This window comes from Streptomyces sp. NPDC029296 (genome assembly GCF_055569255.1).
This window is the reverse complement of record NZ_JBVHXT010000008.1, coordinates 114,094-170,850: the sequence shown is the minus strand read 5'-3', so window position 1 is coordinate 170,850 and position 56,757 is coordinate 114,094. Positions and strand designations below refer to the sequence as shown.

General features: G+C 72.9%; 49 protein-coding genes and 2 tRNA genes (1 of these 51 only partly in view). 29 read left to right on the top strand and 22 right to left on the bottom strand.

Annotated elements, in window-relative coordinates:
• Positions 1-85: 85 nt before the first annotated feature.
• Positions 86-307 (bottom strand): hypothetical protein, encoded by a 222-nt coding sequence (locus ACZ4W9_RS09605; RefSeq protein WP_030615846.1) that lies wholly within the window; start codon positions 305-307, stop codon positions 86-88.
• A gap of 436 nt (positions 308-743) precedes the next feature.
• Positions 744-1,382, bottom strand: coding sequence for a TetR/AcrR family transcriptional regulator (locus ACZ4W9_RS09600; RefSeq protein ID WP_467934386.1), 639 nt, complete (start codon positions 1,380-1,382; stop codon positions 744-746).
• A gap of 194 nt (positions 1,383-1,576) precedes the next feature.
• On the opposite strand from ACZ4W9_RS09600, the gene ACZ4W9_RS09595 reads away from it, so the two are divergent.
• Positions 1,577-2,323, top strand: coding sequence for an ABC transporter ATP-binding protein (locus tag ACZ4W9_RS09595; RefSeq protein ID WP_467934384.1), 747 nt, complete (start codon positions 1,577-1,579; stop codon positions 2,321-2,323).
• Between the two features lie 2 nt (positions 2,324-2,325).
• A complete protein-coding gene (locus ACZ4W9_RS09590; protein ID WP_467934383.1) occupies positions 2,326-4,806 on the top strand; it encodes an ABC transporter permease in 2,481 nt (826 codons plus the stop codon).
• 303 nt (positions 4,807-5,109) lie between these two features.
• Here the strand turns inward: ACZ4W9_RS09590 and ACZ4W9_RS09585 are convergent.
• The 3 genes from ACZ4W9_RS09585 to ACZ4W9_RS09575 all read right to left on the bottom strand — a co-directional run bounded on the left by ACZ4W9_RS09585 (position 5,110) and on the right by ACZ4W9_RS09575 (position 8,836).
• Positions 5,110-5,182 (bottom strand) — tRNA-Arg (locus ACZ4W9_RS09585).
• Positions 5,183-5,641: 459 nt separating this feature from the next.
• Positions 5,642-7,393, bottom strand: coding sequence for an IclR family transcriptional regulator domain-containing protein (locus tag ACZ4W9_RS09580; RefSeq protein ID WP_467934382.1), 1,752 nt, complete (start codon positions 7,391-7,393; stop codon positions 5,642-5,644).
• Positions 7,394-7,525: 132 nt separating this feature from the next.
• Complete coding sequence (locus ACZ4W9_RS09575) at positions 7,526-8,836, bottom strand: M6 family metalloprotease domain-containing protein (protein ID WP_467934380.1); 1,311 nt, start codon at positions 8,834-8,836, stop codon at positions 7,526-7,528.
• Between the two features lie 277 nt (positions 8,837-9,113).
• On the opposite strand from ACZ4W9_RS09575, the gene ACZ4W9_RS09570 reads away from it, so the two are divergent.
• Together ACZ4W9_RS09570 and ACZ4W9_RS09565 are read left to right on the top strand one after the other, a co-directional pair.
• Positions 9,114-9,761 (top strand): TetR/AcrR family transcriptional regulator, encoded by a 648-nt coding sequence (locus ACZ4W9_RS09570; RefSeq protein WP_467934379.1) that lies wholly within the window; start codon positions 9,114-9,116, stop codon positions 9,759-9,761.
• 170 nt (positions 9,762-9,931) lie between these two features.
• Positions 9,932-11,470 (top strand): MFS transporter, encoded by a 1,539-nt coding sequence (locus ACZ4W9_RS09565; RefSeq protein WP_467934378.1) that lies wholly within the window; start codon positions 9,932-9,934, stop codon positions 11,468-11,470.
• Positions 11,471-11,517: 47 nt separating this feature from the next.
• On the opposite strand, the gene ACZ4W9_RS09560 is transcribed toward ACZ4W9_RS09565, so the two are convergent.
• Positions 11,518-12,027, bottom strand: a complete 510-nt coding sequence (locus tag ACZ4W9_RS09560; RefSeq protein ID WP_467934376.1) for a MarR family winged helix-turn-helix transcriptional regulator — start codon at positions 12,025-12,027, stop codon at positions 11,518-11,520.
• Positions 12,028-12,133: 106 nt separating this feature from the next.
• On the opposite strand from ACZ4W9_RS09560, the gene ACZ4W9_RS09555 reads away from it, so the two are divergent.
• Positions 12,134-12,925, top strand: coding sequence for a dioxygenase family protein (locus ACZ4W9_RS09555; RefSeq protein ID WP_467934375.1), 792 nt, complete (start codon positions 12,134-12,136; stop codon positions 12,923-12,925).
• Positions 12,926-12,934: 9 nt separating this feature from the next.
• On the opposite strand, the gene ACZ4W9_RS09550 is transcribed toward ACZ4W9_RS09555, so the two are convergent.
• Positions 12,935-13,453 (bottom strand): GNAT family N-acetyltransferase, encoded by a 519-nt coding sequence (locus tag ACZ4W9_RS09550; RefSeq protein ID WP_467934374.1) that lies wholly within the window; start codon positions 13,451-13,453, stop codon positions 12,935-12,937.
• 193 nt (positions 13,454-13,646) lie between these two features.
• On the opposite strand from ACZ4W9_RS09550, the gene ACZ4W9_RS09545 reads away from it, so the two are divergent.
• A complete protein-coding gene (locus ACZ4W9_RS09545) occupies positions 13,647-14,645 on the top strand; it encodes a sigma-70 family RNA polymerase sigma factor (RefSeq protein WP_467934372.1) in 999 nt (332 codons plus the stop codon).
• Between the two features lie 545 nt (positions 14,646-15,190).
• Positions 15,191-15,814 (top strand): TetR/AcrR family transcriptional regulator, encoded by a 624-nt coding sequence (locus ACZ4W9_RS09540; RefSeq protein ID WP_467934449.1) that lies wholly within the window; start codon positions 15,191-15,193, stop codon positions 15,812-15,814.
• Positions 15,815-16,093: 279 nt separating this feature from the next.
• Here the strand turns inward: ACZ4W9_RS09540 and ACZ4W9_RS09535 are convergent, their stop codons facing one another.
• On the bottom strand, positions 16,094-17,119 hold the full coding sequence (locus ACZ4W9_RS09535; protein WP_467934371.1) for a helix-turn-helix transcriptional regulator: 1,026 nt from the start codon (positions 17,117-17,119) through the stop codon (positions 16,094-16,096).
• A gap of 62 nt (positions 17,120-17,181) precedes the next feature.
• Between ACZ4W9_RS09535 and ACZ4W9_RS09530 the strand changes: the two genes are divergently transcribed.
• The 5 genes from ACZ4W9_RS09530 (at position 17,182) to ACZ4W9_RS09510 (ending at position 23,704) form a co-directional block, all read left to right on the top strand.
• Positions 17,182-18,693 carry an MFS transporter gene (locus tag ACZ4W9_RS09530; RefSeq protein ID WP_467934370.1) on the top strand — a complete coding sequence of 504 codons (1,512 nt, stop codon included), beginning with the start codon at positions 17,182-17,184 and terminating at the stop codon, positions 18,691-18,693.
• A 197-nt stretch (positions 18,694-18,890) separates the two neighbouring features.
• Positions 18,891-19,652 carry a DeoR/GlpR family DNA-binding transcription regulator gene (locus ACZ4W9_RS09525; RefSeq protein ID WP_467934368.1) on the top strand — a complete coding sequence of 254 codons (762 nt, stop codon included), beginning with the start codon at positions 18,891-18,893 and terminating at the stop codon, positions 19,650-19,652.
• A complete protein-coding gene (pfkB, locus tag ACZ4W9_RS09520; protein ID WP_467934367.1) occupies positions 19,649-20,596 on the top strand; it encodes a 1-phosphofructokinase in 948 nt (315 codons plus the stop codon). The genes ACZ4W9_RS09525 and pfkB overlap by 4 nt, the downstream gene beginning before the upstream one ends.
• Positions 20,597-20,902: 306 nt before the next feature.
• Entirely contained in the window at positions 20,903-23,314 is a 2,412-nt protein-coding gene (locus ACZ4W9_RS09515) for a PTS fructose transporter subunit IIABC (RefSeq protein ID WP_467934366.1), read from the top strand.
• A 129-nt stretch (positions 23,315-23,443) separates the two neighbouring features.
• Positions 23,444-23,704 carry a hypothetical protein gene (locus tag ACZ4W9_RS09510; protein ID WP_467934364.1) on the top strand — a complete coding sequence of 87 codons (261 nt, stop codon included), beginning with the start codon at positions 23,444-23,446 and terminating at the stop codon, positions 23,702-23,704.
• A gap of 50 nt (positions 23,705-23,754) precedes the next feature.
• Here ACZ4W9_RS09510 and ACZ4W9_RS09505 read toward each other — a convergent pair whose 3' ends face one another.
• The 4 genes from ACZ4W9_RS09505 to ACZ4W9_RS09490 form a co-directional block, all read right to left on the bottom strand.
• Positions 23,755-24,501, bottom strand: coding sequence for a DUF6227 family protein (locus ACZ4W9_RS09505; protein WP_467934363.1), 747 nt, complete (start codon positions 24,499-24,501; stop codon positions 23,755-23,757).
• A gap of 157 nt (positions 24,502-24,658) precedes the next feature.
• A complete protein-coding gene (locus ACZ4W9_RS09500; RefSeq protein WP_467934362.1) occupies positions 24,659-25,876 on the bottom strand; it encodes a L,D-transpeptidase in 1,218 nt (405 codons plus the stop codon).
• A 137-nt stretch (positions 25,877-26,013) separates the two neighbouring features.
• Positions 26,014-27,039, bottom strand: a complete 1,026-nt coding sequence (locus ACZ4W9_RS09495) for a P1 family peptidase (protein ID WP_467934361.1) — start codon at positions 27,037-27,039, stop codon at positions 26,014-26,016.
• 35 nt (positions 27,040-27,074) lie between these two features.
• Complete coding sequence (locus tag ACZ4W9_RS09490; RefSeq protein ID WP_467934360.1) at positions 27,075-28,313, bottom strand: low temperature requirement protein A; 1,239 nt, start codon at positions 28,311-28,313, stop codon at positions 27,075-27,077.
• Between the two features lie 56 nt (positions 28,314-28,369).
• Here ACZ4W9_RS09490 and ACZ4W9_RS09485 point away from each other — a divergent pair, with 56 nt between their 5' ends.
• Positions 28,370-28,546, top strand: coding sequence for a hypothetical protein (locus tag ACZ4W9_RS09485; protein ID WP_467934358.1), 177 nt, complete (start codon positions 28,370-28,372; stop codon positions 28,544-28,546).
• A 37-nt stretch (positions 28,547-28,583) separates the two neighbouring features.
• On the opposite strand, the gene mscL is transcribed toward ACZ4W9_RS09485, so the two are convergent.
• From mscL to ACZ4W9_RS09455, 6 genes are all read right to left on the bottom strand, one after another.
• Positions 28,584-29,078 carry a large conductance mechanosensitive channel protein MscL gene (gene mscL / locus ACZ4W9_RS09480; RefSeq protein ID WP_467934357.1) on the bottom strand — a complete coding sequence of 165 codons (495 nt, stop codon included), beginning with the start codon at positions 29,076-29,078 and terminating at the stop codon, positions 28,584-28,586.
• Positions 29,079-29,198: 120 nt separating this feature from the next.
• Positions 29,199-29,816 (bottom strand): RcpC/CpaB family pilus assembly protein, encoded by a 618-nt coding sequence (locus tag ACZ4W9_RS09475; RefSeq protein WP_467934356.1) that lies wholly within the window; start codon positions 29,814-29,816, stop codon positions 29,199-29,201.
• 387 nt (positions 29,817-30,203) lie between these two features.
• Positions 30,204-31,037 carry an S-methyl-5'-thioadenosine phosphorylase gene (locus ACZ4W9_RS09470; RefSeq protein ID WP_467934354.1) on the bottom strand — a complete coding sequence of 278 codons (834 nt, stop codon included), beginning with the start codon at positions 31,035-31,037 and terminating at the stop codon, positions 30,204-30,206.
• A 150-nt stretch (positions 31,038-31,187) separates the two neighbouring features.
• A complete protein-coding gene (locus ACZ4W9_RS09465; protein ID WP_467934353.1) occupies positions 31,188-31,514 on the bottom strand; it encodes an FmdB family zinc ribbon protein in 327 nt (108 codons plus the stop codon).
• Between the two features lie 67 nt (positions 31,515-31,581).
• Entirely contained in the window at positions 31,582-32,877 is a 1,296-nt protein-coding gene (locus ACZ4W9_RS09460) for an MFS transporter (RefSeq protein WP_467934352.1), read from the bottom strand.
• Between the two features lie 277 nt (positions 32,878-33,154).
• Entirely contained in the window at positions 33,155-34,651 is a 1,497-nt protein-coding gene (locus tag ACZ4W9_RS09455; protein WP_467934447.1) for a potassium/proton antiporter, read from the bottom strand.
• Between the two features lie 236 nt (positions 34,652-34,887).
• Between ACZ4W9_RS09455 and ACZ4W9_RS09450 the strand changes: the two genes are divergently transcribed.
• Positions 34,888-37,812, top strand: a complete 2,925-nt coding sequence (locus ACZ4W9_RS09450; protein ID WP_467934350.1) for a penicillin acylase family protein — start codon at positions 34,888-34,890, stop codon at positions 37,810-37,812.
• 77 nt (positions 37,813-37,889) lie between these two features.
• Here the strand turns inward: ACZ4W9_RS09450 and ACZ4W9_RS09445 are convergent, their stop codons facing one another.
• Entirely contained in the window at positions 37,890-38,447 is a 558-nt protein-coding gene (locus ACZ4W9_RS09445; protein WP_467934349.1) for a 5-formyltetrahydrofolate cyclo-ligase, read from the bottom strand.
• Positions 38,448-38,606: 159 nt separating this feature from the next.
• Here ACZ4W9_RS09445 and galU point away from each other — a divergent pair, with 159 nt between their 5' ends.
• The 7 genes from galU (at position 38,607) to ACZ4W9_RS09410 (ending at position 44,111) form a co-directional block, all read left to right on the top strand.
• On the top strand, positions 38,607-39,518 hold the full coding sequence (galU, locus tag ACZ4W9_RS09440) for a UTP--glucose-1-phosphate uridylyltransferase GalU (protein ID WP_467934348.1): 912 nt from the start codon (positions 38,607-38,609) through the stop codon (positions 39,516-39,518).
• On the top strand, positions 39,515-40,837 hold the full coding sequence (gene glp / locus ACZ4W9_RS09435) for a molybdotransferase-like divisome protein Glp (RefSeq protein WP_467934346.1): 1,323 nt from the start codon (positions 39,515-39,517) through the stop codon (positions 40,835-40,837). Before galU ends, glp begins: the two co-directional genes overlap by 4 nt.
• A gap of 161 nt (positions 40,838-40,998) precedes the next feature.
• Entirely contained in the window at positions 40,999-41,478 is a 480-nt protein-coding gene (moaC, locus tag ACZ4W9_RS09430) for a cyclic pyranopterin monophosphate synthase MoaC (RefSeq protein ID WP_181795966.1), read from the top strand.
• Positions 41,475-41,975 (top strand): MogA/MoaB family molybdenum cofactor biosynthesis protein, encoded by a 501-nt coding sequence (locus tag ACZ4W9_RS09425; RefSeq protein WP_467934345.1) that lies wholly within the window; start codon positions 41,475-41,477, stop codon positions 41,973-41,975. The genes moaC and ACZ4W9_RS09425 overlap by 4 nt, the downstream gene beginning before the upstream one ends.
• Complete coding sequence (locus ACZ4W9_RS09420) at positions 41,972-42,610, top strand: GNAT family N-acetyltransferase (RefSeq protein ID WP_467934446.1); 639 nt, start codon at positions 41,972-41,974, stop codon at positions 42,608-42,610. Before ACZ4W9_RS09425 ends, ACZ4W9_RS09420 begins: the two co-directional genes overlap by 4 nt.
• 127 nt (positions 42,611-42,737) lie before the next feature.
• Complete coding sequence (gene sepX / locus ACZ4W9_RS09415) at positions 42,738-43,955, top strand: divisome protein SepX/GlpR (RefSeq protein WP_467934344.1); 1,218 nt, start codon at positions 42,738-42,740, stop codon at positions 43,953-43,955.
• 82 nt (positions 43,956-44,037) lie between these two features.
• A tRNA-Ala gene (locus ACZ4W9_RS09410) sits at positions 44,038-44,111 on the top strand.
• 99 nt (positions 44,112-44,210) lie between these two features.
• On the opposite strand, the gene ACZ4W9_RS09405 is transcribed toward ACZ4W9_RS09410, so the two are convergent.
• Positions 44,211-44,687, bottom strand: coding sequence for a GNAT family N-acetyltransferase (locus ACZ4W9_RS09405; protein ID WP_467934342.1), 477 nt, complete (start codon positions 44,685-44,687; stop codon positions 44,211-44,213).
• Positions 44,688-44,768: 81 nt separating this feature from the next.
• Here ACZ4W9_RS09405 and ACZ4W9_RS09400 point away from each other — a divergent pair, with 81 nt between their 5' ends.
• Positions 44,769-45,572 (top strand): exodeoxyribonuclease III, encoded by an 804-nt coding sequence (locus ACZ4W9_RS09400; RefSeq protein ID WP_467934341.1) that lies wholly within the window; start codon positions 44,769-44,771, stop codon positions 45,570-45,572.
• Positions 45,573-45,590: 18 nt separating this feature from the next.
• On the opposite strand, the gene ACZ4W9_RS09395 is transcribed toward ACZ4W9_RS09400, so the two are convergent.
• Entirely contained in the window at positions 45,591-46,256 is a 666-nt protein-coding gene (locus ACZ4W9_RS09395; RefSeq protein WP_467934340.1) for a MerR family transcriptional regulator, read from the bottom strand.
• A 133-nt stretch (positions 46,257-46,389) separates the two neighbouring features.
• Between ACZ4W9_RS09395 and ACZ4W9_RS09390 the strand changes: the two genes are divergently transcribed.
• From ACZ4W9_RS09390 to ACZ4W9_RS09375, 4 genes are all read left to right on the top strand, one after another.
• Positions 46,390-47,898 (top strand): flavin-containing monooxygenase, encoded by a 1,509-nt coding sequence (locus ACZ4W9_RS09390; RefSeq protein ID WP_467934338.1) that lies wholly within the window; start codon positions 46,390-46,392, stop codon positions 47,896-47,898.
• Positions 47,895-48,830, top strand: a complete 936-nt coding sequence (locus tag ACZ4W9_RS09385) for an alpha/beta fold hydrolase (RefSeq protein WP_467934337.1) — start codon at positions 47,895-47,897, stop codon at positions 48,828-48,830. The genes ACZ4W9_RS09390 and ACZ4W9_RS09385 overlap by 4 nt, the downstream gene beginning before the upstream one ends.
• Positions 48,827-49,711, top strand: a complete 885-nt coding sequence (locus ACZ4W9_RS09380) for an SDR family oxidoreductase (RefSeq protein ID WP_467934335.1) — start codon at positions 48,827-48,829, stop codon at positions 49,709-49,711. The genes ACZ4W9_RS09385 and ACZ4W9_RS09380 overlap by 4 nt, the downstream gene beginning before the upstream one ends.
• A gap of 88 nt (positions 49,712-49,799) precedes the next feature.
• Positions 49,800-50,018: a hypothetical protein gene (locus ACZ4W9_RS09375; protein ID WP_467934334.1), complete on the top strand. Its 219-nt coding sequence runs from the start codon at positions 49,800-49,802 to the stop codon at positions 50,016-50,018.
• A gap of 54 nt (positions 50,019-50,072) precedes the next feature.
• On the opposite strand, the gene ACZ4W9_RS09370 is transcribed toward ACZ4W9_RS09375, so the two are convergent.
• Positions 50,073-53,423, bottom strand: a complete 3,351-nt coding sequence (locus ACZ4W9_RS09370) for a S41 family peptidase (protein ID WP_467934333.1) — start codon at positions 53,421-53,423, stop codon at positions 50,073-50,075.
• A 187-nt stretch (positions 53,424-53,610) separates the two neighbouring features.
• Here ACZ4W9_RS09370 and ACZ4W9_RS09365 point away from each other — a divergent pair, with 187 nt between their 5' ends.
• The 3 genes from ACZ4W9_RS09365 to ACZ4W9_RS09355 all read left to right on the top strand — a co-directional run.
• On the top strand, positions 53,611-54,204 hold the full coding sequence (locus tag ACZ4W9_RS09365; RefSeq protein WP_189752026.1) for a TetR/AcrR family transcriptional regulator: 594 nt from the start codon (positions 53,611-53,613) through the stop codon (positions 54,202-54,204).
• Positions 54,205-54,320: 116 nt separating this feature from the next.
• Entirely contained in the window at positions 54,321-56,525 is a 2,205-nt protein-coding gene (locus ACZ4W9_RS09360) for an MMPL family transporter (protein WP_467934331.1), read from the top strand.
• Between the two features lie 215 nt (positions 56,526-56,740).
• Positions 56,741-56,757, top strand: partial view of a YbaK/EbsC family protein gene (locus ACZ4W9_RS09355; RefSeq protein WP_467934330.1) — the beginning only. It continues 496 nt past the right edge of the window; 17 of the gene's 513 nt are visible here — the first part of the coding sequence; it begins with the start codon at positions 56,741-56,743; its stop codon lies off the right edge, out of view.

Below are 56,757 nucleotides of genomic sequence, written 5' to 3'. Positions count from 1 at the left end.
ACAGCGACGTCAGATCGATGAGAGGACTCTCTTTCGTTACAGGCCCCTGGAGGGGCCTGGTGTGCCGTGACCGGGCACAGCGGTCCTACAGCCTGGTCATCTTGCCGTACGGGCTCAAGATCCGCATTTGCGCCGAGCCGAAATCCACGAGCGCCGCGATTCCGTCCTCGATGCCGATGACTCGGCCGAGGCCGTACATGTCGTGTGTGACCTGGTCGCCCACGGCGAAGTGCTTGGGAGCCGGTGTGACCGGCGCCTTGAAGGGGCTGGTGGGCAGATGACGCTTCGGCGCAGCGGGTTTTGTCATGACTCAGTATGAGCCTACGCGTATCCCGTTCGCTGTGGCCATCGGCACAGATCCGGACGGGAGCGACCGGTTCATGCCACTGACCTGCGATTTCGAGATCTGGTGAGGTGGAAACTTCACCGTAGGCCCCCCATCACCGACCAGCGAAGGCCCGGCCGGGGGCGTGCCGCGCGCGGGGAGCGGAGCGAACGCTTGACAAGGCCGACCAGGGCATACCCGTGCCCGTCGAGTCGGCCAAGCGCGGATCGGGCACGGGCGGGCCGTAGAGGGCTTGGCTCGCAGGCCGGCTGAGCCGCACCGCCGTGCTCTCCACTGGCGAGGTCACAAGGTGCAGGGGTGGCACCGTCCTCACGCCGGCACCACCAAAGCGGCGAAGACGAGGTTGGCGGCCGCGGGCCCGGTCGTCCCGCGGGCCCGGTCGTCCCGCGGGGCCGGGTCAGATGCCTCGTTCGATCGAGTCCATGAGCCGTTGTCCGGCTTCGTGGGCTTGCACGGGAAGCAGGCCGCGCAGGGGGCCGTCGATGAGGAGTACGGCCAGGCCGTGCACGGCGGACCAGACGAAGTACTCGGCGCCGGGGCGGCGGTCGGGTGGCAGGTCGCCGCTTTCGACGAGGTCGTCCAGGGCCGCGCCCAGAAGTTGGAACGCGGTCGAGGCCCCGGAGCCGTCGGCGGTTCCGACTTCGGTGCCGGCCATGTCGGTGGTGGAGAACGCGGCGCGGAACAGCCCCGGTTCGGTCTGGGCGAAGCGCAGGTAGCTGGTGGCGAGTGCGCGGATGCGGGCTCGGGCGGACTCGACCGGGTCCTCGGCCGGAGGCAGGGCCGCCAGCTCCGTCTCCATGGCGGCGGCCAGTCGGGCCAGCGCGGCCTGGCGGATGGCGCGCAGAAGGGCGTTGCGGTCGGCGAAGTGGCGGTAGGCGGCGTTGGGGACCACGCCCACCCGTCGGGTGACCTCGCGCAGGACCACCGCGTCCGGACCGCTGTCGCGGACCAGTTCGAGTCCGGCCTGGATCAGGGCGTTCCGCAGATCGCCGTGCCGGTAGGTGTCGCGCTTCCTCGCCCCGGCCCTGGAAGTCATCGCCACTCCTTTTGTGGACGGCGTCCACATATCTGTGTACTCTGCGAAACGCCCGCCCCACGTCGCGGCGCCCTTGTGGCGTGGCAATGTGGACATCGTACACAAGATGCGTTGAGCAGCCTGGATCGTCCGTCCCGCAGCACTGCGTGGACTGACGGTGATCGCACCGTCACACTTCGACGACGAGGAATTCCATGGACGATGCAGTACGGCTCGAGTCGCTGGCCAAGACCTACGGATCGGGCGACAGCGCGGTGACCGTGCTGCGCGACATCCAGGTCTCCTTCCCGAAGGGGAGCTTCACCGCCGTCATGGGGCCGTCCGGCTCGGGGAAGTCAACACTGCTGCAGTGTGCCGCCGCTCTGGACCGGCCCTCGTCGGGCCGGGTATTCATCGACGGGACGGATATCGCGGGGCTGAGCGAGACCCAACTCACCGAATTCCGGCGGGAGACGACCGGCTTCGTCTTCCAGTCGCTCAACCTGCTGCCCTCACTGACCGCCGAGCAGAATGTGGCGCTGCCGGTGCGGCTGGCCGGGCGCAAGCCCGATCGGCGGGCGGTGCGGGAGGCACTCGCCCAGGCGGGGCTGGAGAAGAAGGCAGGGAGCCGTCCCAGTCAGCTCTCCGGCGGCCAGCAGCAGCGCGTCGCCATCGCCCGCGCGCTGGTGACCCGCCCGGCCGTACTCTTCGCCGACGAACCCACCGGTGCCCTCGACCTCGCCACAGGACGCGAACTCCTCGATGTGCTGCGGAGACTTGTCGACAGCCCGGCGGACGACGGACTGAGCACGGTGGTGATGGTCACGCACGATCCGAACGTGGCCTCGTGTGCGGACCGGGTGCTGTTCCTCGCTGACGGCGGCCTGGTCGGCGAACTGATCTCTCCCACGTCCGAAGCCGTCGCCGCGCGGATGACCGAGCTGGCGGTGCCGGGGTGCTAGCAGTGGCTTTCCAGACCCTGCGGGGCCGCTGGGTATCCTTCCTCGGCACCGTCGTGGCGTTGGTACTCGGGGTTGCCCAGGTCGCGGCCATGGGACTACTGCTGATGACCACGCTCGATCCGCCGGACCGGCCTGTGGAGCGGTTCGCGGGCGCCCCGGCCGTGGTGATGCCCTCCGACCCGGCGTGGAATCCCGCCCACCACGACCTCGGCGTCCGCTCGTTGCCGCAGGCCGAAGGCGTATCGCAGGAGCTGCTGCGGAAGGTCTCCGGCACCGGCGGCACCGTGGTGGACCGGGCCTTCTACGCCCAGCTCGAAGGCGGCCCCAAGGACCAGGTCGGGCATCCCTGGCCAGTGGCGCGGTTCGGCGGGTACACGTTGCGGGAGGGCCGCGCGCCCGCCTCCGCCAGGGAGATCGTCGTCGCCTCCGGCCGGGCGCGGACCGGGGACGAGGTGACCGTGCTGACCGCCGCGGGCGTCGGATCGTACACAGTGAGCGGCACCGTCACTCCGGTCGACTGGGAGGACGCGGTCTTCTTCACCGACGCCGAAGCGTCCCGCCTGGCCCCACGGATCGAGGCTCTGGTGGCGCTGGGTGCGATCGACAAGGTGCGCGAGGCAGTCGGTGAGGACGCCGAGGTGCTCACCGGGCAGGACCGTCACCAGGCCGACGCCAGCGATGACCGCGACCGCGAGGCACTGGACAACACCCTCACCCTGGTGCCGGTGATGGCCAGTGTGGCGGGCACCACAGCGGTGTTCGTGGTGGCCTCCACCTTCGCCTTCGCAGTGATGCAGCGCCGTCGCGAGGTCGCCCTGCTCCGCACGGTGGGTGCCACCCCCCGACAGGTACGCCGGATGATACGGAGCGAGGCGCTGCTGGTCAGCGGCCTCGCGTCGGTGGTGGGTACGGTACTCGGCCTGTTCGGCGCGCAGCCGCTCGCCGGCCTGCTCATCGGGATGGGTGTCTCCCCACCCTGGTTCCGTATCGAATCCTCGCTGCACTGGACCGTGCTGGCGCCACTCGCCGCCGCCTTCCTGGTCGGTGTCCTGGTCGCGCTCTGCGGTGTGACCGTCGCCGCACGCCGGGCCGGCGACATCCGTCCCGCCGAGGCGCTGCGCGAGGCGACGGTCGACGACTCCGGGATGACCCCGGGACGACTGCTGCTCGGCGCCGTCGGGCTGGTCTGCGTAGCCGGGCTGACCGCCTGGATCGCGCTCGGCGACCCCGCCATGGTCCTCTCACCCAGCGCCTACGCTCTCTCTCTGCTGGTTCCGGTTCTGGCCGCCGCTGTACTCGCACCGCTCGCCGTCGGACCGTTCACCCGGCTGTTGATGTGGCCGCTGCGCCGCTTCCCGGGACCCATCGCCATGCTCGTACGGGAGAGCGTGCTGACCTCGCGGCGGCGCACCGCTGCCACAGCCGTGCCCGTCCTGATCACCGTCGGCCTGACATTCTCGCTGTTGGCCGCCACCGACGCGCTCGGCGCGGCACGCGAGAAGGGACTGCAGAACCAGGTGAGGTCGGAGTATGCGCTCGCCCCCGACGGCACTCCGGGCATCAGCCCACAGGTCGTCGAGAAGGTTTCCCGTATCGACGGCGTGCAGGTCGCGGCCCCCGTCCTCACCACCCTCTACACCCACGACGAGGACCGGCTGGAGGTGAACGACGGGCTCGTTGTGGACAGTGCCGCACTGAAGCGGATGATGGACCTGACGGTGGTCGACGGCTCGCTGGGCGCCCTGGAGGACAACAGCACGGTCGTGCCCGATGTGTGGGGCATGAACGTCGGCTCGACGCTCAAGGTCCTGATGGCCGACGGCGAGGAGGCCGACCTGCGCATCGCGGCGACCTACCATGCGCTGCGCGGCGAGGACGTCGCCTATCTGCCCCAGCGGTTCGCCGGGACCGCCGTCTACGCTCGCGACGGACTCGCTCGGCGCGCCTACATCTCACTGGAGTCCGGTACCGACCGCACCGCCGCGACCACGGCGATCCGCCGGGCGGTCGCCGGAACCGGAGCCCGCCTCATCACCAGGGACCAGCTGGTCGCCTCGGAGAGCGCCTACGCACGCCACCTGACCGAGGTGCGGCAGCGCTCCATCACCGTGATCGTCGTGATGTTCTGCTTCATCGCGATCCTCAACACCCTGCTCATGGCGACCGCCGACCGGCGACGCGATCTGGCGGTGCTCCGGGTGGCCGGAGCCACCCCGAAACAGGTCATGTGGTTCTTCATTGCCGAATCGCTCCTGGTGGCCGCCATCGGGGTGGCACTGGCACTGATCGCGACCGCGCTCAACCTCACCGGTCTGTGGGGCGCACTGCACCAGCTGTTCGGCACGGCGCCCATCACGGTGCCCTACGCGGTGATCGCCGGCATCACCGTCATATCCACGCTGCTCGCCGTGGCCGGAACCGTGCTGCCCGTCAGCGCGGCATTGCGCGCCAGGACGGTTCAGCTCGTCGGCACCCGCGAATAGCCACACGGAACCGTCGCGAGGTCCGTCGCACGGTCGGAGGCCCGGCGATGCGAGAGCCCACTCCGGGCGACCTGTTCGTCGGTCGGTCGTGGGAAAACGCGGCTATGGCCGGTTGGTACTGGAGATGGAGGGTGTCCGGCAGGCGGGTCCGGCGGTCGCCCGATGCTGATCCGCATGGGGCGATGTACGGGAGAACGACTTCCCGTCAGCTCACGCGAACGGCCCCGGACGCGGAGTCCGAGGCCGAGCAGGATTCCTCCCTGACCTGGGAGGAAACCCCCAAGTCAGAGCGGTAACGCGTTGTGCCCCCGGCAGGATTCGAACCTGCGACACCCGCTTTAGGAGAGCGGTGCTCTATCCCCTGAGCTACGAAGGCCGGGATCTGTCGGGACGTGGTGCGGTGTGTCGCCGACAGGGGTGGTGGCCTACTGGTAGGTGTGGGCCGCCGCCGACAGTGTAGCGGGTGGGGGTGCCCGGGGGCGTCGGTGGGCGTCGGGCCGGTAGAGGCGGGTAGTCCGGGTAGCCGGTGGCGTCGCCGCCGTAGAAGGGGGACGGGTCGGCGGGGGCGAGGGGACCGCCCGTCGCGAGGCGGTGGGGGAGGTCGGGGTTGGCGAGGAAGAGTCGGCCGAAGGAGATCAGGTCGGCGGTGCCGTGCTCGGTCAGGGGCGGTTCCTCGGGGCCGGTGGGGCGCTTTCCGGTCTCTGGGTCGAGGATGAGGGCGCCCGGGCAGGGGCGGCGCAGCGCGAATGTCAGTTCGCGGTCGCCAGCTTCCATGACGTGCAGGTAGGCCGGTTCAGCGCACCGCGCCGGGTCCGCCGCCGGTGGCCGCCCCGGTTCAGGACAGGGGCACGTGGGTGAAGCGGGACGCCGTGTGGAGGTCCCGTTGGATCGCGTCGGCCGTCGTGCGCAGTGCCGGGAGGAGGTGCCGTACGCAGTCGTCCAGGGTGCGGCGGGCCGTGTGCGTGGCCACGTTCACGGCGGCGACCGCGCGGCCCGACCGGTCCCGTACCGGTACGGCGACCGACCGCAGGCCGGACTCCAGTTCCTCGTCGGCCAGGGCGTACCCCTGGGCCCTGATCGCGGTCAGTTCCGGGGACAGGGGGCCGTCGGCGTCCGCCAGGAGGACCCGGCCCAGCGAGGTCGCGGCGGCCGGCAGCCGCGCGCCCACCGGTATGCGCACGGTCAGGACCCGGCTCGTGCCCGCGCCCGCCGTGTACTGGATCTCCGTGCCGTCGGGCGTCAGCACCGCCAGTGCCGCCGCCTCGCCCACCCGGTCCGCCAGCGCCCGCAGCAGCGGTTGCGCCAGGCGGGGGAGGGAGGTCCGGGACAGCGGCGGGAAGCCGAGGTCCAGGACGCGCGGGGTGAGCGTGAAGGCGCGTTCGTCGTGCGCGGCGGCGGCCACCAGGCCCAGGTGCTCGTGGGTGAGCAGCGCCCGGCGGGCGGTCGCCCGGGACAGGCCGGTCGCTCGGGCCACGTCCGTCAGGGACAGCGCCGGGCGGCCTTCGCCGAAGGCCGTCAGCACCGTCAGCCCCCGGGCCAGCGACTCCACGAAGTCCCGGCCCAGTTCCTGCTTGGACGCCGTCGTCCAGGTCGCGAGGCCGGCGGGCGCGGGCCCCGGCGCGGGCGGGGGCGCGGTCCGCAGGTCGGCCTCCATCGCCTCCACCGCCGTACGCAGCCGGGGCAGCAGGGTGGTGGGCAGCTCTCGAGCCGGGTGCCGGCTGGTGTGGCTGACCACGCTCGCCACGCAGGCCAGGCGGCCGGTGCGGGGGTCGCGCACCGGGGCGGACACCGCGACCAGGCCCGGCTCGATCAGCTGGTCGTCCAGGGCCCAGCCGTCCCGGCGGGCCGCCCGCACCCGGTCCGCGAAGGCCGCGCCGACGGCATCGACGGCGTCCGCTTCTACGGCTTCTACGGCATCGACGGTATCTACGGCGTTCGCGTCTACGGCGTCGACGGTGTCCGCCGCGCCGGCATCGGCCTCGACGGAGGCCGTGGTGAGGGAGCGTTCCGGGCGCGGGGGCACGGCCGGGAACGCGGTGTCCCGCGGGTCCCCGGCCCGGCGCGCCCGCCACCGGCTCCAGTCCCGCTCCGTCCACTCCGTGGCGAACAGCGCGCCCGGCGCGGTGCGTTCGGCCGGCAGCAGGTCGCCGATGCGGAAGCTGACGGACAGCGCGCGGCGGCGGGTGGCCTGGTGGATGAAGCGGATGCCGTCGCGGTCGGGGACCGCCAGCGACACCGACTCGTCCAGCGCGTCGGCGAGGGCGTCGGCGCGCTCGCCGAGCAGCGCGGGCAGGCGCAGGGCGGCGAGGTAGGCGTTGCCCAGCTCCATCACGGCCGGGGTGAGCACGACGTCCCGGCCGTCGAGGCGTACGTAGCTCATGCGGGCCAGGGTCGCGGTGATCCGGTCCACCGTGGAGCGGGCGAGACCGGTGGCCCGCTCCAGCGCGCTCGGGCTCAGCGTGCCGCCCGCCTCGGCCAGCCGGCGCAGCACCGCGACTCCGCGCACCAACGGCCCGACCGCCTCCGCCGGCACTCCGGCCCCGTCCCCGGCGCGGCTGTCGGCATCCACTGCGGTCATCGCGGGCATCGTCTCTCCGGTACGGCATCGGGGCACGCCTACGGTAACCCCGTAGGGGACGGGCCACCCTTCCCGTACGGACCCGGGGCCGCGCGGCACCCGGCGGCCCGGCAGGCCCCCGCCATCCCCCTCCCTCATTCCTCAGGACTCGTCCGCCACCCGCGCCACCCCTCCATCCCGGCTCACCCGGATCCGGTAGTTGCCCTCCGTGTCCGTCGACACCACCCGCACGTTGATCCCGTGCCGTGGGTCCTTGAAGGTCTCGCCGGGGGTGAACGGGGCGTCGGAGAGTTCCGCGTGAACGTTGGGGCTGCGGGTGCAGCCGCCGCTGCCGCGGTGGCTGTCGAAGACGGTGACCGGGCCGCGGCCGGTGCCGACCGCCGCGTCGATCCTGTAGATGAGGACGCCGGGACGGCACACCGTCTCGTCGTTGCCGCCCTGCGCGCGGACTTCCAGCGCGTAGGCGGTGCGCGCGGTGACCGGTATGAGGACCAGTTTGCCGCCGCCCTGCTGGTACAGCGGGGAGAGGGTGAACTCGACGCTGCCGGGGCCCGCCGCGCAGCCGACCTGGCCGCCGTCCAGCCAGCCCAGCTTCCACTTGTGCCAGCCGAGCAGGTCGTTGTTGGCCCCCCAGTCCTCGCTCATGATGTCCCAGTGCCCGACCGTGCCCCCGCCGTCCTGCGTATAGAGGTCGGGCAGGCCGAAGGTGTGGCCGTTCTCGTGCGGCAGCACCCGGTAGCCGGTGCGGTCGTAGGTGCCGGAACCGTCGTCCTGGCGGGAGTAGACGAAGGACGCGTTGGAGACGCGCACGCCGTCGGCGACCGGGGCGTCGTCGTTGCCGGCGAAGGTCACGGACAGCACGGTGTCCAGCGCGGACGGCCCGGCGTTCGGGGTGACGAGCACGTTCAGCAGGTCGTAGGCGCGGAAGTCCACCGTCGGGTCGGCGGCGGCCACGAGGTCCTGCACCAGGCTGCGGTAGCCGGGGTCGAAGGGCGCGCCGCGCTCTATGCCGTACTGCCGGAACGGCTTGGGCATGCGCAGCCAGCCGGTGACGGGGGTCTCGGGGCGGTAGTCGAGACGGCCGTACGAGGAGGTGTGGAACCAGTCCTGGGTGCGCGGGAAGAACTCGTGGAAGCGGTCCATCGCGGCGCCCTTGCCGGGCGCGTCGGGGAAGTCGACCATCAGGGTCAGGGCGTGGACCGTGCCCGTGGAGCGGGAGTAGCCGGCCGGGGTGGGCAGGCCCTCGGTCATCTGCACGTCCAGACCGCCGCGGATCATGCAGGGGAGCAGTGCGGAGGAGCGTCCCAGGCCCGTGGGCCCGGCGGTGGTGGGCGCCGTCAGGTGTCCGGTCCCGGCCGAGGTGCCGACCGCGAGGGTCAGCGCGGTCACCACGGTCAGGGCGGCCACCCGGCGCGGGCGTATGCGGTGGCGGGGCTGCGGCTGCGGCTGCATGCAGGGACCTTTCGCGCCACGGCAGCCGCTGGTCACCGGCTGCACCCTTGCGCTCACCCTGGGGCGGCGGGGCGGCGGGCGCTCGCTGGAGGAGACCGATGGTGGGAAACGGGCTCGGCGGACGGGTGAAACCCGGTGGACGGTGAGTATGTCCCAGGTCACAAACGTTTCTTCGGGCGGCCGGAAATAACCGGGGACGCTTTCCCCGTTTAGCCCTGTGTCCGAGCGAAGCGGGGAGCCAGTCCCCGGATCGCCCCCTCGACCCGAGGAGTACGCCGTGCCCGCCGCCACCGCCCCCGCCGAGCGCAAGGTGACCCGGCCGCGCGCCGACGCCCTGCGCAACCGGGAGCGGATCGTCGCCGCCGCCCGGGAGATGATCGTCGAGCACGGCCCGGACGTGCCGATCGACGAGATCGCCCGCCGGGCCGGCGTCGGCAACGCCACGGTGTACCGCAACTTCCCCGACCGCGACGCCCTCGTCCGCGAGGTCGTCTGCTCCGTCATGGACCGTACGGCCCGCGCGGCCGAGCTGGCCCTCGCGGAGACCGGGGACGCCTTCACCGCCCTGGAGCACTTCGTGCACGCCGCCGCCGACGAGCGGATCGGTGCGCTGTGCCCCATGGTGTCCAGCACGTTCGACCAGCACCACCCCGACCTGGAGGCCTCCCGTGAGCGCGTCGAGCGGCTCATCGAGGAGGTCATGGGCCGGGCCAAGGCGGCCGGGCAGCTCCGGCCGGACGTCGGCGTGGGTGATCTGACCGTCGCCATGGGCCAGTTGAGCCGGCCCCCGGCCGGTACGGACTGCCCGAGCGGCGACCGCTTCGTCCACCGCCTGCTGCAGTTGTTCCTCGACGGCCTGCGGGCGCCCGCCCGCTCCGCCCTGCCGGGTGAGGCCATCAGCATCAGGGAGCTGCGCGCCTCCTGACCGATCAGTCCAGCTCCCGCGCCCAGTCCACCGACAGTACGGCGGTTCGTACGGCCGTTCCCTTCCTGTTCACCGTTCCGCCTTACTCCGTTTTCTCGTCATTTTTCACCACGCAGTCCGTCACCGAGCCCTGAGTTCCCAAGCTCCGAAGTCCTGAAGTGGGTATCCCCATGTCCGAAACAGCCCGCAAGGCTGCCGGCGTCGCCGTCCCGAACGGTGACGCCAACCGCTGGAAGGCGCTCGTCTTCATCGCGCTCGCCCAGCTGATGGTCGTTCTCGACGCCACCATCGTGAACATCGCCCTGCCCGCCGCCCAGGAGGACCTGGGCATATCCGACGGCAACAAGCAGTGGGTGATCACGGCCTACGCGCTCGCCTTCGGCGGTCTGCTGCTGTTCGGCGGCCGGGTCGCCGACCTGTGGGGCCGCAAGCGCACCTTCGTGCTCGGCCTGGCCGGTTTCGCCGCCGCTTCCGCGCTCGGCGGTGCCGCCACCACCGGCACCCTGATGTTCGGCGCCCGCGCCCTCCAGGGTGTCTTCGGCGCGCTGCTCGCCCCGGCCGCGCTGTCCCTGCTCGCCGTCATGTTCACGGACGCCAGGGAGCGCGCCAAGGCGTTCGGCATCTACGGCGCCATCGCGGGCGGCGGCGGCGCCGTCGGCCTGATCCTCGGCGGCTTCCTCACCGAGTACCTGAACTGGCGCTGGACCTTCTTCGTGAACGTCCCGTTCGCCGTGGTCGCCGCGGCCGGCGCCTACTTCGTCATCCGTGAGCCGGAGGGCAGCCGCAACCGCAACCCGCTCGACATCCCGGGCGTCCTGCTCTCCACCCTCGGCCTGGTCGCGCTGGTCTACGGCTTCACGCGCGCCGAGTCCGACGGCTGGAGCGACACCGTGACCGTGTCGATGTTCGTCGCGTCCGTCGTGCTGCTGCTCGCGTTCGTGGTGGTCGAGGCCAAGGTCAAGGCCCCGCTGCTGCCGCTGCGCGTGGTGACCGACCGCAACCGCGGCGGTATCTACCTCTCGCTGGGCCTCGCGATCATCGGCATGTTCGGCCTGTTCCTCTTCCTGACCTACTACCTGCAGATCGTGAAGGGCTACTCGCCGGTCAAGACCGGTTTCGCCTTCCTGCCGATGGTGGTCGGCATGATCACCGGCTCCACCCAGATCGGCACCCGGCTGATGACCCGGCTGCCGGCCCGGCTGCTGATGGGGCCCGGCTTCCTGGTCGCGGGCGTCGGCATGCTGCTGCTGACCCAGCTGGAGATCGACTCCTCGTACCCGGCGCTGCTGCTGCCCGCCATGCTGCTGCTCGGCCTCGGCATGGGTACGGCGTTCATGCCGGCGATGTCGCTGGCCACCCAGGGCGTCGAGCCCCGGGACGCCGGTGTCGCCTCCGCGATGGTCAACACCTCGCAGCAGGTGGGCGGCGCGATCGGCACCGCCCTGCTGAACACCATCGCCTCCTCGGCGACCACCTCGTACGTCAAGGACCACATCGCCGGTGCCACCGGCAAGCCCCAGCAGCAGCTGGTCGGCCTCCAGGGCATGGTGCACGGCTACAGCGCCGCGATCTGGGTCGCCGTCGGCATCCTGGCGCTCGCCTCGCTGATCGCCTTCACCTTCGTCAACGCCGGCCGTCCGAGCACCGCCACCGTGACGACCGGTGACGGCGTCGAGGACGAGGTGCCGGTGCCGGTGGTGGCCCACTGACGGTCCGGACGGTGAGCCACCGCGTGGGCTAGGGGACCAGCGGAGTCCTAGCGGAGCCAGGGCAGGTCCGCACCCGCTTCCTTGGGCTGGAGGCCCTCGGCGACGATCTCCATGATCTCGCCGAGGGCCTTCTGCTGTTCCGGGTTCAGCCGGTCGAACAGGGCCTGCCGTACGGCGTCCACATGGCCGGGCGCGGTGCGCCGCAGCACCTCGAAGCCCGCGTCGGTGAGCACGGCGAACTGGCCGCGCTTGTCGGCGGGGCAGTCCTCCCGGCGGACCCAGCCGTTCTTCTCCAGCCGGGTGACGGCGTGCGAGAGCCGGGAACGGGTGATCTTCGCCTGCATCGCCAGCTGGGTCATCCGCAGCCGGCGGCGCGGGGCCTCGGCGAGGCCGACGAGCAGGCCGTAGTAGACGTGCGGCATACCCGCGTCGCGCTGGAGCTGCCGGTCGAGGTGGTCCTCCAGCAGGGTGGTGGCGTGCAGATAGGCGCGCCAGACGTGCTGTTCCTCGTCGGTCAGCCAGCGGGGCCGTACGGCGGGGTCCGGTGCCTTGTTCATATGTCCAGTCTACGAGGCGACTTCTTGAAACTTGAATCACTCTTGGTAGAGTTCCACTGGAAACTTGAGAATTAAAGCGCCTGTCAGAGCCCCGGGAGCCGCCGCGATGTCCGCCACCACCCAGGAGCGCATGCCCGCCCTGTACCTCAGCCACGGCGCCCCGCCGCTCGCCGACGACCCGGTCTGGCCCGGCCAGCTCGCCGCCTGGTCCGCCGCCCTGCCCCGCCCCCGGGCGATCCTCATGGTCTCCGCGCACTGGGAGGAGGCCCCGCTCGCCCTCGGCGCGGTCGACACCGTCCCGCTCGTCCATGACTTCTGGGGCTTTCCCGAGCACTACTACCGGGTCCGCTACGCCGCCCCCGGCGCCCCCGCGCTCGCCGACTCCGTCCGCAAGCTGCTGCGCGCCCCCGGGTTCCCCGTACAGGACATCCCCGACCGGGGTCTCGACCACGGCGCCTACGTCCCGCTCGTCGAGATGTACCCGGACGCCGACATCCCCGTCCTGCAGATCTCCCTGCCCACCCTCGACCCGGTGCGCCTGATGGACCTCGGCCGCAGGCTCGCCCCGCTGCGCGACGAGGGCGTGCTGATCGTCGGCTCCGGCTTCTTCACCCACAACCTGGCCGCCCTGCGGCACACCGGGCCGGGCGTGCCGAGCTGGTCGGCCGAGTTCGACGACTGGGGGCGGCGCGCCCTGGAGGCCCGCGACTGGGACGCCCTGCTCGACTTCGCCGACAAGGCCCCGGCCGGCCGCTACGCCCACCCGCGCACCGAGCACTTCGCGCCGCTCTTCGTCACCATGGGCGCGGCGGAGGCCGGCGGCGGGATGGACGCGCAGAGGTCGGTGATCGACGGGTTCTGGATGGGAATGGCGAAGCGGTCCGTGCAGTTCGGATAGGAGGCGCCGCTAGAGCGCCCTCTCGTACCAGGCCACGTCCCAGTAGCGGCCGAACTTGCGGCCGACCTCGTGGAACGTGCCGATGTGCCGGAAGCCGAAGCGGGCGTGCAGCCGCTCGGAGGCCTCGTTCGGGCGGGCGATCCCGGCGTAGGCGCGGTGGACGTCCTCCTCGGCCAGGGCCGTGAACAGGGCGTCGTAGAGCAGCGTGCCGATGCCGCGCCGGCCGGCGTCCGGGGCCACGTACACCGAGGTCTCCACGGACGTCCCGTACGCGGGCTTCGGCCGGTGCGGGCCGGAGGTGGCGTATCCCAGCACGCGCCGCGTGTCCGCCTCCGTGGCAACCATCAGCCGGTGCGGGCCGTCTTCCGGGTGGGAGAGCAGCCACGGGCGGCGCTCCTCGGGAGTGAAGACCGCGGTGTCGAAGGTGATGGCCGTCTCACGGACGTAGTGGTTGTAGATCGCCGTGAGGGCGTCGAGGTCTGTCTCGATCCCCGCTCTGACCTGCACCTCGGCCCGCTCCGACGGCATCTCGCCTCCTCGTGTGGCGGACAGGGTACTGCATGATCAGAAAAATCGCGGGGCGGGTTGGGAATTCTGTCCGGATTCCAGTCGTTGTTTCCCTCGGATGCAGGGCACTCGGAGAGAGTCCGGAGACAGTCCCCTTCGGTGCCCGCGCGTTCACCAGGACCACCCGCCAGCCCACCATCGCAAGGGAGCACGCATGGCAACCCGTGCCGTCGCCCGTCGTCAGTCCGCCACCGGCGAGACGGCCGACTCGGCAAGCAGTGTTCGCGCTCATGGCGGCGAGATCGCAGACCGCGACCTGGTCGGCATGTACCTCGACGAGATCGCGCGCACGCCGCTTCTGGACGCCGCAAAGGAAGTCGAGCTGTCCCAGACCATCGAGGCGGGTGTGTTCGCGCAGCAGGTACTCGACGGCGAGGAGGAGACCCGGTCGGACGCCAGCCGCGAGGAGCTCCAGGCGCTGGTCGACGCCGGTGAGCGCGCCAAGGACGTCTTCATCCGCTCCAACCTCCGCCTGGTCGTCGCGGTGGCCCGGCGCTACCCGCGCAGCGGCCTGCCCCTGCTGGACCTGATCCAGGAGGGCAACGCCGGCCTGGTGCGCGCCGTCGAGAAGTTCGACTACCGCAAGGGCTTCAAGTTCTCGACGTACGCCACCTGGTGGATCCGGCAGGCCATCACCCGCTCCATCGCCGACCAGTCCCGCACGATCCGGCTCCCCGTCCACCTGGTGGAGGAGCTGGGCCGCATCCGCCGCGTCCAGCGCGAGTTCAACCGCGAGCACGGCCGCGACCCGGAGCCCGCGGAGGTCGCCGCGGAGCTGGGTTCGACGCCGGAGCGCGTCATCGACGTCCTGGACTGGGCCCGTGACCCGGTCTCGCTGAACATGTCGGTGGACGACCAGGGCGAGACCCAGTTCGGCGACCTGCTGGAGGACACCTCGGCGGTCTCCCCGGAGCAGTCGGTCCTCACCCTGCTGCGCAGCGAGGAGCTGGACGACCTGATCGGCCGCCTGGACCAGCGCACGGCCTCCATCATCAAGATGCGCTACGGCATCGAGGACGGCCGCGAGCGCACCCTGACCGAGGTCGGCAAGGAGCACGGCCTCACCCGGGAGCGGATCCGGCAGATCGAGAAGCACGCCCTGCTGGAGCTGAAGAAGCTGGCCCGCGACACCGGCTTCGACGCGGCGGCGTGACATACGGCGCACCGCGCGGCGCGGTGCGCACGCCGGGCGGCGCGGGTGGCGAAAGACGGCGCAAACATGGCGCGGTCCCATCGCTTCAACCGTCGCGCCCCAGGGAACAACCCTTCCGGGCCCGTAAGGGCCCGGGGCCGGCACTCCCCACCACCCGCACCCCCACACCGCACCACCCGGCAGGCCACCGAGCCGGCCGACCCGCGCGAGCCACGTCCCGACGCGATCCCCCCCCGGCGCCGGGACCTTCCGAGCCGGGCTCCGGCGCCTATCCCCCCCCAGGCGCCGGAGCCCGGCCTCTTCATGTGCGGGGGAGCCTTGCGGGGCGGGAGAGGGCGGACAGGTGCAGGAGGAGGCGGACACGCCGCGGAAGCTGGAACGGCGGCCCACCCCGTACCTGAACCCCGGGGTGGACCGCCGGATGGCAGATTCTGCCACACGGGCATAGCCTGCCGGGCATGAGCACCACCCCCAGCGCCGCCCACCAGCCGTTTTCCGCCTCCGCGCCGGTGTCCCTCACCGAACGCCGGAAGGCCGAGACACGGATGGAGATCGCCCGGGCGGCGGCGGCCCTCTTCGTCCGGCAGGGCCTGCGGGCGACCCGCGCCGAGGACATCGCCCAGGCCGCGGGCATCGCCCCGCGCACGTTCTACCGCTACTTCGCCACCAAGGAAGAGGCGGTCGCCCCCCTCTATGCCGCCGGCGCCCAGCGCTGGATCGAGGCGGTCCGCACGGCCCCGGCCGACCTGCCCGTCCCGCAGGCACTGGAACACGCCGTCCGCCACACCCTCACCCCCGGCCTCGGCGTGTCGGCCGCGTCCTGGGAGTGGCTGCGCACCCTGGTCCGCCTGGCCGACACCAGTCCCGCCCTGCGCAAGGTCTGGGCGGAGGTGTGCCAGGCGTCGGAGGGCGCGCTGGCGGAGATCCTCGCGGCGCGGGAGGGCGGCGGCCGGCCCGCACCGGAGCCCCGCGAGACCCCGGGTCCGGCGCGGCCCGGCCCGCACCTGCGGTTCGCGGCGGCCGTGGCGGGGGCCGCCGTACGCGTCGCCGTGGAGTCCTGGGCCGCCACGACCGCCCGCTCCACCGGCCCCGAGGGCCCCGCGTCCCTGGCCGTACGCAATCTGCGCGCCCTACGGGACTTCGCGTGGGGCGACGCCGTAGGGGCCTGAGGCCCCGGACGGGTCTGCCGTCCCTACAGGCCCGAGGCCGCCTACGGGGCCGGGGTCCCCCGGGGATGCCCAGCGTCCCCCGGGGCCCCGATCACCCTTAGGGGCCTGAAGTCCCGTAGGTCCCTGGAAGTCCCGTAGGTCTCTGAAGTCCCCTAAGGCCCTGGAGTCCCCTAAGGCCCTGAAGTCCCCTAGGGCCCTGAAGCCTTCTACGGCCCTGAAGTCCCCTACGGGCCTCAGGGCCCATGGCCCTGTGACACCCCGTACGACCCTGGGGAGCCCTTACTGCCCCTCCACCCCCGAAACCCCCGAAACCCCCACACCCCCCGCACCCTCCTCCGTTCCGGGGCCCGCGGCTCGGCTCAGGCGGTCTCCCAGGCGCCGTGCGCACTCCACCAGTTCCGCGGGTCCGCGGACCGTGAAGTCCGTCCCCGCCATCGCCAGCCGTACCGCCAGCCACTCCACGGGGTCGCCCGTGGTGCCCCGCAGGACGCAGCCGCCCGCGCCGTCGTCCTCGGGTTCGCCGAGCCAGCCCGGGATCCGCGGGGCGAGGCGGTCCGCCGGCGCGGCGAAGCGGACCTCGAAGGCGTACGTCTCCTGCCGCCGGTGGATGGACTGCCGCAGGTACTCGGCGGCGCTCCCCGTCGGCAGCTCGCGCGGCGCGAACCGGACGCCGGTTGCGAACGGCTCGCTGACCCGGTCGACCCGGAAGGTCCGCCAGTCCGCCCGGTCGACGTCGTAGGCGACGAGGTACCAGCGCCGCCCCGTCGACACCAGCCGGTGCGGCTCGGTCAGCCGGCGCGAAGCGCTGCCGTCCTTGTCGCGATAGGCGAACCGCAGCCGTTCGTGCCCCGCCACCGTGGACGCCATCACGGTCAGCGTCTCCGGCGCGATGCTCGGCCCGTCGCCGTGGGTCAGCGGGGTCGTCGCGGCCTGAAGGGTGGAGACCCGGTGCCGCAGCCGGGACGGCAGCACCTGCTCCAGCTTGGCCAGGGCCCGCACGGACGCCTCGTCCACCCCCTCGACGGCGTGCCCGGCGCCGGCCCGCAGCCCCACCGCGATGGCCACGGCCTCCTCGTCGTCCAGTACCAGCGGCGGCATCGCCTTGCCCGCGACCAGCCGGTACCCGCCGTCCGCGCCCCGCGTGGCCTGCACCGGATACCCCAGCTCGCGCAGCCGGTCGACATCCCGCCGCACGGTCCGCCGGGACACCCGCAGCCGGTCGGCCAGCTCGCCCCCGGGCCACTCGCGGGGCGTCTGGAGCAGGGACAGCAACTGAAGCAGCCGGGCCGGCGTGTCGGTCGTCATAGGGACGAGCATGCCGCGGATATAGGCCGCGATCTGACCTATCGCCGACCTAGGTTCTCCTCATGACCTCGACTCCGACGGCGCTTCCCGCTCCTCCCGACCGATCCCGCTGGCTGGCCCTGGCCATCGTCATGACCGCGGCCTTCATGGACCTCGTGGACGTGACGATCGTCAACATCGCCATCCCGTCCATCCAGCGCAGCGAACACGCCTCGGTCGGCCAGATCCAGTGGATAACCGCCGGCTACGCCCTCGCCTTCGCCGCCGGCCTGATCACCGGCGGCCGGCTCGGCGACATCCACGGCCGCAAGCGGCTGTTCCTCCTCGGCATCGGCGGCTTCACCGTCGCCTCCGCCCTGTGCGGCTTCGCGGTCAACCCGGAGATGCTCGTCGCCTCCCGCTTCCTCCAGGGCGGCATGGCCGCGCTGATGGTGCCGCAGGTGCTGTCGATCGTGCACGCCACCTTCCCCGCCCACGAACGCGGCAAGGTCTTCGGTCTGTTCGGCGCGATCGTCGGCCTCGGCGCGGTCTCCGGCCCGCTGCTCGGCGCGCTGCTGACGGAGGGGAACCTGTTCGGCCTCGAATGGCGGCCCATCTTCCTCATCAACCTGCCCGTCGGCGTCCTCGCCTGGCTGCTGGGCCGCCGGTTCATCACCGAGTCCCGCGCCCCGAAGGCGCTGAAGCTGGACCTCGTCGGGGTCGCCCTGGTCACGCTGGGCCTGCTGATGCTGCTGTATCCGCTGATCCGCGGGCGCGAGCTGGGCTGGCCGCTGTGGGGGTACGGCTCGATGGCCGGCGCCCTCGTCGTCTTCGCGGGGCTGGTGGCGTACGAGCGGCGCAAGGCGGCGCGGGACGGCTCCCCGCTGGTCGAGCTGTCGCTGTTCCGGGTGAAGAGCTTCGCCGCCGGTATCGCCGTACAGACCGTGTTCGGGATCGCGCTCGGCATCTTCTTCCTGGTCTGGACGCTGTACATGCAGCTGGGCCTGGGCTGGAGCCCGCTGCGGGCCGGACTGACCGGCGTGCCGTTCTCGCTCGCGGTGTCCACGGCGGCCGGGCTGTCGGTGCAGCAGCTGGTCCCGCGGTTCGGCCGGAAGGTGCTCCAGGCCGGCGCGCTGGTGATGGGCGCGGGCGTACTGCTCTACCTGTGGGAGGCGGGCCACTACGGACTCGCCATCGCCTCCTGGCAGATGGCCCTGCCGCTGGTCGTGATGGGTCTCGGCATGGGGCTGATCGTGGCCCCGCTGACCGACGCGGTGCTCTCCGAGGTGCCGCGCGAGCACGCCGGTTCCGCGTCCGGGCTGATCAACACCGTGCAGCAGATGGGCAACGCGCTGGGGCTGGGGCTGGTGTCGGTCGTCTTCTTCGGGCGGATCGGCGACCGGCTGGCCGCGGACCGGGTCGGCCCGGCCTTCGTGGACGCCTTCCAGCACGCGCTGTGGTACGTCGCCGGGATCATGGGCGCGATCTTCCTGCTGATGTCCGCCCTGCCGAAGCGCCCGGCCCAGCACGTGGAGGGCGCGGCGGAGGAGACGCCGGCGGGCGAACCGGAGCCCGAGCCGCAGCTCGTGCACTGACCCGGTACGACGACGCGGGGCCCGGCACCGTCCAGGTGCCGGGCCCCGCCGCTGTCCGGGCTCCGGACCGAGCCGGGGAGCCCGGCCGGAAGTCCGTTCATGCCCGAGTGGGATCTGAATCTGTTTACTTTCCGGGAATCCGGACGTAGCCTCCCTGTGAAACCACACGTTCGGGCACAAGGCGGAGGCGAACGGACATGTACGCACCGGAGCGGCAGCAGGAGATCCTCCGGCTCGCCCGGGACGGCGGCCGGGTCGACGTGCTGTCGCTGGCCGAGGAGTTCCAGGTCACCGCGGAGACGATCCGCCGCGACCTGAAGGCCCTCGACCGCGCCGGGCTCGTCCGCCGGGTGCACGGCGGTGCCATCCCGGTCGGCCGCCTCGACTTCGAGCCGGACCTCGCCGAGCGCGAGTCCACCGCCGCCGGCCAGAAGGACCGCATCGCCAAGGCGGCCCTCGCCGAGCTCCCGGCCGAGGGCACGGTGATCCTCGACGCCGGCACGACGGTGGCCCGCCTCGCCGCGGCGGTCCCGCTGGAGGCGTCCCTCACCGTCGTCACGCACAGCCTGCCCATCGCCGCCCGGCTGGCCGACCACCCGGGCATCCAGCTCCACCTGGTCGGGGGCCGGGTACGGCACCGTACGCGCGCCGCCGTGGACGCCTGGGCGCTGCGCGCGTACGGCGAGATCCGCGCCGACGTGGTGTTCGTCGCCGCCAACGGCTTCTCCGCCGAGCACGGCCTGACCACCCCGGACCTCGCCGAGGCCGCGGTCAAGCGGGCCGCGGTCGGCGCCGCCCGGCGGGTGGTGCTGCTGGCCGACTCGGGCAAGCACGGCCAGGAGCACTTCGCCCGCTTCGGCGGCCTGGGCGATGTGGACCTGCTGATCACCGACAGCGGGCTGAGCCCGGACGACGCCGCCGCCCTCGAGCGCGGCGGCACGGAAGTGGTGCGCGCATGATCCTCACCGTCACCCCCAACCCGTCCCTGGACCGCACCTACGAGGTCCCCGCCCTGGAGCGCGGCGAGGTCATCCGTGCCGACGGCGAGCGCGTGGACCCCGGCGGCAAGGGCGTGAACGTCTCCCGGGCGGTCGCCGCCGCCGGCCGGCGCACGGTCGCCGTCCTGCCCCTGGGCGGTGCGCCGGGCGCGCTCGTCGCCGAGCTGCTGGACGCGCAGGGCATCGAGGTCGCGCCGGTCCCGGTCGCCGGCGCCACCCGCTCCAACATCGCGCTCGCCGAAGCCGACGGCGTGCTCACGAAGATCAACGCCCCGGGCCCGGAACTGTCGGCGGCCGAACAGGAACTCCTCCTGGACACCGTACGGTCGCACTCCCGCGCCGCCGACTGGATCGCGTGCTGCGGCAGCCTGCCCCGGGGGCTCGCGCCCTCCTGGTACGCCGACCTCGTCACGCGGGCGCACGCCGCCGGTGCGCGGATCGCGCTGGACGCCTCCGGGCGCGCCCTGCTGGAGGCGCTGCGTGCGCGGCCCGACGTGGTGAAGCCCAACGCCGAGGAACTGGCGGAGGCCGTCGGCCGGCCCCTGGCGACCGTGGGCGACGCGTTCAAGGCGGCCGAGGAGGTGCGCGCGATGGGCGCGCACGCCGTCCTGGCGAGCCTGGGCGCCGACGGACAGCTCCTGGTGGCGGACGGCGGTGCCTGGTTCGGCGGCGCGCGGGTGTCCGCCGTCCGCAGCAACGTCGGCGCCGGGGACGCCTCCCTGGCCGGCTTCCTCATCGCCGGCGGCACCGGCCCCGAGGCGCTCGCCTCCGCCGTCGCCCACGGCGCCGCCGCCGTCCGGCTCCCCGGCAGCGTGATGCCGACGCCCGCCGACCTGGAACCGGCGGCGGTGACCGTCACGGCGGACATCCCGCACGACCGCGCACTGACGGAGCCGGTCTCATGACCCCGCTCGTCCGCGCACTGACGGAGCCGGTCTCATGACCCCGTACGTCCGCGCACTGACGGAGCCGGTTTCATGACCCTGTACGTCCGCGCACTGACGGAGCCGGTTTCATGACCCCGTACGTCCGCGCACTGACGGAGCCCGTCTCATGACCCCGCTCGTCCGGCACGGCATCCGCCCGGGCTTTCGCCGGCTGGGCGGCCGGGCCGGCCCCGGCCCCCGTACCACCCCGCCCCCTCACCGCACCCCCGTCCCCACTCCCGCCGACCCCAGCCCCCGGGCGGCCCGCGCGCGAAGGAGCCCGCGATGAGCGACATGATCAGCGCGGATCTGGTCGACCTCGACCTGTCCGCCGACACCAAGGAGGCGGCGGCCCGCGCCCTCGCCGAGCGCATGGCGGCCCGGGGCCGGGTGACCGACCTGGAGGGCTTCCTCGCCGACGTGGCCGCGCGCGAGGCCCAGATGCCGACCGGGCTCGACGGCGGCATCGGCATCCCGCACTGCCGCAGCGCCCATGTCACCGAGCCGACCCTCGCGTTCGGCCGCAGCGCCGCCGGCATCGACTTCGGCGCCCCGGACGGCCCGGCCGACCTGGTCTTCCTGATCGCCGCACCGGCCGGCGCCGACGACGCCCACCTCACGATCCTCTCCTCCCTCGCCCGGCGCCTGATGGACCCCGGCTTCACGTCCGCGCTGCGGGCCCTGGGCGACGTGGAGACGGCGGCGGCCCTGATCCGCGGCGACGCGCCGCCGACGGAGGCGGGGGAGCGGAACGCCGTCGCGGGCGCCGCCGAGGCCACCGCCGGCGTCCCCGGGACCACCGCGGGTGCCTCCGAAGAAACCCGGGGTGGTCCCGGGAGCGCCTCCGGCGTGCCCGAGAAGAGCCCGAGCGCCCCCGGAGGGGCCCCGGGCGGCTCCGCAGGCGGCCGGAGCCTGCCCGGAGCGGCCTCGCGCGGTCCCGAGGGCGGCGCACGCGTCCCCGAAGGCCCTGCGGGCGCCCCCGAGGAAGTTCCGGGCATCGCCGCAGGCGGCCGGAACCGCCCCGACGGCCCCCCGGGCCCCCTCGGAAGCGCCCCGGGCGCCCCCGAAGACACCGCTGCGGTTCCGGCGGCGGCCTCCGCCGGAGCCGCAGCGGGCAGCGCGGCCCGTACGGGCGAGGCCGGCGGCGACGCGCCCGCCTCCGCCGGTACCGCCTCCGCCCCCGGTGAACGGCCCTTCCGGGTCGTCGCCGTCACCTCCTGTCCCACCGGGATCGCCCACACCTACATGGCGGCCGAGTCCCTGGAGAACGCGGGCCGCGAGGCGGGCATCGAGGTGGTCGTCGAGACGCAGGGGTCGGCCGGTTTCGCCCGGCTGGACCCGGCGGTGATCGCGGCGGCCGACGGCGTGATCCTCGCGCACGACGTCCCCGTACGCGAAAAGGACCGTTTCGCGGGCAAACCGACCGTCGACGTGGGCGTGAAGGCGGGCATCAACCGGCCCGCCGAACTCCTCGCCGAGGTCCGCGAGAAGGCGGCGCGTGGCGAGGTGAACACCCCGGCGCACGCTCCGGCGGGCACGCCGGTCGAGCGGGCGGGCGACGCCACCGAGGGCTACGGCACCAGGCTCCGCACGTGGCTGATGACCGGCATCAGCTACATGGTCCCGTTCGTCGCCGCGGGCGGTCTGCTCCTCGCCCTGGGCTTCGCGATCGGCGGCTGGCGGATCGACAAGGCGCCCTCGGTCACGGACCACTTCGCCTGGACGCAGGCCGACAGCTGGGGCGCGCTGCTCTTCCAGATCGGCGGCGTCGCCTTCAAGTTCCTCATCCCGGTCCTGGCCGGCTACATCGCCTACGGCATGGCCGACCGGCCCGGCCTCGTCCCCGGCTTCGTGGGCGGCGCGATAGCCCTGGACATCGACGCGGGCTTCCTCGGCGGCCTGGCGGCCGGCCTGATCGCCGGTGGCGTGGTGATGGCGATCCAGCGGGTGCGGATCCCGCCGGTGCTGCGCGGCATCATGCCCGTGGTGGTGATCCCGCTGCTCTCCTCCGCGCTCACCGGCTTCCTGATGCTCGTCGTGATCGGCAAACCGATCGCCTCGGCGCAGAAGGCCCTCACCGACTGGCTGGGCGGGCTCACCGGCACCAACGCCGTCCTGCTGGGCGCCCTGCTCGGCCTGATGATGTGCTTCGACCTGGGCGGCCCGGTCAACAAGGTCGCCTACGCCTTCGCCACCGCCGGCATCGCCGTCCCCGATCCCGGCGACTCGGCCATGGAGATCATGGCGGCGGTGATGGCGGCCGGCATGGTCCCGCCGCTGGCGATGGCCCTGGCCACCACCGTGCGCGGCGGGCTGTTCACCGCGGCCGAACGCGAGAACGGCAAGGCCGCCTGGGTGCTCGGCGCCTCCTTCATCTCCGAGGGCGCGATCCCCTTCGCGGCGGCCGACCCGCTGCGGGTCATCCCGTCCGCCATGGCGGGCGGCGCGCTCACCGGCGCCCTGTCGATGGCCTTCGGCGCCACCCTGCGCGCCCCGCACGGCGGCGTCTTCGTGGTCCCGCTGATCGGCAGCCCGCTGCTGTACCTGGTGGCGGTCGCGGCCGGGGTGTGCGTCACCACGGCCCTGGTGATCCTCCTCAAGGGGACGCGCAGGCAGGCCCCCGGGTCAGGACCCACCGGCCCGGCCGCGCACCCGGCCGGGACGCCGGAGGGGACCGAGCAGCCCGTGGCGGCCTGACCGCCCCGCCCCCCGCGCCGCCCTTCAGGGCGTCTTGTCCCTTTGGGCCGCTGTGAGTTGTTCACGGCACCTGCGAGATACATCACGGTCCGGGGCCGAAGTCCCGGACCGTGGTGTGTACTGGGACGCATGCCTGAGCACGCCCCGACTCTCCAGCTGATCGGCGTGACCGTCCTCGCGCTGGCGGCCGTCGTGTGGGCCTGCGTCCTGCTGCGCCTGCTGCGCCGCGCGGGCCTGCGGGCCGGCACGGCGGGAGCCCGGCGCCGCACCGTGCCGCTCCCGGCCCTGCCGCGCCAGAGCCGGGTCGGGCCGCCGCGGGAGTCCGTGGAGCTGACCCCCGCCGAGCAGGACGCGTTCGCGGGCCTGGTGCGGCACCTCGCCAACGGCTGACCCCGGCACAGCCGGCCGGCCCCGCCACCGGCGGAACGCGGCCGCCCGCGTCATCCCCGACGGGCCGCGCGCCGCTCCATCGCCTCCCGGGCCGCCTCCTCCGACATGTACACCTCGCACATGTGCCGCCCGTCGGGCGTCGCCGTGTGCTCCACCTCCCACAGGGAGGTCTCGGTGCCGTCCGGCAGCAGGAAGGCGTGTTCGTACAGCGCGTAGCTCAGGCCCGTGCGTCCGGCGCGGCCCGGCCGGCCGAACGCCTGGGTGATCTCGTGCGCGGTCGCCGTCGCCAGCAGCGCCGCCGTCTCGGGACCGGGACGGTCGGGGTTCTCCGCGCGGCGCAGCAGCCGGCGCGCGTGGTCCGCCGAGCCGTCGGCGACGAACACGTGCCGGGGCTCGGGGACCGCCCACAGCCGCGACAGCGCGGGCAGCTCCGCCTCCCGCGTGTCCGGCGGCAGCCCGAGCCGGGCCGCCGCGGTCTGCAGTTCCTCCTCGTCCGGATACACCTCGTGCTCCGGCGCGCCGCCCGGCGTGGAGTTGTGCACCAGTTCCCACAGCGTGACCGCCGAGCCGTCCGTGAGCAGCCAGGTGTGCCGGTACGTCTCCCGGCGCAGTCCCGAGCTGTGGTAGGCGGAGTGCAGCGAACTGTCGTGCGCCAGCGCGCAGTCCAGACGCCGTATCACCTCGTCCGGCAGCTCGAAGGAGTTCAGGGCACGGCCGAGGAGTCGCGCGAGATGCTCCTCCGGAGACTCGGGCGACTCGGCTGGTTCGTACGCTGCGGTCTCGTACGGAACGCTCAAGGCTTCTCCCGGCGTTGCTGCATGTCACCTTGTGGGTGCATACCGTAGCCCCTCGGCCGGACATCATGTCCGGGAACCGAGAAAACGTGCGCCGGGAAAACGCGCGGGCCGCGCGGAGAGTTCCCGCGCGGCCCGCCCCCGAGTCAAAAACCGCCGGTCAGACGGCACTTCCCGCGGTCCAGGCGCTCCACGGCATGTTCCAGCCGTTGAGGCCGTTGTCGGGCGAGACCGTGGTGTCGGGGGAGTTCTTCACGATCACGACGTCCCCGATGAGCGAGTTGTCGTAGAACCACTTGGCCGACGTGTCGCCCTGCGCCCCCTGCACGTCCGCGAGTCCGACGCAGCCGTGGCTGGTGCCCTCCCGGCCGAACGGCGGGTTGCCCTTGTTGTACCAGTAGTTGCCGTGGATGAACGTCCCCGACGTCGTCAGCCGCATCGCGTGCGGCACGTCCGGTATGTCGTACTCCCCGCCGAAGCCGACCGTCGAGCCGTTCATGCGGGTCTGCGTGAACTTCTCCGAGATCACCATCTGCCCGTTGTACGTCGTGTGCTGCGGGCTGCCCGCCGATATCGGCACCGACTTGAAGGTCTTCCCGTCCCGCACGACCGTCATCGTCTGCGTGTTGACGTCGACCGTGGAGACCTGCGACCGCCCGACGGTGAAGGAGACGGTCTTCTTCTGCACGCCGTAGACGCCCCGCGCGCCCTGGACGCCGTCCAGGTCGATGTTCATCGTGACCTTGGAGCCGGCCTTCCAGTACTCCTGCGGCCGGAAGTCCAGCCGCCGGTCCCCGAACCAGTGGCCGGCCACCTGCTGGCCGCTGCTCGTGTTGACCGTGATGTGCGACTGCACGGCCTTCTTGTCGGTGATCGACTTGTCGAAGGTGAACGACACCGGCATGCCCACCCCGACCGTCGCGCCGTTGTCCGGCGTGTAGGTGCCGATGAAGCTGTTCGACGAGGTGACGGTGGTGAAGATGGCGTTCGCCGCCGCCGTGCGGCCGTCGGTGTCCTTCGCGGTCGCGTTGATCTCGTACTTCGTCCCGCGCTCCAGCTGCTGCTTCGGCTTCCAGCTGTGGCCGTCCGCCGATATCGCCCCCGGCACGGCCTGCCCCGAGCCGGCCACGGTCATCTTCACCTCGGTCAGCCTGCCGTCGCTGACCTTCACGCCGGTGGCGTTGATGGACGCCCCGGTCGACCCGTCCTTGGCGGATATCGCGATCTTCGCCGTCGACGTCTTCGGGGAGTCGCCACCGCCCTTGGCGTCGCTCTTGGCGGTGGCGTCGCCGCCACAGGCGGTCAGGGTGAGGGCGCCGACCATCAGGGCGGCACAGGCCCCCAGTGCGCGCCGCGCTGCAATGTCCGGCGTTGTCACGGGCTGCTCCAGGTTCGTGTGAGGTGCGGGATCCGTTCCGGTCGTGAGGGAAGAGGGCGTGGGCGCCGGGGAAGGTTCCCTTCGGCACCCCGCCAACGCCATCACGTGACAGAACCGCGACAATCCGGCCCCGCGCGCTACCCCTCCCCGTACAACTCCGCGTACGACGGCCACACTCCGCCCGGCCCCTCGACCGACGCGGCGGCCCGCACCGCCCGTACGATCGCCCGCGTCACCAGGTCCGCGCCGGCCGCCAGGATGTCGTTCAGCGCCAGCGGATGCGCTTCCAGGGGCTGGGCGCCGGTCGCCAGCGCGAACACCGTGTCCCCGTCGTGCAGGAGGTGCACCGGCCGCACCGCCCGCGCGATCCCGTCGTGCGCCGTGCCCGCCAGCTTCTGCGCCTGCGCCTTGGTCAGCGCGGCGTCCGTCGCGACCACCGCCAGCGTCGTGTTGAGCGGCGGCGGCGCGTTGCCCGCGGCGGCCTCGGCCAGCCGGCGTGCCGCGGCCTCGTGCACCCGCGCCTCCGGATAGGCCACCCGCCCCTGGAACAGCTCCCCGTAGAGCACCCCCGTCTCCGGAGCCAGCACCGCCCCCGCCGCGTTGGCGACCACCAGCGCGGCCACCGTGACCCCCGAGCCGAGCACGGTGCTCGCGGTGCCCACCCCGCCCTTGAGCCGCCCCACGACGGCGCCCGTGCCGGCGCCCACACAGCCCTCGGGCACCCGCGCGCCCGGCGCGCTCGCCGCCGCGGCCTCCACCGCCGCCCGGCCCGTCGCCGCGTCCGGACGGGCCCGGAAGTCCCCGCCGCGCCCCAGGTCGAAGACGCACGCGGCGGGCACCACCGGCACGACCTGCGCCGGGTCCGGCCCCACCCGCACCCCGCGGCCCCGCTCCTCCAGCCAGGCCATCACCCCGGACGCCGCGTCGAGCCCGTACGCGCTGCCTCCGGTCAGCACCACGGCGTCGACCTTCTGGACCACGTTGCGCGGGTCGAGCGCGTCGGTCTCCTTGGTGCCGGGGCCGCCGCCGCGCACGTCCACGGCGGCGACGGCGCCGCCCTCGGGCGCGAGGACCACCGTGGTGCCGGTGAGCCAGCCGTCGCCGGCCCGGGTGGCGTGTCCCACCCGCAGCCCGGCGACATCCGTCACTGCGTCAGCTGTCATGGGGCCAGTCTGACCGAGCGCCCCCGCCACGGGGCTCAGCCGGCCGGGGAGGCGGCCCCCGCCCGGTGTGCCCGGGCTTCCCGGCGCGCCGTCAGCACCACCCCGGTCGCCACCGAGGCCGCGGACACCAGTCCCGCCGCGAGCACCGCCCAGTCGCCCAGGAACGCGCAGCAGATCACCAGCAGGGCCGTGACCGGCAGCACCAGTTGCTGGGCGAGGCCCACCTTGAAGTGGCGCGCGTGCAGCGCCCACACCGTCAGCAGATACAGCGCCGTCGGCAGGGTGACCGCGGCCGAGGCGGACAGGGCGGAGATGTGCGCGGTGCCGGCCGCCTGCTCCACGGCCACCTCCAGCCCCGCGCCGATGGCCGCCGCCGAGGCGAACACCGGATAGTGGCCGTAGCCCCAGACGAAGGCGCGCTTGCTGGAGCGCAGATGGGCGTGGATGGGGACCACGAAGTAGATCCACCACGCGGAGAAGACGATCAGCAGTCCGCCCGCCGCGATGGGCAGCAGCTCGGTCGGTGTGCTGTGCTCGGCGGCGGCCGACTTCACCGCGACCGTGGCCGCGGCGATCGTCTCGCCGAGCACGATGATCGTGAACAGGCCGTACCGTTCGGCGATGTGGTGCGGATGCCAGGAGGTCCGCCGCGTCCGCTCGGCGTACAGCGGCACGCACAGTTCCGCGACCGCCATCACCAGGAACACCCAGGGCCGCGCCGGTTCCGGCAGCAGCACCAGCCCGAGCCAGCCCACCTGGCACAGCAGCACTCCGCCCGCGTACCGCAGGGCCGTGGTCCGCTCCGCGCCGCCGGCCCAGCGCGCGGCTCTCAGCCACTGCCAGACCATCGCCAGCCGCATGATCACATAGCCGAGCCAGACCAGCAGGAAGTCGTGGTGCGCGAACGCCTGCGAGATCCCCGCCGCCAGGACCAGCACACCCGCGATCTGGACCAGGGTGACGATCCGGTAGAGCACGTCGTCGTTGTCGTAGGCCGAGGCGAACCAGGTGAAGTTCATCCAGGCCCACCAGATCGCGTAGAACGCCATCGCGTAATCCAGGATCCCGGTGCCCGGATGTCCCTCCGCGACGGCGTGCACCAGCTGCCCGCCCGCCTGCGCGACCGCCACGACGAAGCACAGGTCGAAGAACAGCTCCAGCGGGGAGGCGACGCGGTGCGCCTCGTGGGGCCCGCGCGCCGTGAGCCGGCGCAGGGGACCCGGGGGCCGGGGCGCGCCCGAGGAAGCGGATGCGGAAGCGGAACCGGGCGTCATGATTCCCAGCACAGCACCCCGCGGGGCCGCCCGCACGGGATGCGTACCCTGGAGGCATGAGCACCGCCCCCGAACCCGAGCCGCGCGCCCCGAAGCCCGCGCTGGTCTTCGACGACCCGCTGGACCAGCAGTCCTCGGACGACACCGACCGGGGGTGGGGCGAGCGCGCCGACGGCGACGGCGCCGCCGACCTCAAGCGCTTCCTCGACGAGAAGCCGCCCCACCACCTCTGAGCGCCGCACCACCGCCGAGCGGGTCGCGGGGGTGCCGTCAGCGCTCGTCCTGGCCCGCGCCGCGCTGGGCGACCAGGGCGTCGCGGATCTCCTTGAGCACCTCCAGCTCGCTCACCTCCACGACCTCCTTGGTGCCCTCGCGCGCCGCCTTCCGGTGCGCCTGCCGGGCCAGGTACTTCGACATGGGCAGGACCATCAGGAAGTACACCACCGCCGCGGTGATCACGAAGGTGAGCGTGGCACCCAGCACCGAGCCCCACATGATCGGCACGCCGCTTTGGACCGTGCCGTCGGCGCCCACCTTGCACGGGGCCTTCAGGCACGAGCTGTAGTGGTCGAGGTTCTGCGTGCCGATGGCTCCGACCAGCGGGTTGATCACTCCCTTCACCACCGAGTTGACGATGTTGGTGAAGGCCGCGCCGATGACCACCGCGACTGCCAGATCGACGACGTTGCCGCGCATCAGGAAGGCCTTGAAGCCCTGCCAGACGCTCGGTTCCTTCTTCGCGCTCACCTCGGGGACTCTCCTCATGTGCACAGGGTGTGGAACAAAACGCTCCGCAACCTACGGCAGGGGACGGCCCCGGTGTCCACCTCGGTAACTCGAACGAGCTGCTTGACAGCAAGCCGGCGGCCGGTCGTACGCCGTGGTTCAGCACAGCGTCACCGCCAGGCGCGCGGTGGCGCTCGCGCCGACCAGCCGGGCGGCCGCGGCCCGGGGCACCGACAGCACGACCAGCGCCCCGCTCTCGGCGGTGCCGGCCGCCGGCTTGGGCACCGCCGTCACCCTGACCCCGCGCGCGAGCACCCGGGCACCGTCCGCGGACGCGTCCTGCGCCGCGATGACGTCGACGCGGTCGCCGGGCCTCAGCAGCCGCACCGTGGCCGCGTCGGCGATCCGCACCGGGGCCGTCACCAGCTCGGGCGCCGGGTGCGGGCGCGGGGGGCGGGCGACCGGGTGTCCTCGGGGCCGCTGCGCGCCGGGCGGTTCCGGGCCGGTGCGGGGGCCCGCGGCCACCAGCGCCGCCGCTGTCACCGCGAGGCCGACGGCCAGGGCCCGCCCGCGGTGCCGTACCAGCCGGTGCAGCCGGTACCGCCCGCCGCGCACCCGCACCGGGTCGAACGGCGGGACCTCACAGGTCGCCGGGACGTCCGCGCCCAGCGGGCGCGGTAGCCGGAAGGGGGGCGGGGAGGAGGAGTGGGCGGACGGGTGCGGGGGACGGCGGTTCGGGGTCGGGGAGGACGAGGGTACGGACGAGGGGGAAGGCATGGGGGCACCGCCTGCGACGAGGGATTCCGGCTTGCGCTGCCACGATGACGGCTTCCGCCGGATCCCGCCGGGCCCGGTGGACGACGAACGGATTGTGGATAACTCGCCCACCCGAACGAGAGATTCCGCCTCCGGCCGGCCGACGGACCGACCGCCCTGCCCCGACCACCCTGCCCCGACCGCCCGTCGGTACGGCCGCCCGGCCCGGCCCCGCTACAGCCCCGTCACACCAGGCCGGCCGCCGAGACCGGCTCCGTCGCCCAGGCCGGCCCGACCGCCCCGGCCGCCCGGCCGACCGCCGACGCCCCCCACGCCCCGCCCGCCCGGCCATGCGCTCCCTGCCGCCGCCCGGCCCGCCCGGCCGTGCGCTCCCCTGTCGCCCCGCCCCTACGGCAGTGCGAACCCCGGGTCCATCCCGCCGAGGGCGCTCACGCACAGGCAGTCGCGGGCGCCGGGCTCCGGGAGGGCCGCCACCGCGTCGAACAGGACGCCGCGCAGCCGGTCGACGTTGGCGGAGAAGACCCGCAGGACCTCCTCGTGGGAGACCCCCTCGCCGGTCTCGGCGCCCGCGTCGAGGTCGGTGACCAGCGTCAGCGAGGTGTAACACAGCTCCAGTTCCCGGGCGAGCGCCGCCTCGGGGTGGCCGGTCATGCCCACCACCGACCAGCCCTGGGCCTGGTGCCACGCCGACTCGGCGCGGGTCGAGAAGCGCGGGCCCTCGACCACGACCAGCGTGCCGCCGTCCACCGGCTCCCAGTCCCGGCCCCGGGCGGCCTTCAGCGCGACGGTCCGCCCGGTGGGGCAGTAGGGGTCGGCCATGGACACGTGGACGACGTTGGGCACGGTGCCGTCGGGCAGCGGCAGCCCGTCGAAGTAGGTCTGCGCCCTGGACTTCGTACGGTCCACGAACTGGTCCGGGACCAGCAGGGTGCCCGGGCCGTACTCGGGGCGCAGTCCGCCCACCGCGCACGGGCCGAGGACCTGGCGGACGCCGACCGAGCGCAGCGCCCAGAGGTTGGCGCGGTAGTTGATGCGGTGCGGCGGCAGGTGGTGGCCGCGCCCGTGGCGGGGCAGGAAGGCGACCCGCCGGCCGGCGACCTCGCCGAGGAAGAGGGAGTCGCTGGGCGCTCCGTAGGGGGTCTCCACCCGGACCTCGGTCACGTCGTCCAGGAAGGAGTAGAACCCCGAGCCGCCGATTACGCCGATCTCTGCGTTCGCCATGACCAGCACATTAGCGGGCCCGGGAACCGCGGGGGAGCCGGTGCCGGGGCACCCGGCCGGCGCGCGGACCCCGGAACGGGCCCGGCTCCGGGACGCCGAAGACCCCGCCGTCGGCCGACGGCGGGGTCACGGTGGAGAGGCTGAGAAGTCTCAGGCGGCCGAGCTGCTGGTGGAGCTCGACGAAGACGACGAAGACGAAGACGACGACGTCGAAGAGGACGACGTCGAAGAGGACGAGGACGTCTTCGCGTCGGACGACGAGCCTGCCGGCTTCGACGCCGGGGTGCTGCTCGACGTGGAGCCGCGGGAGTCGTTGCGGTAGAACCCGGAGCCCTTGAAGACGATGCCGACCGCGGAGAACACCTTCTTCAGGCGCCCCTGGCAGCTGGGGCACTCGGTCAGGGCGTCGTCGGTGAACTTCTGCACCGCCTCAAGGCCCTCGCCGCACTCGGTGCACTGGTACTGGTAGGTCGGCACTGTCTTCCTCCTGGCACTCTCACTCAATGAGTGCTAACGACGGTCCATAGTGACGTATTCCCGGGGATCAGTCCACCGTTACCGGCGCGCGGTGACCGACGCCACGTGCGACGGTGCGGTTCTGCGGGGGCGCGACCAGCCGCGAACGCAGGGCCAGGAGGGTGATCAGGGCGAGCACGGTGCCGCCCATCGGCACCAGGAAACCGGCGCCGTCCCACAGCCGGTCCTCCAGCTGGCCCGCGACCGTGACGGCGGCGGCCTGGCCGAGCGCGACCGCGCCGGTCAGCCAGGTGAAGGCCTCGGTGCGGGCACCGGCCGGGACCAGGCCCTCGACCAGGGTGTAGCCGGTGATCAGGGACGGGGCGATGCACATGCCGACCAGCAGGCCGAGCGCGGCGAGCAGCACCACGGAGTGCGCCGTCCACAGCGCGGACGCCGCCACGGCGAGCGCCGTGTAACCGATCAGCAGCCGCTTCTGCGGCGCGGCCTTCCAGGCGATCGCGCCGCAGACGATGCCGGAGAGCATGTTCCCGGCGGCGAAGACGCCGTACAGGACGCCGTTCATGCCGGGTTCGCCGATCGACTCCGTGTAGGCCGCGAGCGAGACCTGCATGCCGCCGAAGACCGACCCGATGCCCAGGAAGGTGGCGATCAGCACGCGTACGCCCGGGACGCGCAGGGCGGAGGCGTGCTCCACGCGCGCGTGCCCCTTCGGGGCGACCGACGGCTGGGTGCTCTTCTGGGCGGCGAAGAGGAGACCGCCCACGAGGGTCAGGGCGCCCTCCGTGATCAGGCCGGCGGCCGGTGTCACGGCGGTGCACAGCGCGGTCGCCAGCAGGGGGCCGAAGACGAACGTCAGCTCGTCCGTGACCGACTCGAAGGCCGCCGCGGTGGTCATCAGGGGCGAGCCCTGGAGTTTCACCCCCCAGCGCGCCCGCACCATGGGGCCGACCTGCGGCACCGAGGCGCCGGTCGGCACGGCCGCGAGGAACAGCGCCCACAGCGGGGCGTGCGCCAGCGCGAGGGCGGTCAGGGACAGGCCGGAGACGGTGTGCACCAGCACGCCGGGGACCAGCACCGCCCGCTGGCCGTAGCGGTCGGCCAGGCGGCCGCTGTAGGGCGCGAACAGCGCCATGGAGACGCCGGTGGCCGCGGCGGCGGCGCCGGCGGCGCCGTAGGAGCCGGTGGTGTGCTGGACGAGCAGCACGATGGAGAGGGTGAGCATCGCGAACGGCTGGCGTGCCGCGAAGCCGGGGAGCAGGAACGTCCAGGCGCCGCGGGTGCGCAGCAGCTGTCCGTATCCGGGGCGGGAGGACGCCGGCGAGGTCTTCTCCGGTTCGGTGGTGGTGACCGTGGATCCCACGGCCCGTGCCTTTCTGCCGCCTGGTAGCGCGCGGGCCCCGTGCGGGCCGGGCGCCGAGAGCTGTCCTCTTGCGCGGACTGCGGTAGATGCCGGTGCCCACCGCGGGTGGGGGCGACCCGGCCGCCATACGGTCGCGCCAGCTCTGCGTCAGGCAGAGTTGGTTCGATCAGGGTGCGTCCCAATCGTACAGGGATCACCGCTTGCGCGACTGTGAAAACGAGCACCATCCGGGCGGCCACCTGGGATTTCACGGTGGGTGGGCGCGGGAGAGGCGCCTTCAGCGCGAGCCGTTCGTCCCCAGCCAGCCCGCCAGCTTGCCGCCGTGGGCGACCGCGCGCAGCCGCCGTTCCGCCGCGTCACGGACCGGGTCGGTCGCGACCACCAGCAGTTCGTCGCCGCGCCGCAGCACCGTCGTGGGCAGCGGCACAAACGATTCTCCTTCGCGGACGACCAGCGTGACGGCCGCGCCGGGCGGCAACCGCAGCTCGCTGACCTCCACGCCGTGCATCCGCGAGCCCTCGGGGACGGTGACGGACAGCAGGTGCCCGCGCAGCCGCTCCAGGGGCGCCGACTCGATGCCGAGGTCCGCGGCCTCGCCCTGCTCGCCCAGCCGCAGCAGCCGCGCCAGCCAGGGCAGGGTCGGCCCCTGGAGGAGGGTGTAGACGACGACCAGGACGAAGACGATGTTGAAGATGCGGCGGCTGGCGTCCACGCCGTTCACCATGGGAATGGTGGCCAGGATGATCGGCACCGCGCCGCGCAGCCCCGCCCACGACATCAGGGCCTGCTCCCGCCACGGCACCCGGAACGGCGCCAGGCTGCCCACCACGCTCAGCGGGCGGGCGACCATGGTCAGGACCAGCCCGATGATCACGGCGGGCCAGATGTCGTCGCCCAGTTCGTGCGGGGTGACCAGCAGGCCGAGGACGACGAACATGCCGATCTGGGCGATCCAGCCGAGCCCCTCGGCGAAGCCGCGGGTGGCGGGCCAGTGCGGCAGGCGCGCGTTGCCGAGCATCATCGAGGCCAGGTAGACGGCGAGGAAGCCGCTGCCGTGGGCCAGGGCGCCGGCGGCGTAGGCGGTGACGGCGATCGCGAGCACGGCGATCGGGTAGAGGCCGGACGCCGGCAGCGCCACGTGCCTGAGCCCCCAGGAGCCGAACCAGCCGACGGCGATCCCCAGGGCGGCGCCGATGGCCAGCTCCAGGACGATCTCGCCGAGCAGCAGGTACCAGTGCTCGACCGGGCCGGCCGTGGAGAAGGCGACGACCAGGATGACCACCGGGGCGTCGTTGAAGCCGGACTCCGCCTCCAGCGTGCCCGTCACGCGCGCGGGCAGGGGGATCCTGCGCAGCACCGAGAAGACCGCCGCCGCGTCCGTCGAGGACACCACCGCGCCGATGATGAGCGCCTGCCGCCACTCGAGCCCCACCAGGTAGTGCGCGCCCGCCGCGGTGACGCCCACGCTGATCGCGACCCCCGCCGTCGCCAGCACGGAGGCGGACGACAGGACCGGCCGGATCTCCTTCCACTTCGTGCCGAGGCCGCCCTCGGCCAGGATCACGACGAGGGCCGCGTAGCCCATGACCTGGGTCACTTCGGCGCTGTCGAAGTGGATGTGGCCGATGCCGTCCTGGCCCATGAGGACGCCGATGCCGAGGTAGACGAGCAGGCTGGGGAGCCCGCTGCGGGAGGAGATCCGGACGGCCGCGACGGCGACGAGCAGGACGACGGAGCAGACGAGCAGGAGCTGGTTGAGGTGGTGAACAGTCAGCGGGCGTTCCTCCTCCTGGGCGGTCCGGGGGCCGGTCCCGAGACCTCCGGTTACTTCGTTACCTTACCTAACTCTTGACGCTTTCTTGACGATCGGCAGGGCAAGATCGAACGCTCGTGCGCGCTGGTTCCCGACTCCGCGTCAAGCGGGACGGGGCCCTGCGCCTATGGTTGCTCCAGCGCTCATTCAAAGTCACAGCCCGACCTGCCGCTCGCGTTAGGACAGCAAGGACAGCGATGCCCCCCAACACCACCGCCACAACGGGTGACACCGCCACCACGGGTGCCACGTCCGTCAAGTCCGGCAGGAAGAAGGGGCGCAAAGCCCGACTGATCGTGCTGGTGCTGGTCCTGGCCGTCATCGGAGGCATCGCCTACGGCGCCTACTGGACGATCAGCACCGTCCGCGCCTCCTTCCCGCAGACCACCGGCACGCTCCGGCTCGACGGCCTGTCCGGGCCGGTCGACGTGAAGCGGGACGGTTACGGCATCCCGCAGATCTACGCCTCCTCCGACGAGGACCTGTTCATGGCGCAGGGCTACGTCCAGGCGCAGGACCGGTTCTACGAGATGGACGTGCGCCGGCACATGACCTCCGGGCGCCTGTCGGAGATGTTCGGCAAGAGCCAGGTGAAGAACGACGAGTTCCTGCGCACCCTCGGCTGGGACCGGATCGCCGAGAAGGAGTACGACACCAAGCTGTCGGCGGCCACCAAGAAGTACCTCCAGGCCTACTCCGAGGGCGTCAACGCCTACCTCCAGGGCAAGAGCGGCAAGGACATCTCCCTGGAGTACGCGGCCCTCGGCTTCACCAACGACTACGCGCCGCAGAAGTGGACCCCGGTCGACTCCGTCTCGTGGCTGAAGGCGATGGCCTGGGACCTGCGCGGCAACATGCGCGACGAGATCGACCGCGCCCTGATGACCAGCCGCCTCGGCCCGCAGCAGATCCAGGACCTGTACCCGGCCTACCCGGCCGGCCGCAACAAGCCGATCGTGCAGGAGGGCCAGTACGACGAGCTGACCCAGGCCTTCCGCCAGAGCGGCGCCACGGGCACGACGGGCAGCACCGGCACCACGGGAACCACCGGCACCACCGGCACCACCGGCACGACGGGAACCACCGGCACCACCGGCACGACGGGAACCACCGGCACCACCGGTACGACGGGAACGACCGGGACCACGGGCGGCCTCACCGGCTCCTCCCAGGGCACGGCGGGCACGGCCGGCTCCTCCACCGCCACCGGCGGCGGATCCACGCTCAGCGGCCAGCTGGGGGGCCTTACCGAGGTCCTGGACGACCTGCCCACGGCCGTCGGCGTGAACGGCCAGGGCATCGGCTCCAACTCCTGGGTGGTGGCCGGGAAGTACACCATCACCGGCAAGCCGCTGCTCGCCAACGACCCGCACCTGTCGGCGTCCCTGCCCTCCGTCTGGTACCAGATGGGCCTGCACTGCCGGACCGTCTCCGACAAGTGCCGCTACGACGTCTCGGGCTACACCTTCGCCGGCATGCCCGGTGTGGTCATCGGCCACAACGCGAAGATCGCCTGGGGCCTGACCAACTCCGGAGTCGACGTCACCGACCTCTACCTGGAGAAGGTCAGCGCGAACGGCTACCTCTACGACGGCAAGGTCAAGCCGTTCAAGACCCGCGAGGAGACGATCAAGGTCGCCGGCGGCAAGGCCAAGACGATCGTGGTCCGCCAGACCCAGGACGGGATGCCGCTGCTGTCCGACCGTGACGACGAACTCGTCCAGGTCGGCAAGAAGGCCACCGTGAACGCCGCCGCCCCCGACCGCGGCGACGGCTACGGCATCGCCCTGCGCTGGACCGCGCTCGACGCGGGCACCTCCATGGACGCCGTGTTCGCGCTCGACAGGGCCGAGGACTGGAGCGACTTCCGCGAGGCGGCGGCCCTGTTCGACGTGCCTTCGCAGAACCTCGTCTACGCCAGCACGGACAACCACATCGGCTACACGCTGCCCGGCAGGATCCCCACCCGCTCCGAGAAGGACACCGGCGCCCTGCCGGTGCCGGGCTGGGACCCGAAGTACCGCTGGACGGGCTTCATCGAGCAGGACGAACTGCCCCACGAGTACGACCCCGACCGCGGCTACATCGTCACCGCCAACCAGGCCGTGGTCGACCCGGACGAGTACCCGTACACGCTGACCGCCGACTGGGGCTACGGCACCCGCAGCCAGCGCATCACCGACCTGATCGAGTCCAAGATCAAGGGCGGCGGCAAGATCTCCACCGACGACATGCGGCAGATGCAGCTGGACAACAGCAGCGAGATCGCCAAGCTCCTGGTGCCCAGGCTGCTGAAGATCAACCTGGCCGACGCGGACGTCCGCCAGGCGCAGAAGCTGCTGGAGGGCTGGGACTACACCCAGGACGCCGACTCCGCGGCGGCGGCCTACTTCAACGCCGTCTGGCGCAACATCCTCAAGCTGTCCTTCGGCAACAAGATGCCCAAGGAGCTGCGGGCCAAGGGGCAGTGCCTGTGGGTCGACAAGATCGACAGCACCGGCCCGGTGGACGACGACACCAAGGTGCGCGAGTGCGGTGAGCGCGACGCCGACCAGGCGCAGCCGGACGGCGGCGACCGCTGGTTCGAGGTCGTGCGCAGCCTGCTGGACAAGCCGGACAGCGACTGGTGGAAGGCGCCCAAGTCGGGCACCCGCCCCGCCGCGGCCAACCGCGACCAGCTCTTCGCCCGGGCCATGATCGACGCCCGCTGGGAGCTGACCGCCAAGCTCGGCAAGGACATCGACACCTGGAGCTGGGGCCGCCTGCACCGGCTGTTCCTGAAGAACCAGACGCTCGGCACCGAGGGCCCCAAGGCCGTGCAGTACCTGCTGAACCGCGGTCCCTGGAAGCTCAGCGGTGGCGAGGCCGCGGTCAACGCGACCGGCTGGAACGCGGCCGGCGGCTACGACGTGATCTGGGTGCCGTCCATGCGGATGGTCGTCAACCTCGCCGACCTGGACAAGTCGAAGTGGATCAACCTGGCCGGCGCCTCGGGGCACGCGTTCAGCGCGCACTACACCGACCAGACCGGCAAGTGGGCCGACGGCGAGCTGCTGCCCTGGTCGTTCACCGACAAGGCGGTCGGCAAGAACACGAGCGACACCCTCGTCCTCAAGCCGTGACCCGCACGGCACCCCGCTGAGAACGGCCCTCCACGCGCGTGGAGGGCCGTTCCCCGTCAGGGAGGAAGGCCTCCGGGTCAGGAGGCCGGGAAGCGGCGCACGCCCGACGGCGTCACCACCGCGTGCACCGGCCGGTCGTGGGCCTCGGCCGGGACGCGCGCGACGACCTCCGTGTCGTAGAGCAGCACCACGAGCCGGGGACGCGCGCCCGCGCGCTCCAGGCGGGCCAGCACCCGGTCGTAGGAGCCGCCGCCGCGTCCCAGGCGCATCCCGTGCGCGTCCACCGCGAGACCGGGCAGCAGGACGACGTCGGCGGCCGTCACCGCGTCCGGGCCCAGACGCGCCCCGGAGGGTTCGAAAAGCGCCATCTTCCCGCCGTGCCGGACGCGCCGGAGGGAACCGGGGCCGGTGTACTCGCCCCAGTCCAGGTCGTTGTCGGGCAGCAGCGCGGGGAGCAGCACCCGCACCCCCCGTGCGCGCAGCGCCTCCAGCAGCGGCAGGGTGGCCGGTTCGGCGCCCACCGAGACGTACGCCGCCACCGTCCGCCCCGCGGCCAGCTCGGGCAGTTGCAGGGCGCGCTCGGCGAGCGCGCGGCCCGCCTCGCCGATGTCGTCCGCCGGCAACCTGTTCCTCACCCCGAGGAATTCCCGTCGCAATGTGCGCTTGTCAGAATCGCCCGCGGATCCGTGCTGTTCCACTGGTCGTTCACCGCACCCTTCGTCATGCAGGTCATATGTGGGGTAAGTCGGCGGAGCCACAGATTCCGCACAAAGGCACCGGATATTGTGGCGAGCATGACTCAGTCCCAGTCCAGGATCAGCAAGGCTGTCATTCCCGCGGCCGGCCTCGGCACCCGGTTCCTGCCGGCCACCAAGGCCACTCCGAAGGAGATGCTGCCCGTCGTCGACAAGCCGGCGATCCAGTATGTGGTCGAAGAGGCCGTGTCGGCGGGGCTCGACGACGTCCTCATGGTCACCGGGCGCAACAAACGCCCTCTGGAGGACCACTTCGACCGCAACTACGAACTGGAATCCGCGCTGGAGAAGAAGGGCGACGCCGAACGGCTCGCCAAAGTGCGGGAATCCAGCGACCTGGCCACCATGCACTACGTCCGCCAGGGCGACCCCAGGGGCCTCGGGCACGCCGTGCTGTGCGCCGCCCCCCACGTCGGCGACGAACCCTTCGCCGTCCTCCTCGGCGACGACCTGATCGACCCCCGGGACCCGCTGCTGCGCCGCATGATCGAGGTGCAGGAGCGGCACGGCGGCAGCGTGGTCGCGCTCATGGAGGTCGCCCCCGAGCAGATCCACCTCTACGGCTGCGCCGCGGTGGAGGCCACCGCCGACGGTGACGTGGTGAAGGTGACGGGACTGGTGGAGAAGCCGGACCCGGCGGACGCCCCGTCCCGCTACGCGATCATCGGTCGCTATGTCCTCGACCCGAACATCTTCGGCATCCTGCGCGAGACCGAGCCGGGCCGCGGCGGCGAGATCCAGCTCACCGACGCCCTCCAGCAGCTCGCCCAGGACGAGAAGGTCGGCGGCCCGGTGCACGGCGTCGTCTTCAAGGGCCGCCGCTACGACACCGGCGACCGCGGCGACTATCTGCGTGCCATTGTCAGACTCGCGTGCGAACGTGAGGACCTGGGCCCGGACTTCCGGACCTGGCTCCGCAGTTACGTAGCCGAGGAGATGCAGCAGTCTTGAGCAACGCCGCGACCCGCCCCGCCGGCCCGGACGACCTGTGGTCGGTGGACGAGCACCTGGAGGACATCCTCTCCACCGTCCGCCCCCTGGAACCCATCGAGCTGCAACTGCTCGACGCCCAGGGCTGCGTCCTGGTCGAGAACGTCACCGTGCCGGTGTCCCTGCCGCCGTTCGACAACAGTTCCATGGACGGGTACGCGGTGCGGGTCGCGGATGTCGCGGGCGCGAGCGAGGAGTTCCCGGCCGCCCTGGAGGTGGTCGGGGACGTCGCGGCCGGCGCCGCCGATCCGGTCCGGGTCGGCCCCGGGCAGGCCGCGCGCATCATGACCGGGGCGCCGCTGCCGCCCGGCGCCGAGGCCGTGGTCCCCGTCGAGTGGACCGACGGCGGGCTCGGCGAGGGCCCGGCGAGCGGCATGCGGGCGCGCAGCCTGGCCCCCGAGGGCGCCGAGGGCCAGGTGCACGTCCACCGGCCCGTCGAGGCACGCGCGCACGTGCGGACCGAGGGCAGCGACGTACGGGCCGGCGAACTCGCCCTGGAGGCCGGGACGATCCTCGGCCCGCCGCAGCTCGCGCTGCTCGCCGCGATCGGCCGCGGCACGGTCCGGGTGCGCCCGCGCCCGCGCGTGGTCGTGCTGTCCACCGGCAGCGAACTCGTCCAGCCCGGCGAGGGACTGGCCCCCGGGCAGATCTACGACTCCAACAGCTTCGCCCTCACCGCCGCCGCGCGGGACGCGGGCGCCATCGCCTACCGGGTCGGCGCCGTCGCCGACGACGCCGAGACCCTGCGCACCACCATCGAGGACCAGCTGATCCGCGCCGACCTGATGGTGACCACGGGCGGGGTCAGCGTGGGGGCCTACGACGTCGTCAAGGAGGCGCTGTCGTACGCCGGCGACGAGGAGGAGGCGGGCAGCGGGGTGGAGTTCCGCAAGCTCGCCATGCAGCCCGGCAAGCCGCAGGGCTTCGGTGCCATCGGCCCCGACCACACCCCGCTGCTGGCGCTGCCCGGCAACCCGGTGTCGTCGTACGTCTCCTTCGAACTGTTCGTCCGCCCCGCCATCCGTGCCCTGATGGGCCTGACCGAGCTGCACCGGCCCCGCGCCCGGGCCGCGCTGAAGGCGGACGCGGCGCTGCGCTCGCCCAAGGGGCGCCGCCAGTTCCTGCGCGGCCGGTACGCCGACGGCGAGGTGACCCCCGTGGGCGGGGCCGGTTCCCACCTGGTCGCGGCGCTCGCCCGGGCCGACGCGCTGATCGTCGTCCCCGAGGACGTGGAGTCCGTGGAGCCCGGCGGCGAGGTGGAGGTTGTGCTGCTCGGCTGAGGCACGCCCGCGCCTGTCCCGTCCACGCGGCGCACGCACGCGCGCGTGCCGTGTCCACAGGACGATCCTGGTCCGCTGCCCGGCCCGCCTTGGCGGTACCGTTGCGCGCACAGCAGGCCCGCGCTCCGCACCGCGCGGGCCCGGACCGGGAGCGCCACAGCATGAGTACGCAGGAACGGCTGACGCACATCGACGAGGCGGGTGCGGCCCGCATGGTCGACGTATCCGGGAAGGACGTGACCGCGCGCACCGCCCGTGCCAGCGGCCGGGTCCTGGTCTCGCCCCGTGTGGTCGGGCTGCTGCGCGGTGAGGGGATGCCCAAGGGCGACGCCCTGGCCACCGCGCGCATCGCCGGGATCATGGGCGCCAAGCGGACCCCGGACCTGATCCCCCTGTGCCACCCGTTGTCGGTGTCCGGTGTGACACTGGACCTGTCGGTCGCGGACGACGCCGTGGAGATCCGGGCCACCGTGAAGACGACGGACCGCACGGGCGTCGAGATGGAGGCCCTCACCGCGGTGACGGTCGCCGCGCTCACCGTGGTCGACATGGTCAAGGCGGTCGACAAGGGGGCGGTCATCACGGACGTGCGCGTGGAGGAGAAGACGGGCGGCAAGTCGGGCGACTGGAGCCGGGCATGAGCTACCGCGCCCTGGTGGTCACCGCCTCCAACCGGGCCGCCGCGGGTGTCTACGCGGACACGGGCGGCCCGCTGGTCGCCGACGGCCTTCGCGGCCTCGGATTCGACGTGGACGGCCCCCGGGTGGTCCCCGACGGCGCCCCCGTGGAGGAGGCCCTGCGCGCGGCCGTGGACGCCGCGTACGACGTCGTCGTCACCACCGGGGGCACCGGCATCTCGCCCACCGACCGCACCCCGGAGGCCACCCGCGCGGTGCTCGACCGCGAGGTGCCGGGCATCGCCGAGGCCATCCGCGCCCACGGGCGGGAGAAGGTGCCGACCGCCGCGCTGTCGCGGGGCCTGGCGGGCGTGGCCGGCCGCACGCTGATCGTCAACCTGCCCGGGTCGGCCGGCGGGGTGCGCGACGGCCTCGCGGTGCTGGAGCCGCTGCTGACCCACGCCGTCGACCAGATCCGCGGCGGAGACCACCCGAGACCCGGCAGTGGGGGTGCGAGCTGAACAGCCCTTCCTGGCCCGTCGAGCTGGCGGACGGCGAGGTCGTCCTCCGGCCGATAAAGCTGCGCGACCAGCGGGCCTGGCGCGAGGTGAACCGGCGCAACCGCGACTGGCTGCGGCCCTGGGAGGCGACCATCCCGCCGCCCGCCCCGAGCGGCCCGGTCGCGCACCGGCCGACCTACCGCCAGATGGTCCGGCACCTGCGCTCCGAGGCCGGCGCGGGCCGGATGCTGCCGTTCGTCATCGAGTACCAGGGGCGGCTGGCCGGGCAGTTGACGGTCGCCGGGATCACCTGGGGCTCGATGTGCTCGGGGCACATCGGGTACTGGGTGGACGAGGCGGTGGCCGGGCGCGGGGTGGTGCCGACGGCGGTGGCGCTCGCGGTGGACCACTGTTTCCGCACCGTCGGCCTGCACCGCGTCGAGGTCTGCATCCGCCCCGAGAACCGGCCGAGCCGGCGCGTGGTGGAGAAACTCGGATTCCGCGAGGAGGGACTGCGGCCGCGCTATCTGCACATCGACGGCGCCTGGCGCGACCATCTCGTCTTCGCGCTCACCGCGGAGGAGGTGCCCGACGGTTTGCTCACGCGGTGGCACCGGGCACGCTCCCAGCGGGCCCAGCGCACCGAGAGCCAATAAAGGGAAAATACGTTCGATTAATCGAGTCGCATCGATCGTAAAAAAAGCTGGAAATATCAGCCAGATCGTGCGACACACCGGCCCAATTGGCGGATGGCCTCACGCAAACCCCTCTACCGTGTGAGGCGTGAGCAGCAGCGGCCTCATCTACGCAGTCATTGTCGGGGCCTGGGCCGCCTACTTGGTGCCGATGTGGCTCCGTAGGCAGGACGAGCTGAACGAGGCCCGTCCGACGGAACGCTTCAGCACCGCCATCCGGCTGCTTTCCGGACGGGCGGGCATGGAGCGCCGGTACGCCAGGGACCTGCGGGCGCGCTCCGCCCAGGAGGGGGAGCCGGACGCCGTCGACCCGGACGCCGTCACCGATTCGGTGGACGTCCGGGCCTTCGCCGTTCCCCCGACCCGCCGTCAGCCCGGGCCGGACGCCGAGCCGGAGGCGCCCGCGGACGCCGAGCCGGCCCGCGACCAGGCCCCCGCGCCGGCGCCCGACCCCGCCCCCGTGCCCGCACCGCAGCGGGAACCTGTGGCGCGGCCGGTGCCCTCGGCGCAGGCGGCCGCCGCGCGCGCCCAGCGCTCGAAGGTGCTCGCGCGCCGCCGGCGCACCACGGTGATGCTCTTCCTCGCCTTCACCCTCGGCACGATCGTCGCCGCCGTCGGCGGGCTCGCCTTCCTGTGGGCGCCCGGCGTCCCGGCCGTCCTGCTCAGCGCCTACATCGCCTATCTGCGGGCACAGGAGCGCCGCCGCTTCGCCTACCAGATGGACCGCCGCCGCGCCGAGGCCGCCGCCCAGCGCCTGCGCGAACGCCAGCCCCGTCGGCGCCCCCAGGAGGAGGCGCCCGGCGCCGGGGAGCCGGACGCGGGCCAGGAGCCGGAGACGGACGACGCGGAGCTGTCCGCGCTGGCCGCCGACCGGCGCGCCCTGGTGGAGCAGACCGACCACGCCGAGTGGGTCGACCAGCAGCGCGAGCGGCAGCGGCGGCCCGGGCACGGCGAGAGCTGGGACCCGGTGCCGGTGCCCCTGCCGACGTACGTCACCGCGCCCGTCGCCCCGCGCGCCACCTCCGACGTGGACCTCGGGGCGCCCGACACCTGGAGTTCGGCGCGGTCCAGCGCGGTCCTGCCGGAGCAGGAGGCGGGCCGTGCGCCGGGGGACGGGACGGGCGAGCGGCCGGAGCCGGCCGCGGCGGACCGGCCGGCGGCCGCCCGCGGCGAGGGCCGAGCGCAGCAGCGGACCCGCTCGCGCGGCGGCAACCCCGCCGCGGCACGCCGGGCACGGGAGCGCGGCCGCACCCCCCTGTTCGACCAGTACGAGGACGGCGACCGCCCCCGCGCCGCCAACGAGTGACCCCGGTCACCCGCGCCCTGACCAGTCAGGGAACGGATTTCCAAGCACCCGGATCGGGATGCTAGAGTTTCACTCGTTGCAAGGGCCTGTGGCGCAGTCCGGTAGCGCACCTCGTTCGCATCGAGGGGGCCAGGGGTTCAAATCCCCTCAGGTCCACTGCACGATGAGATCCCGTCGGTCATCACGACCGGCGGGATCTTCGTCGTTTCCGGGGATGCCGGGCGGCGCCCCCGTCGCCGCCCCGGGTCCCGTGGTTCACAGGCGCTTGGCGTAGCAGAGGCTGTCCTCGTAGTGGCGGTAGTAGCCGAACTTGGGGCACGGCTCGTAGCCGCTGGAGGTGTACAGCGCGACGGCCTCCGGCTGCTTGGTGCCCGTCTCCAGGACCATCCGGACCCGGCCGGCCGCGCGGGCGTCCTCCTCCAGTGCCGCAAGGATGCGGCGGGCCAGGCCCCGGCCGCGCATCTGCTCGATCACGAACATGCGCTTCAGCTCGGCGTCGCCGTCCTCGTTGCCCTCGTCGTTGCGGTCCTGGCCGCGCCAGCCGCCGGTGGCCACCGGGCGGTCCCGCTCGTCGTAGGCGATCAGGAACACACCCCGGGGCGGATCGAAGTCCTCGGGGGCCAGGACCGTCGCGTCGCCCCCGTCGCCGTAGCGCAGGTGGTACTCGGCCTGGACCTCGTCGTTGAGCTTGACGGCGTCGGGGTGATCGAAGCGAACGCGACGTATATTCATGCTGGACATCGTACTTCTATGCAGTCGGCGGGTGGTCCCGGATTTTTCGGACCCCGACCAGTGTGCCGGTATCGTGCCGGGGTGCTGACTGTGACCTCGGTGAACGTGAACGGGCTGCGGGCCGCCGCGAAGAAGGGCTTCGTGGAGTGGCTCGCCGGGACGGACGCGGACGTCGTCTGCCTCCAGGAGGTGCGGGCCGAGCCGCACCAGCTGCCCGAGGAGGTCCGGCAGCCCGAAGGCTGGCACGTCGTGCACGCCCCGGCCGCCGCCAAGGGCCGCGCGGGCGTCTCCCTCTACACCCGGCGCGAGCCCGACCGGGTCCGGGTCGGCTTCGGCTCCGCCGAGTTCGACGGCAGCGGCCGGTACGTCGAGGCCGAACTGCCCGGCGTCACCGTGGTCTCCCTCTACCTGCCCTCCGGCGAGGTCGGCACCGAACGGCAGGACGAGAAGGTCCGCTTCATGGCCGAGTTCCTCGTCCACCTGAAGGAGCTGCGCGAGCGCGCCGCCGCCGACGGGCGCGAGGTGCTGGTGTGCGGGGACTGGAACATCGCCCACCGCGAGGCCGACCTGAAGAACTGGCGCGGCAACACGAAGAACTCCGGCTTCCTGCCCGAGGAGCGGGAATGGCTCGGCCGGGTCTTCGCCGCCGGGGACGGCGGGTACGTCGACGTGGTGCGCGCCCTGCACCCGGACACCGAGGGGCCGTACAGCTGGTGGTCTTACCGGGGGCGGGCCTTCGACAACGACTCGGGCTGGCGCATCGACTACCACGTGGCCACCCCCGGCCTCGCCGGCCGGGCCGTCAAGGGGTTCGTGGAGCGGGCCGCCACGCACGCCGAGCGCTGGTCGGACCACGCGCCGGTGACCGTCGTCTACGACCTCTGAGCGGTGCGGGGGTCCGGCTCAGTCCCGCTTGTTCAGCCGGCGGTCCAGGGCGAGGGAGAGTTCCGCCTCCACGACGCTGCGGGCCAGCGGACGCAGCCGCCGCAGGTCGTCCTCGGGGGCGTGGCGCGTGATCACGTCGGCGAACAGGGCGGCCAGTGCCTCGGCGTGCTCGCGGACGCGGGCGGCGGCGGCCAGCACCTCGGCGAGCGGGATGCCCTCGCGCACCAGCGCCGAGGAGACGTCCAGCAACCGCCGGCTGATGTGCACGATCTGGTCGCCGTCGGTGCCGAGGTAGCCCAGCTCCATCGCGGCGGCCAGGTTCTCGGGCGTGACCTCGCCCTCGAAGCGGGCGGCGAGCTCCTCGGGGGTGAGCCGCACCGGCTCCTCCTCGGTGGGCGGGCCGACGCCCAGCAGGTCGGCGACATCGCGCCCCTGGTCCAGGGCCTCGGCGAGTTCCGCTATGCCGCTGAGGGTGTGGCCGCGCTCCAGCAGGGCGGCGATGGTGCGCAGCCGGGCCAGGTGGTGGTCGTCGTACCAGGCGATCCGGCCCTCGCGGCGGGGCGGCGGGAGCAGTCCCCGTTCGCGGTAGAAGCGCAGGGTGCGCACGGTGATGCCGGCCCGCCGGGCCAGTTCCTCCCTGCGGTACTCGCGCGGGCCCTGCCTGTGCTCTGCGTCCTCTGCCACGTCCGCAGCCTAAGGCGTACCGCCGGTAACTTTCCCTTTCCCGCCCCCTACCGCTCGGTACGGAGCTGCTCTACAGTCCCATTGCGCCAGTGTTCACTGGCACAGTTCCTAGGCGATGCGTGGAGGCTTCGGGATGGCCGAGCACGAGCATGTACGGGTGGCGGTGATCGGGTCCGGGTTCGGCGGGCTGGGGGCCGCCGTGCGGCTGCGCCGCGAGGGGGTCACCGACTTCGTGGTCCTGGAGCGGGCCGGCGGCGTCGGCGGCACCTGGCGGGACAACAGCTACCCCGGGTGCGCCTGCGACGTGCCCTCGCACCTGTACTCCTTCTCCTTCGCGCCCAACCCGGACTGGCCGCGCACCTTCTCCGGGCAGCGCCACATCCGCGCCTACCTGGAGCACGTCACCGACCTGTTCGGGCTGCGCCCGCACATCCGGTTCGACTCCGAGGTCAAGCTGATGACCTGGGACGACGACAACCTGTGGTGGACCATCGAGACCACCCGCGGCACCCTGCGCGCCGACGTCGTCGTCTCCGCCACCGGACCGCTGTCCGACCCGAAGATCCCCGAGATCCCGGGCCTGGACTCCTTCCCCGGCAAGGTGTTCCACTCCGCCCGCTGGGACCACGACTACGACCTGCGCGGCAAGCGGGTCGCCATGGTCGGCACCGGTGCCTCCGCGATCCAGATCGTGCCCGCCATCCAGCCGCAGGTCGGCCGGCTCACCCTCTTCCAGCGGACCCCGCCGTGGGTGATGCCCCGCGTGGACCGGGCCATCAGCGGCGCCGAGCGCTGGCTGCACCGGCGGCTGCCGGTCACCGCCCAGGCCCGGCGCGGGCTGCTGTGGGGCATCCGGGAACTCCAGGTGCAGGCGTTCACCAAGCACCCGGACGAACTCGGGCTCGTCGAACAGCTCGCCAAGCGGAACATGGCCCGCGCCATCAAGGACCCGGCCCTGCGCGCCAAGCTCACCCCGGACTACCGCATCGGCTGCAAGCGGATCCTGCTGTCCAGCGAGTACTACCCGGCGCTCGCCCGGCCCAACGTGGACGTCGTCGCCGGCGGGCTCGCCGAGATCCGCGGCTCCACGCTCGTGGCGGCCGACGGCACCGAGGCGGAGGCCGACGCGATCGTCTTCGGCACCGGCTTCCACGTCACGGACATGCCCATCGCCGAGCGGGTGGTCGGCGCCGACGGGACCACGCTCGCGGAGTCCTGGAAGAACGGCATGCGGGCCCTGCGCGGCGCCTCGGCGGCCGGGTTCCCGAACTTCATGACGGTCATCGGGCCCAACACCGGCCTGGGCAACTCCTCCATGATCCTGATGATCGAGTCCCAGCTGAACTACATGGCCGACTACCTGCGCCAGCTCGACGTCCTCGGCGCCCGGACCGCCCTGGACGCCCGGCCCGCCGCCGTGGACTCCTGGAACGAGCGGGTCCAGGAGCGGATGAAGCGGACCGTGTGGAACACCGGCGGCTGCACCAGCTGGTACCTGGACCCGAGCGGCCGCAATACCACCATCTGGCCCGGCACCACCACCGAGTTCCGGCGCGCGACCCGGCGGGTGGACCTGGCGGAGTACGACGTCATCCGCACGCCCGTGCCGGTGGCCGGGCGCAAGAGCGAGGCCCTCGCGTGAGCCGCCGTGCCCCGGCCGCCCCCGGCCCCTGGGCCCCGCCGGCTCCCGCCCGCACCCTGACCGCCGTCTCCGCCGACGGCGCCCGGCTGCACGTCGAGGTGCACGGCCCCGAGGATGCGCCCGCCGTCGTCCTCTCCCACGGCTGGACCTGCTCGACGGCGTTCTGGGCGGCCCAGATACGGGACCTGGCGGCCGGCCACCGGGTGATCGCCTACGACCAGCGGGGGCACGGACGCAGTCCCGCGAGCCCCGTGTGCACCACCGAGGCGCTGGCGGACGACCTCGAAGCGGTGCTCGCGGCGACGCTGGCACCCGGCGAGAAGGCGGTGATCGCCGGTCACTCCATGGGCGGCATGACGGTCATGGCCGCCGCCGGACGCCCCGGCTTCCGGGAGCACGCCGCCGCCGTCCTGCTGTGCAGCACGGGCAGTTCGCGGCTGGTCGCCGAGTCGCGTGTGGTGCCGTGGCGCGCCGGGCGCGTCCGCACCTGGCTCACCGGCCGGGTGCTCGGCTCGCGCGCCCCGCTCGGGCCGGTCACGCCGGTGGCGATGAGCGTCCTCAAGTACGCCACCATGGGCGCCGGTTGCGCCCCGGACCGGGTCCGGGCGTGCGCGCGGATCGTGCACGCCTGTCCGCGCGCGGTGCGCCACGCGTGGTCCGCGGTGCTGGCCACGCTCGATCTGGAGGACGGCGTACGGCGGCTGGACGTGCCCACCGCGGTGCTGTGCGGCACGTCCGACCGGCTCACGCCCCCGGTGCACGCCCGTGCGCTGGCGGCCGCGCTGCCGCACTGCCTCGGTCTCACCGAGCTGACCGGCGTCGGCCACATGACCCCGGTCGAGGCACCGGAGACGGTGACCGGCCGCATCCGGGACCTTGTCGGCACGTATGTCACGGGGACCGGCCCCGTGCGGATCAAGGAGGGCGCATGAGCAGGGTGAGCCTCGAAGGGCAGGTCGCGGTCGTCACGGGAGCGGCGCGCGGCGTCGGCGAGCTGCTGGCGCGCAAGCTGTCCGCGCGCGGGGCGGCGGTGGCGCTGGTCGGGCTGGAGGAGGAGGCGCTCAAGGAGGTCTCCGGGCGGCTGCACCACGACAGCGCCCACTGGTATGCCGACGTCACCGACCACGAGGCCATGGGCCGGGTCGCGCGCGAGGTGAAGGAGCGCTTCGGGAAGGTCGACATCGTGGTGGCCAACGCCGGTGTGGCGACCGGCGGTCCGTTCGCGGACTCCGATCCGGTGGCCTGGCGGCGGGTGATCGAGGTGAACCTGATCGGTTCGGCGGTGACCGCGCGTGCCTTCCTGCCGGTGCTGACGGAGAGCCGGGGCTATCTGCTGCAGATCGCCTCGCTGGCCGCGCTCACTCCCGCGCCGATGATGACGGCGTACTGCGCGTCCAAGGCGGGCGTGGAGGCGTACGCGCACAGTCTGCGCGCCGAGGTCGGCCACCAGGGCGTGCGCGTCGGCGTGGCCTACCTGTCCTGGACCGACACGGACATGGTGCGCGGCGCCGACCAGGACGACGTGATGCGCGAGCTGCGGCAGCGGCTGCCGTGGCCGTCGAACAAGACGTATCCGCTGGGTCCGGCCGTGGACCGGATCGTCGCCGGGATAGAGCGGCGCTCGGCGCATGTGTACGGGCAGTGGTGGCTGCGCGGCATGCAGGGGGTGCGCGGGTATCTGCCGGCGCTCATCGGGACGGTCGGGCAGCGGGAGATGAGGCGGTTCGCGCCCCGGCTGCACGGGATGTCCTCCGGGCTCGTCGGCGCGGGCGGGGCGGCCGACGAGGCGGCACGCGCCACGCAGCGTAACTGATCGACATGCGGCGCGTGTTGGCCCGTGTGAATCTGGTCGAGGCCCCACCGAGGGGTCAAACCCCCACCCACCACGGGAGTGAACCCACATGGGTATGAAGGACCAGATGCAGGACAAGTCCCGCCAGGCCAAGGAGCAGGCCAAGGAGAAGACGGGACAGGCCCGCGAGAAGGCCGGCGAGCGGATCCAGCAGGGCCGTCAGGGCCGGCAGGGCCAGCAGCCGCAGCGCGGCACCCAGAACCACCGTGACATCGAGGACACGGAGCAGCAGGTGCGGGACCGGTTCGACCAGGACTACGACGCCTAGTCCGGACCGATGAGCGGGGTGCCCTTCCCGGCGGAGGGCACCCCGCGCCCCTGTCTATCCGGCCGTGCGCGGGGGCAGCTTCGGGCGGGACCGGTCGGGCACGCCGGAGTAGTCCGGGGGGACCGCCGCCGGGTGGGCCCCCAGCAGCTCCAGAGCCAGCCGGACCGCCTCGCCCAGCACCGGGTAGCGGCCCTCCGCCCAGTCCACGGGGGTGCGCAGGACCTCCACGTCGGGGGCGACGCCGTGGTTCTCCACGGACCAGCCGTAGGCGTCGAACCAGGCCGCGTTCATCGGGACGGTGATGACCGTGCCGTCGCCGAGGCGGTGCCGTCCGGTCATGCCGACGACTCCGCCCCAGGTCCGCTGGCCGACGACCGGCCCGAGCCTCAGCAGCTTGAAGGCGGCGGTGATCATGTCGCCGTCGGAGGAGGTCGCCTCGTCGGCGAGGGCCACCACCGGTCCGCGCGGGGCGTTGGAGGCGTACGACACCGGTTGCGCGTCCCGGGTCAGGTCCCAGCCCAGGATCGTCCGGGTCAGCTTCTCCACGACGAGTTCGCTGATGTGCCCGCCCGCGTTGCCGCGCACGTCCACGATCAGCGCGGGCCGGGACATCTCCATGCGCAGGTCGCGGTTGAACTGGGCCCAGCCGGAGCCGCCCATGTCGGGGATGTGCAGATAACCGCACCTGCCGTCGCTCAGCTCGCGGACGACCTGGCGGCGCTTGGCCACCCAGTCCTGGTAGCGCAGCGGCCGTTCGTCGACGAGCGGGACGACGGCGACCCGCCGGGGTCCGCCGGGCTCGCCGTCCGGCGGGGTGAAGGTCAGCTCCACGGTCGTACCGCCCGAGCCGGCGAGGAGCGGGTAGGGGCCGGTCACCGGGTCCACCGGGCGGCCGTCGACATGGGTGAGGACGGCGCCCTCGCGGATGCCCGTGCCGGCCAGCGGGGAGCGGGCCCGGGAGTCGGAGGAGTCGCCCGGCAGAATGCGCCGCACCAGCCAACGGCCGTCATGGCGGACGAAGTTGGCGCCGAGCAGGCCCTGCAGGCGCTGGTAGTGGGGCGGACCCTCGTTGCGGCGGGCGGCGGTGACATAGGCGTGGGAGGTGCCGAGTTCGCCCAGGACCTCGCGCAGCAGGTCGGCGAACTCGTCGGGGGAGGCGACCCGTTCGACCAGCGGGCGGTACTGGTCGAGGACGGCGTCCCAGTCGATGCCGCACATGCCCGGGTCCCAGAAGTAGGCGCGGATCAGCCGGCCCGCCTCGGCGTACGCCTGGCGCCACTCGGCGGGCGGGTCCACCTCGTGCTTGATCCGGCGCACGTCGATCCACACGGTGGTGTCGCCGTCGCCCATCTCGGTCGACGGCACCGCCCGCAGCTCGCCCTCGTCCACCACGACCAGCCGGGTGCCGTCGCCGCTCACCGTGAACCAGTCCAGGTGGTCGACCAGTTCGGACTTCTTGGCCTTGGTGAGGGAGAAGTGCTCCAGGGTCGGGCGGCCGCTGACGTCGGCCGGGTTGACGAAGGTCTCGCCGAGCGCGCCGGAGATCGGCCAGCGCAGCCAGACCAGTCCGCCGCCCGCGACCGGGGACAGCCCGGAGTACTTGGAGGCGATGACCGGGAACGGTGTGACCCGGTTCGCCAGCCCCTCCACCTCGACGGTGACCGTGCCGGCCTCGCCGGTCCCCTCGTCCTCCAGCGGGTCCAGCCCGCCGGCGGCCGGCCGGCCCTCCGGGCTGAGGGCGAAGGGGGAGGGGGTCGCGGACGAGAGCGGGACGAGGTAGGGGCGGCAGCCGAGCGGGAAGGACAGGTCCCCGGTGTGCACGTCGTAGACCGGGTCGAAGCCGCGCCAGGAGAGGAAGGCGAGGTAGCGGCCGTCACGGGTGAAGACCGGGTTCTCGTCCTCGAAGCGGCCGTTGGTCACGTCCACGATCAGCCGGTCCTTGATGCGGGCCAGCTTGATCTGCCTCAGGGAGCGGCCGATCCCGGGGTGCGACCAGGTGAGCCAGGCGCCGTCCGGGGAGAAGGCGAGGTCGCGGACGGGGCCGTTGGCGGAGCGGATCAGTTCGGTGATCCCGGCTCCGGGCGGTACGGCGTCCGTGCCCTCCGCGGCCGCCTCCCCGGTGGTTTCCGGTGCGTCGCCTTCCCGTGTGTCGCCTTCCGGCCCGTCGCCTCCGCCCGCGTCGCCTTCGGGTACGTCGATGAGCAGCAGCCGTCCGTCGTGCGAGGCGACCGCCAGCCGTTCGCCGAGCGGGTCGGAGGCCAGTTCCAGCACGCGGCCCAGGGTGCCGGAGGCGAGCCGGCGGGGGGCGCGGTCGCCGCTGGCGCGGGGGAGCTGGGCGATCTCGACGGCGTCCGCGCCCTCGGCGTCGGTGACGTAGGCGAGGGCACCGGTGCAGCCCAGCATCTCCGGCAGCCGCACCCGTACGCCGGGCGTCTCGGTGATGGTGCGGGCCGGGCCGTCGCGGTGGGTGAGCCAGTACAGGCTGCCCCGGACGACGACCGCGCTGGCCCGGCCGGTCTCGTCCACGGAGATGCCGTCGACGTGCTGCGCGGCCGGCACCTGATAGGGGCGGCGGCCGGTGCGCGGACCGGCGAGCCGGACGTCGAGCCGGCGCGGTGCGGCGCCGGGGGAGAGGTCGTCCACCAGCCACAGGTCGCCCGCGCACTGGTACACCACCCGGCTGCCGTCACTGGCGGCGTGCCGGGCGTAGAAGGCGTCGTGGTCGGTGTGGCGGCGCAGGTCGGTGCCGTCAGGGGCGCAGGAGTAGAGGTTGCCGACGCCCTCGTGGTCGGAGAGGAAGGCGATCCGGCCGGCGACGAACATGGGGCAGGCCAGATGGCCGTCGAGGTCCGCCAGCAGCCGCCGCCCGTGCAGCCACAGCCGGCCCGTGGCGCCGCCGCGGTAGCGCTTCCAGGAGGCCGGTTCGTGCGGCGGGGTGCCGGTGAGCAGCAGGGTCCGGCGCTCGCCGCCGAGGCCGGTGACCTGGATGTCGGAGACCGGCCCCCAGGGCAGCCGGCCGCCCGGGTCGCCGTCGGGCGGCACCTTGTAGGCCCAGGTGAAGTGGGAGAAGGGCTGGCCGTGGGAGGCGACGGCCAGGATGTCGCCGTCCGGACTCCAGCCGCACACCTGGGTGTCCACGCCGCCCCAGTACGTCAGCCGCCGCGCGGGCCCGCCGCCGTCCACGTCGACGAGGTGGATCTCGGGGACGAGGCTGCGCCAGGAGGTGTACGCGATGTGGCGGCCGTCGGGGGAGAAGCGCGGATGACCGGACTTGGTGCGGTCCGCGGTGAGCCGCCAGGCGCGGTCCGGGGCGCCGAGACGGGCCAGCCAGAGGTCGTCCTCGGCCACGAAGCACAGCAGGTCGCCGCTGAGGTGGGGAAGGCGCAGATAACTCACCCTCCCCATGCTTTTCCGGGCACCGGGCACCGGCAACTCGTGGCCCCGGAGCGGGGACCTTATGGCCTCCTCACCTTCTCCTTATGGGGCCTTCACCTTCGTGACCGAGCACACGTACGAAACGGTTTCGTTTCGTAGAAGGGGCGGGGTATCTTCGGTGATACGGAAGGAAGAACCGGAGGGTGAGGTGAGGGGCATGACCGAAGGCGTCGCGACGACGCGCCGCAGCCGGATCACGCCCGAGCGCGAGGCCGAGTTGTACGAGGCCGTGCTCGACCTGCTCCGGGAGGTCGGCTACGACGCCCTCACCATGGACGCCGTCGCCGCCCGCACCCGCTCCAGCAAGGCCACGCTCTACCGCCAGTGGGGCGGCAAGGCCGAACTGGTGGCGAAAGCCGTCCGGCACGGCAAGCCGGGCCGCGTCGCGGAGGTCGACACCGGGTCCCTCAAGGGCGACCTGCACGCCCTCATCCTGCACGCCGACGACTGCGAGATGGAGCAGAACTCCGCGCTGATGCGGGGCCTGGCCATGGCGGTGCACGGCAACCCCGACCTGCTCCAGGCGTTCCGGGAGCATCTCATCGAGCCGGAGCTGGCCGAGCTGCGCCGGGTGCTCCAGCGGGCGGTCGAGCGGGGCGAGGTCCGTGCGGACAACCCCGCGACCGGGTTCGTGCTCCACATGATGATCGGCGCGTTCGCCGCCCGCACCCTGATCGACGAACAGCCGCCGACGCAGGACTTCCTCCTCTCGTACATCGACGCCGTGGTCCTCCCCGCCCTCGGCGTCTGAAACCGACGGACACTCCGACTTCCCCAGCAAGCCCACCACTGACGTCACCGCTCACGTCGTCGGGCTGATCACCCCTGCCCAGCTGAAACCACGACCTGACCGGGAGTACGCCCTAAGTGGCCACGTTCCTCTACAGAATCGGCCGGCTCGCCTTCCGGCGACGGCACTTCGTCGCCCTGATATGGGTCGCGCTGCTCACCCTCGCCGGGGTGGGCGCCGCCTCCGCGCCGACCCCCGGCAACACCTCCTTCTCCATCCCCGGCACCGAGGCCCAGAAGGCCTTCGACCTGCTGGAACAGCGCTTCCCCGGGATGAGCGCCGACGGCGCGACCGCCCGGGTCGTCTTCAAGGCCCCGAGTGGGGAGAAGATGGCGGACGCCGGCAACAAGGCGGCCGTCGAGAAGACCGTCAGGGAACTGGGCGGCGGCCCCGAGGTCGCCTCCGTCGCCGACCCCTACACCGGGCACGCCGTCAGCAAGAACGGCGCCATCGCGTACGCGTCGGTGAAGTACAAGGTCTCCGGCATGGAGCTGGAGGACACCACCCGCGACGACCTCAAGGAGGCCGCGCAGCACGCGCGGGACGCCGGGCTGACCGTCGAGATCGGCGGTGACGCGCTGAACGCGACGCCGGAGACCGGCTCCAGCGAGATCATCGGCATCGCGATCGCCGCCGTCGTCCTCGTCATCACCTTCGGCTCGCTGCTCGCCGCCGGGCTGCCGCTGCTGACCGCCGTCATCGGCGTCGGCATCGGCGTCGCCTCGATCACCGCGCTGGCCTCCGTCCTGGACCTGGGCTCCACCACGTCCACCCTGGCCACGATGATCGGCCTCGCCGTCGGCATCGACTACGCCCTGTTCATCGTCTCCCGCTACCGCGCCGAACTCGCCGAGGGCCGCGAGCGCGAGGAGGCCGCCGGACGCGCCGTCGGCACGGCGGGCTCCGCGGTGGTCTTCGCCGGCCTGACCGTCGTCATCGCCCTGGTCGGCCTGTCCGTCGTCAACATCCCGATGCTGACGAAGATGGGCATCGCGGCGGCGGGCACGGTGGCCATCGCCGTCCTCATCGCCCTGACCATGATCCCGGCGCTGCTCGGCTACGCCGGCCGCAAGATCAAGCCGACCGGCGAGAAGAGCAGGCTGCTCGGCGGCGGCCGTACGCCCAAGCGGTCCGGCCGGTCCAACATGGGCACCCGCTGGGCCCGGTTCGTCGTCCGCCGCCCGGTCGCCGTGCTGGTGCTCGGCGTGCTCGGCCTCGGCGCGGCGGCGCTCCCGGCGGCCTCCCTGGAGCTGGGCCTGCCCGACGACGGCTCCCAGCCCGTCTCCACCACCCAGCGCCGCGCCTACGACCTGCTCTCCGAGGGCTTCGGCCCCGGCTTCAACGGCCCGCTGATGGTCGTCGTCGACGCCAAGGACAGCGCGCGGCCGAAGGACGCGTTCGCCAAGGTCGGCGCGGAGATCAAGGGCCTGAAGGACGTCGTCACGGTCACCCCGGCCGCGCCCAACAAGGCCGGCGACACCGCGACGATCACCGTGGTGCCGAACTCCAAGCCGTCCTCGGTCACCACCGAGGACCTGGTGCACGCCATCCGCGACAAGGGCGCGGACATCACCCGGGACACCGACGCCAAGGTGCTGGTCACCGGCTCCACGGCGATGAACATCGACGTCTCGCAGAAGCTGAACGACGCGCTGCTGCCCTACCTCGCGCTGGTGGTCGGCCTCGCGTTTCTGCTGCTGATCGTGGTGTTCCGCTCGGTCCTGGTCCCGCTGAAGGCGGCCCTCGGCTTCCTGCTGTCGGTGCTCGCCGCGCTCGGCGCGGTCGTCGCGGTCTTCCAGTGGGGCTGGCTGTCCGGCCTGATGAACGTCGAGCAGACCGGCCCGGTCATGTCGATGATGCCGATCTTCATGGTGGGCGTCGTCTTCGGCCTCGCGATGGACTACGAGGTGTTCCTCGTGACCCGGATGCGGGAGGCGTACGTCCACGGCGAGACGCCCGGCCAGGCCGTGGTGACCGGTTTCAAGCACGGCGCCCGGGTCGTGACCGCCGCCGCCGTCATCATGATCGCCGTCTTCTCCGGCTTCATCGGCTCCAGCGAGTCGATGGTCAAGATGATCGGCTTCGGCCTCGCGATCGCCGTCTTCTTCGACGCGTTCGTCGTCCGCATGGCCATCGTCCCGGCGGTCCTCGCCCTGCTCGGCAAGCGCGCCTGGTGGCTGCCGAGGTGGCTGGACCGCGCGCTGCCCAACGTGGACGTCGAGGGCGAGGGCCTGCGCGCCCACGCCGACCCGGAGGAGGAGAGGGAACTGGTACGCGCCTGACGTACCGCTTCCCCGGCTGAGCGGCCGGTGAGGGTGCCCGTGGGGACGGGGACGCACCCTCACCGGCTTTTCGCCGTCCCGGGCCGGTCACGTGTGCCGCGGGCGGAACGTCAGCGGACGCCGGGGTCGTCGTCCCTGGCGGGCCGGGGTCACCTCCGGTTCCGGGGGCCGGAATTCCCGTGAGCGGCGGCCGGGTGTGTCGTAGCGTGCCCCGCATGACGACGACTGACGC

Bases quoted from the DNA above. Each gene is read 5' to 3' on its own strand.
- ACZ4W9_RS09605 (WP_030615846.1), bottom strand. From the start codon at position 307: ATGACAAAACCCGCTGCGCCGAAGCGTCATCTGCCCACCAGCCCCTTC.
- ACZ4W9_RS09600 (WP_467934386.1), bottom strand. From the start codon at position 1,382: ATGACTTCCAGGGCCGGGGCGAGGAAGCGCGACACCTACCGGCACGGC.
- ACZ4W9_RS09595 (WP_467934384.1), top strand. From the start codon at position 1,577: ATGGACGATGCAGTACGGCTCGAGTCGCTGGCCAAGACCTACGGATCG.
- ACZ4W9_RS09580 (WP_467934382.1), bottom strand. From the start codon at position 7,393: ATGCCCGCGATGACCGCAGTGGATGCCGACAGCCGCGCCGGGGACGGG.
- ACZ4W9_RS09575 (WP_467934380.1), bottom strand. From the start codon at position 8,836: ATGCAGCCGCAGCCGCAGCCCCGCCACCGCATACGCCCGCGCCGGGTG.
- ACZ4W9_RS09565 (WP_467934378.1), top strand. From the start codon at position 9,932: ATGTCCGAAACAGCCCGCAAGGCTGCCGGCGTCGCCGTCCCGAACGGT.
- ACZ4W9_RS09560 (WP_467934376.1), bottom strand. From the start codon at position 12,027: ATGAACAAGGCACCGGACCCCGCCGTACGGCCCCGCTGGCTGACCGAC.
- ACZ4W9_RS09555 (WP_467934375.1), top strand. From the start codon at position 12,134: ATGTCCGCCACCACCCAGGAGCGCATGCCCGCCCTGTACCTCAGCCAC.
- ACZ4W9_RS09550 (WP_467934374.1), bottom strand. From the start codon at position 13,453: ATGCCGTCGGAGCGGGCCGAGGTGCAGGTCAGAGCGGGGATCGAGACA.
- ACZ4W9_RS09545 (WP_467934372.1), top strand. From the start codon at position 13,647: ATGGCAACCCGTGCCGTCGCCCGTCGTCAGTCCGCCACCGGCGAGACG.
- ACZ4W9_RS09540 (WP_467934449.1), top strand. From the start codon at position 15,191: ATGGAGATCGCCCGGGCGGCGGCGGCCCTCTTCGTCCGGCAGGGCCTG.
- ACZ4W9_RS09535 (WP_467934371.1), bottom strand. From the start codon at position 17,119: ATGACGACCGACACGCCGGCCCGGCTGCTTCAGTTGCTGTCCCTGCTC.
- ACZ4W9_RS09530 (WP_467934370.1), top strand. From the start codon at position 17,182: ATGACCTCGACTCCGACGGCGCTTCCCGCTCCTCCCGACCGATCCCGC.
- ACZ4W9_RS09525 (WP_467934368.1), top strand. From the start codon at position 18,891: ATGTACGCACCGGAGCGGCAGCAGGAGATCCTCCGGCTCGCCCGGGAC.
- pfkB (WP_467934367.1), top strand. From the start codon at position 19,649: ATGATCCTCACCGTCACCCCCAACCCGTCCCTGGACCGCACCTACGAG.
- ACZ4W9_RS09515 (WP_467934366.1), top strand. From the start codon at position 20,903: ATGAGCGACATGATCAGCGCGGATCTGGTCGACCTCGACCTGTCCGCC.
- ACZ4W9_RS09510 (WP_467934364.1), top strand. From the start codon at position 23,444: ATGCCTGAGCACGCCCCGACTCTCCAGCTGATCGGCGTGACCGTCCTC.
- ACZ4W9_RS09495 (WP_467934361.1), bottom strand. From the start codon at position 27,039: ATGACAGCTGACGCAGTGACGGATGTCGCCGGGCTGCGGGTGGGACAC.
- ACZ4W9_RS09490 (WP_467934360.1), bottom strand. From the start codon at position 28,313: ATGACGCCCGGTTCCGCTTCCGCATCCGCTTCCTCGGGCGCGCCCCGG.
- ACZ4W9_RS09485 (WP_467934358.1), top strand. From the start codon at position 28,370: ATGAGCACCGCCCCCGAACCCGAGCCGCGCGCCCCGAAGCCCGCGCTG.
- mscL (WP_467934357.1), bottom strand. From the start codon at position 29,078: ATGAGGAGAGTCCCCGAGGTGAGCGCGAAGAAGGAACCGAGCGTCTGG.
- ACZ4W9_RS09475 (WP_467934356.1), bottom strand. From the start codon at position 29,816: ATGCCTTCCCCCTCGTCCGTACCCTCGTCCTCCCCGACCCCGAACCGC.
- ACZ4W9_RS09470 (WP_467934354.1), bottom strand. From the start codon at position 31,037: ATGGCGAACGCAGAGATCGGCGTAATCGGCGGCTCGGGGTTCTACTCC.
- ACZ4W9_RS09450 (WP_467934350.1), top strand. From the start codon at position 34,888: ATGCCCCCCAACACCACCGCCACAACGGGTGACACCGCCACCACGGGT.
- galU (WP_467934348.1), top strand. From the start codon at position 38,607: ATGACTCAGTCCCAGTCCAGGATCAGCAAGGCTGTCATTCCCGCGGCC.
- moaC (WP_181795966.1), top strand. From the start codon at position 40,999: ATGAGTACGCAGGAACGGCTGACGCACATCGACGAGGCGGGTGCGGCC.
- ACZ4W9_RS09425 (WP_467934345.1), top strand. From the start codon at position 41,475: ATGAGCTACCGCGCCCTGGTGGTCACCGCCTCCAACCGGGCCGCCGCG.
- ACZ4W9_RS09405 (WP_467934342.1), bottom strand. From the start codon at position 44,687: ATGAATATACGTCGCGTTCGCTTCGATCACCCCGACGCCGTCAAGCTC.
- ACZ4W9_RS09390 (WP_467934338.1), top strand. From the start codon at position 46,390: ATGGCCGAGCACGAGCATGTACGGGTGGCGGTGATCGGGTCCGGGTTC.
- ACZ4W9_RS09380 (WP_467934335.1), top strand. From the start codon at position 48,827: ATGAGCAGGGTGAGCCTCGAAGGGCAGGTCGCGGTCGTCACGGGAGCG.
- ACZ4W9_RS09375 (WP_467934334.1), top strand. From the start codon at position 49,800: ATGGGTATGAAGGACCAGATGCAGGACAAGTCCCGCCAGGCCAAGGAG.
- ACZ4W9_RS09370 (WP_467934333.1), bottom strand. From the start codon at position 53,423: ATGGGGAGGGTGAGTTATCTGCGCCTTCCCCACCTCAGCGGCGACCTG.
- ACZ4W9_RS09365 (WP_189752026.1), top strand. From the start codon at position 53,611: ATGACCGAAGGCGTCGCGACGACGCGCCGCAGCCGGATCACGCCCGAG.